Origin of the sequence: Mucilaginibacter aquaedulcis, assembly GCF_030409325.1 — a bacterium.
Taxonomy (GTDB): domain Bacteria; phylum Bacteroidota; class Bacteroidia; order Sphingobacteriales; family Sphingobacteriaceae; genus Mucilaginibacter; species Mucilaginibacter aquaedulcis.
On the sequence record NZ_JAUFPR010000004.1, the window covers coordinates 230,686 to 288,356 of the forward strand.

54 protein-coding genes and 1 tRNA gene (2 of these 55 only partly in view) are annotated in these 57,671 nt (G+C 41.3%); 35 read left to right on the forward strand and 20 right to left on the reverse strand.

Annotation, left to right across the window (positions count from 1 at the left end; genetic code table 11):
• From QWZ01_RS19215 to QWZ01_RS19230, 4 genes are all read right to left on the reverse strand, one after another.
• A protein-coding gene (locus QWZ01_RS19215; protein WP_290326138.1) for a sensor histidine kinase crosses the window boundary here: on the reverse strand, nucleotides 1-3,250 show its 5' portion. The gene continues 482 nt to the left of window position 1, outside the view; only the first 3,250 of its 3,732 coding nucleotides appear in the window; the start codon lies at nucleotides 3,248-3,250; the stop codon falls past the left edge of the window.
• Between the two features lie 72 nt (nucleotides 3,251-3,322).
• Complete coding sequence (fabD, locus tag QWZ01_RS19220) at nucleotides 3,323-4,207, reverse strand: ACP S-malonyltransferase (protein ID WP_290326140.1); 885 nt, start codon at nucleotides 4,205-4,207, stop codon at nucleotides 3,323-3,325.
• A 99-nt stretch (nucleotides 4,208-4,306) separates the two neighbouring features.
• Nucleotides 4,307-4,954: a GTP cyclohydrolase I FolE gene (folE, locus tag QWZ01_RS19225; protein WP_290326142.1), complete on the reverse strand. Its 648-nt coding sequence runs from the start codon at nucleotides 4,952-4,954 to the stop codon at nucleotides 4,307-4,309.
• Between the two features lie 9 nt (nucleotides 4,955-4,963).
• Nucleotides 4,964-5,380 (reverse strand): 6-pyruvoyl trahydropterin synthase family protein, encoded by a 417-nt coding sequence (locus QWZ01_RS19230; RefSeq protein WP_290327822.1) that lies wholly within the window; start codon nucleotides 5,378-5,380, stop codon nucleotides 4,964-4,966.
• A 76-nt stretch (nucleotides 5,381-5,456) separates the two neighbouring features.
• Between QWZ01_RS19230 and mqnB the strand changes: the two genes are divergently transcribed.
• The 4 genes from mqnB (at nucleotide 5,457) to QWZ01_RS19250 (ending at nucleotide 8,226) form a co-directional block, all read left to right on the forward strand.
• Nucleotides 5,457-6,077, forward strand: coding sequence for a futalosine hydrolase (gene mqnB, locus QWZ01_RS19235; RefSeq protein ID WP_290326144.1), 621 nt, complete (start codon nucleotides 5,457-5,459; stop codon nucleotides 6,075-6,077).
• 90 nt (nucleotides 6,078-6,167) lie between these two features.
• Nucleotides 6,168-7,040 carry a menaquinone biosynthesis family protein gene (locus QWZ01_RS19240; RefSeq protein ID WP_290326146.1) on the forward strand — a complete coding sequence of 291 codons (873 nt, stop codon included), beginning with the start codon at nucleotides 6,168-6,170 and terminating at the stop codon, nucleotides 7,038-7,040.
• Nucleotides 7,041-7,363: 323 nt separating this feature from the next.
• Nucleotides 7,364-7,711, forward strand: coding sequence for an ArsR/SmtB family transcription factor (locus QWZ01_RS19245; RefSeq protein ID WP_290326148.1), 348 nt, complete (start codon nucleotides 7,364-7,366; stop codon nucleotides 7,709-7,711).
• A 20-nt stretch (nucleotides 7,712-7,731) separates the two neighbouring features.
• Nucleotides 7,732-8,226 carry an SRPBCC family protein gene (locus QWZ01_RS19250; protein WP_290326150.1) on the forward strand — a complete coding sequence of 165 codons (495 nt, stop codon included), beginning with the start codon at nucleotides 7,732-7,734 and terminating at the stop codon, nucleotides 8,224-8,226.
• A 118-nt stretch (nucleotides 8,227-8,344) separates the two neighbouring features.
• Here the strand turns inward: QWZ01_RS19250 and hflX are convergent, their stop codons facing one another.
• Nucleotides 8,345-9,529 (reverse strand): GTPase HflX, encoded by a 1,185-nt coding sequence (gene hflX / locus QWZ01_RS19255; RefSeq protein WP_290326152.1) that lies wholly within the window; start codon nucleotides 9,527-9,529, stop codon nucleotides 8,345-8,347.
• A gap of 268 nt (nucleotides 9,530-9,797) precedes the next feature.
• Between hflX and QWZ01_RS19260 the strand changes: the two genes are divergently transcribed.
• The 4 genes from QWZ01_RS19260 (at nucleotide 9,798) to ruvC (ending at nucleotide 15,000) form a co-directional block, all read left to right on the forward strand.
• Nucleotides 9,798-11,732: a DUF3857 domain-containing protein gene (locus tag QWZ01_RS19260; protein ID WP_290326154.1), complete on the forward strand. Its 1,935-nt coding sequence runs from the start codon at nucleotides 9,798-9,800 to the stop codon at nucleotides 11,730-11,732.
• Between the two features lie 7 nt (nucleotides 11,733-11,739).
• Nucleotides 11,740-13,683, forward strand: a complete 1,944-nt coding sequence (locus tag QWZ01_RS19265; protein ID WP_290326156.1) for a DUF3857 domain-containing protein — start codon at nucleotides 11,740-11,742, stop codon at nucleotides 13,681-13,683.
• 11 nt (nucleotides 13,684-13,694) lie between these two features.
• Complete coding sequence (aat, locus tag QWZ01_RS19270; RefSeq protein WP_290326158.1) at nucleotides 13,695-14,336, forward strand: leucyl/phenylalanyl-tRNA--protein transferase; 642 nt, start codon at nucleotides 13,695-13,697, stop codon at nucleotides 14,334-14,336.
• 79 nt (nucleotides 14,337-14,415) lie between these two features.
• Complete coding sequence (gene ruvC, locus QWZ01_RS19275) at nucleotides 14,416-15,000, forward strand: crossover junction endodeoxyribonuclease RuvC (protein ID WP_290326160.1); 585 nt, start codon at nucleotides 14,416-14,418, stop codon at nucleotides 14,998-15,000.
• A 108-nt stretch (nucleotides 15,001-15,108) separates the two neighbouring features.
• Here the strand turns inward: ruvC and QWZ01_RS19280 are convergent, their stop codons facing one another.
• The 3 genes from QWZ01_RS19280 to QWZ01_RS19290 all read right to left on the reverse strand — a co-directional run bounded on the left by QWZ01_RS19280 (nucleotide 15,109) and on the right by QWZ01_RS19290 (nucleotide 17,341).
• Entirely contained in the window at nucleotides 15,109-15,504 is a 396-nt protein-coding gene (locus QWZ01_RS19280; protein ID WP_290326163.1) for an HIT family protein, read from the reverse strand.
• A gap of 103 nt (nucleotides 15,505-15,607) precedes the next feature.
• On the reverse strand, nucleotides 15,608-16,081 hold the full coding sequence (greA, locus tag QWZ01_RS19285) for a transcription elongation factor GreA (protein ID WP_290326164.1): 474 nt from the start codon (nucleotides 16,079-16,081) through the stop codon (nucleotides 15,608-15,610).
• Between the two features lie 336 nt (nucleotides 16,082-16,417).
• Nucleotides 16,418-17,341 carry a 2-hydroxyacid dehydrogenase gene (locus QWZ01_RS19290; RefSeq protein WP_290326166.1) on the reverse strand — a complete coding sequence of 308 codons (924 nt, stop codon included), beginning with the start codon at nucleotides 17,339-17,341 and terminating at the stop codon, nucleotides 16,418-16,420.
• A 121-nt stretch (nucleotides 17,342-17,462) separates the two neighbouring features.
• Between QWZ01_RS19290 and QWZ01_RS19295 the strand changes: the two genes are divergently transcribed.
• The gene (locus tag QWZ01_RS19295) at nucleotides 17,463-18,176 is read left to right on the forward strand and encodes a hypothetical protein (protein ID WP_290326168.1); all 714 of its coding nucleotides are present in this window, start codon (nucleotides 17,463-17,465) and stop codon (nucleotides 18,174-18,176) included.
• A 73-nt stretch (nucleotides 18,177-18,249) separates the two neighbouring features.
• On the forward strand, nucleotides 18,250-18,810 hold the full coding sequence (locus tag QWZ01_RS19300) for a hypothetical protein (RefSeq protein ID WP_290326170.1): 561 nt from the start codon (nucleotides 18,250-18,252) through the stop codon (nucleotides 18,808-18,810).
• A gap of 15 nt (nucleotides 18,811-18,825) precedes the next feature.
• Here the strand turns inward: QWZ01_RS19300 and rsmA are convergent, their stop codons facing one another.
• Nucleotides 18,826-19,605 (reverse strand): 16S rRNA (adenine(1518)-N(6)/adenine(1519)-N(6))-dimethyltransferase RsmA, encoded by a 780-nt coding sequence (rsmA, locus tag QWZ01_RS19305; protein ID WP_290326172.1) that lies wholly within the window; start codon nucleotides 19,603-19,605, stop codon nucleotides 18,826-18,828.
• A 211-nt stretch (nucleotides 19,606-19,816) separates the two neighbouring features.
• Between rsmA and pdxA the strand changes: the two genes are divergently transcribed.
• From pdxA to tatC, 9 genes are all read left to right on the forward strand, one after another.
• A complete protein-coding gene (pdxA, locus tag QWZ01_RS19310; protein WP_290326174.1) occupies nucleotides 19,817-20,872 on the forward strand; it encodes a 4-hydroxythreonine-4-phosphate dehydrogenase PdxA in 1,056 nt (351 codons plus the stop codon).
• Nucleotides 20,873-20,954: 82 nt separating this feature from the next.
• Entirely contained in the window at nucleotides 20,955-22,139 is a 1,185-nt protein-coding gene (locus QWZ01_RS19315; RefSeq protein WP_290326176.1) for a DUF5009 domain-containing protein, read from the forward strand.
• A 267-nt stretch (nucleotides 22,140-22,406) separates the two neighbouring features.
• Nucleotides 22,407-22,931 (forward strand): YceD family protein, encoded by a 525-nt coding sequence (locus tag QWZ01_RS19320; RefSeq protein WP_290326178.1) that lies wholly within the window; start codon nucleotides 22,407-22,409, stop codon nucleotides 22,929-22,931.
• 14 nt (nucleotides 22,932-22,945) lie between these two features.
• Nucleotides 22,946-23,137 carry a 50S ribosomal protein L32 gene (rpmF, locus tag QWZ01_RS19325; protein ID WP_076373869.1) on the forward strand — a complete coding sequence of 64 codons (192 nt, stop codon included), beginning with the start codon at nucleotides 22,946-22,948 and terminating at the stop codon, nucleotides 23,135-23,137.
• 16 nt (nucleotides 23,138-23,153) lie between these two features.
• Nucleotides 23,154-24,092, forward strand: coding sequence for a phosphate acyltransferase PlsX (plsX, locus tag QWZ01_RS19330; protein ID WP_290326180.1), 939 nt, complete (start codon nucleotides 23,154-23,156; stop codon nucleotides 24,090-24,092).
• A gap of 11 nt (nucleotides 24,093-24,103) precedes the next feature.
• Complete coding sequence (locus tag QWZ01_RS19335; protein WP_290326182.1) at nucleotides 24,104-25,093, forward strand: beta-ketoacyl-ACP synthase III; 990 nt, start codon at nucleotides 24,104-24,106, stop codon at nucleotides 25,091-25,093.
• A 235-nt stretch (nucleotides 25,094-25,328) separates the two neighbouring features.
• Nucleotides 25,329-25,808 (forward strand): acetyl-CoA carboxylase biotin carboxyl carrier protein, encoded by a 480-nt coding sequence (gene accB / locus QWZ01_RS19340; protein ID WP_290326184.1) that lies wholly within the window; start codon nucleotides 25,329-25,331, stop codon nucleotides 25,806-25,808.
• Nucleotides 25,809-25,947: 139 nt separating this feature from the next.
• Complete coding sequence (gene accC / locus QWZ01_RS19345; protein WP_290326187.1) at nucleotides 25,948-27,282, forward strand: acetyl-CoA carboxylase biotin carboxylase subunit; 1,335 nt, start codon at nucleotides 25,948-25,950, stop codon at nucleotides 27,280-27,282.
• Between the two features lie 78 nt (nucleotides 27,283-27,360).
• A complete protein-coding gene (gene tatC, locus QWZ01_RS19350; RefSeq protein WP_290326189.1) occupies nucleotides 27,361-28,224 on the forward strand; it encodes a twin-arginine translocase subunit TatC in 864 nt (287 codons plus the stop codon).
• A gap of 108 nt (nucleotides 28,225-28,332) precedes the next feature.
• Here tatC and QWZ01_RS19355 read toward each other — a convergent pair whose 3' ends face one another.
• From QWZ01_RS19355 to QWZ01_RS19370, 4 genes are all read right to left on the reverse strand, one after another.
• Nucleotides 28,333-28,947 (reverse strand): hypothetical protein, encoded by a 615-nt coding sequence (locus tag QWZ01_RS19355; RefSeq protein WP_290326191.1) that lies wholly within the window; start codon nucleotides 28,945-28,947, stop codon nucleotides 28,333-28,335.
• Between the two features lie 201 nt (nucleotides 28,948-29,148).
• Nucleotides 29,149-29,688: a hypothetical protein gene (locus QWZ01_RS19360; RefSeq protein WP_290326194.1), complete on the reverse strand. Its 540-nt coding sequence runs from the start codon at nucleotides 29,686-29,688 to the stop codon at nucleotides 29,149-29,151.
• A 120-nt stretch (nucleotides 29,689-29,808) separates the two neighbouring features.
• A complete protein-coding gene (locus QWZ01_RS19365) occupies nucleotides 29,809-31,548 on the reverse strand; it encodes a S41 family peptidase (RefSeq protein ID WP_290326196.1) in 1,740 nt (579 codons plus the stop codon).
• Nucleotides 31,549-31,615: 67 nt separating this feature from the next.
• Nucleotides 31,616-31,831 (reverse strand): hypothetical protein, encoded by a 216-nt coding sequence (locus QWZ01_RS19370; protein ID WP_290326198.1) that lies wholly within the window; start codon nucleotides 31,829-31,831, stop codon nucleotides 31,616-31,618.
• Between the two features lie 189 nt (nucleotides 31,832-32,020).
• On the opposite strand from QWZ01_RS19370, the gene QWZ01_RS19375 reads away from it, so the two are divergent.
• The gene (locus QWZ01_RS19375) at nucleotides 32,021-32,593 is read left to right on the forward strand and encodes a porin family protein (protein ID WP_290326200.1); all 573 of its coding nucleotides are present in this window, start codon (nucleotides 32,021-32,023) and stop codon (nucleotides 32,591-32,593) included.
• Between the two features lie 75 nt (nucleotides 32,594-32,668).
• Here the strand turns inward: QWZ01_RS19375 and QWZ01_RS19380 are convergent, their stop codons facing one another.
• Nucleotides 32,669-36,094 (reverse strand): ThuA domain-containing protein, encoded by a 3,426-nt coding sequence (locus QWZ01_RS19380; RefSeq protein WP_290326201.1) that lies wholly within the window; start codon nucleotides 36,092-36,094, stop codon nucleotides 32,669-32,671.
• Nucleotides 36,095-36,350: 256 nt separating this feature from the next.
• Here QWZ01_RS19380 and QWZ01_RS19385 point away from each other — a divergent pair, with 256 nt between their 5' ends.
• Nucleotides 36,351-36,968 (forward strand): hypothetical protein, encoded by a 618-nt coding sequence (locus QWZ01_RS19385; protein ID WP_290326202.1) that lies wholly within the window; start codon nucleotides 36,351-36,353, stop codon nucleotides 36,966-36,968.
• A 268-nt stretch (nucleotides 36,969-37,236) separates the two neighbouring features.
• Here the strand turns inward: QWZ01_RS19385 and QWZ01_RS19390 are convergent.
• Nucleotides 37,237-37,348, reverse strand: a tRNA-Asp gene (locus QWZ01_RS19390).
• Between the two features lie 151 nt (nucleotides 37,349-37,499).
• Here QWZ01_RS19390 and QWZ01_RS19395 point away from each other — a divergent pair.
• Entirely contained in the window at nucleotides 37,500-37,976 is a 477-nt protein-coding gene (locus tag QWZ01_RS19395; protein ID WP_076373882.1) for an Lrp/AsnC ligand binding domain-containing protein, read from the forward strand.
• 67 nt (nucleotides 37,977-38,043) lie between these two features.
• Here the strand turns inward: QWZ01_RS19395 and QWZ01_RS19400 are convergent, their stop codons facing one another.
• The 3 genes from QWZ01_RS19400 to QWZ01_RS19410 form a co-directional block, all read right to left on the reverse strand.
• The gene (locus QWZ01_RS19400) at nucleotides 38,044-40,308 is read right to left on the reverse strand and encodes a Tex family protein (protein ID WP_290326203.1); all 2,265 of its coding nucleotides are present in this window, start codon (nucleotides 40,306-40,308) and stop codon (nucleotides 38,044-38,046) included.
• 188 nt (nucleotides 40,309-40,496) lie between these two features.
• Nucleotides 40,497-41,267, reverse strand: coding sequence for a GDSL-type esterase/lipase family protein (locus tag QWZ01_RS19405; RefSeq protein ID WP_290326206.1), 771 nt, complete (start codon nucleotides 41,265-41,267; stop codon nucleotides 40,497-40,499).
• A 306-nt stretch (nucleotides 41,268-41,573) separates the two neighbouring features.
• The gene (locus tag QWZ01_RS19410; RefSeq protein WP_290326208.1) at nucleotides 41,574-43,694 is read right to left on the reverse strand and encodes a prolyl oligopeptidase family serine peptidase; all 2,121 of its coding nucleotides are present in this window, start codon (nucleotides 43,692-43,694) and stop codon (nucleotides 41,574-41,576) included.
• Between the two features lie 346 nt (nucleotides 43,695-44,040).
• Here QWZ01_RS19410 and QWZ01_RS19415 point away from each other — a divergent pair, with 346 nt between their 5' ends.
• A complete protein-coding gene (locus QWZ01_RS19415) occupies nucleotides 44,041-44,796 on the forward strand; it encodes a hypothetical protein (protein WP_290326210.1) in 756 nt (251 codons plus the stop codon).
• 75 nt (nucleotides 44,797-44,871) lie between these two features.
• Here the strand turns inward: QWZ01_RS19415 and QWZ01_RS19420 are convergent, their stop codons facing one another.
• On the reverse strand, nucleotides 44,872-45,216 hold the full coding sequence (locus QWZ01_RS19420) for a hypothetical protein (protein WP_290326212.1): 345 nt from the start codon (nucleotides 45,214-45,216) through the stop codon (nucleotides 44,872-44,874).
• 147 nt (nucleotides 45,217-45,363) lie between these two features.
• On the opposite strand from QWZ01_RS19420, the gene QWZ01_RS19425 reads away from it, so the two are divergent.
• From QWZ01_RS19425 to QWZ01_RS19475, 11 genes are all read left to right on the forward strand, one after another.
• Nucleotides 45,364-46,119 carry a UDP-2,3-diacylglucosamine diphosphatase gene (locus QWZ01_RS19425; protein ID WP_290326213.1) on the forward strand — a complete coding sequence of 252 codons (756 nt, stop codon included), beginning with the start codon at nucleotides 45,364-45,366 and terminating at the stop codon, nucleotides 46,117-46,119.
• A gap of 188 nt (nucleotides 46,120-46,307) precedes the next feature.
• A complete protein-coding gene (gene prfA / locus QWZ01_RS19430) occupies nucleotides 46,308-47,381 on the forward strand; it encodes a peptide chain release factor 1 (RefSeq protein ID WP_290326215.1) in 1,074 nt (357 codons plus the stop codon).
• 289 nt (nucleotides 47,382-47,670) lie between these two features.
• Nucleotides 47,671-48,618 carry an FAD:protein FMN transferase gene (locus QWZ01_RS19435; RefSeq protein ID WP_290326217.1) on the forward strand — a complete coding sequence of 316 codons (948 nt, stop codon included), beginning with the start codon at nucleotides 47,671-47,673 and terminating at the stop codon, nucleotides 48,616-48,618.
• Nucleotides 48,619-48,786: 168 nt separating this feature from the next.
• A complete protein-coding gene (locus QWZ01_RS19440; protein WP_290326219.1) occupies nucleotides 48,787-49,119 on the forward strand; it encodes a hypothetical protein in 333 nt (110 codons plus the stop codon).
• Between the two features lie 30 nt (nucleotides 49,120-49,149).
• Nucleotides 49,150-50,025: a hypothetical protein gene (locus QWZ01_RS19445; protein WP_290326221.1), complete on the forward strand. Its 876-nt coding sequence runs from the start codon at nucleotides 49,150-49,152 to the stop codon at nucleotides 50,023-50,025.
• Between the two features lie 6 nt (nucleotides 50,026-50,031).
• Nucleotides 50,032-50,715 carry a response regulator transcription factor gene (locus QWZ01_RS19450; RefSeq protein ID WP_290326222.1) on the forward strand — a complete coding sequence of 228 codons (684 nt, stop codon included), beginning with the start codon at nucleotides 50,032-50,034 and terminating at the stop codon, nucleotides 50,713-50,715.
• 3 nt (nucleotides 50,716-50,718) lie between these two features.
• Nucleotides 50,719-52,053, forward strand: a complete 1,335-nt coding sequence (locus QWZ01_RS19455) for a sensor histidine kinase (protein ID WP_290326224.1) — start codon at nucleotides 50,719-50,721, stop codon at nucleotides 52,051-52,053.
• Nucleotides 52,054-52,284: 231 nt separating this feature from the next.
• The gene (locus QWZ01_RS19460; protein ID WP_290326226.1) at nucleotides 52,285-52,965 is read left to right on the forward strand and encodes a YiaD family glycine zipper/OmpA-like lipoprotein; all 681 of its coding nucleotides are present in this window, start codon (nucleotides 52,285-52,287) and stop codon (nucleotides 52,963-52,965) included.
• Nucleotides 52,966-53,109: 144 nt separating this feature from the next.
• Nucleotides 53,110-53,499, forward strand: a complete 390-nt coding sequence (locus QWZ01_RS19465; protein ID WP_290326227.1) for an HYC_CC_PP family protein — start codon at nucleotides 53,110-53,112, stop codon at nucleotides 53,497-53,499.
• A gap of 71 nt (nucleotides 53,500-53,570) precedes the next feature.
• Nucleotides 53,571-54,074: a heavy-metal-associated domain-containing protein gene (locus QWZ01_RS19470; RefSeq protein WP_290326228.1), complete on the forward strand. Its 504-nt coding sequence runs from the start codon at nucleotides 53,571-53,573 to the stop codon at nucleotides 54,072-54,074.
• A 21-nt stretch (nucleotides 54,075-54,095) separates the two neighbouring features.
• Nucleotides 54,096-54,896 carry a hypothetical protein gene (locus QWZ01_RS19475; protein WP_290326229.1) on the forward strand — a complete coding sequence of 267 codons (801 nt, stop codon included), beginning with the start codon at nucleotides 54,096-54,098 and terminating at the stop codon, nucleotides 54,894-54,896.
• A 74-nt stretch (nucleotides 54,897-54,970) separates the two neighbouring features.
• Here the strand turns inward: QWZ01_RS19475 and QWZ01_RS19480 are convergent, their stop codons facing one another.
• Nucleotides 54,971-55,885: a DUF8428 domain-containing protein gene (locus QWZ01_RS19480; protein ID WP_290326231.1), complete on the reverse strand. Its 915-nt coding sequence runs from the start codon at nucleotides 55,883-55,885 to the stop codon at nucleotides 54,971-54,973.
• A 345-nt stretch (nucleotides 55,886-56,230) separates the two neighbouring features.
• On the opposite strand from QWZ01_RS19480, the gene QWZ01_RS19485 reads away from it, so the two are divergent.
• Nucleotides 56,231-57,671, forward strand: partial view of a glycoside hydrolase family 10-like protein gene (locus QWZ01_RS19485; protein WP_290326233.1) — the 5' portion only. 122 nt of this gene lie beyond the right edge of the window; 1,441 of the gene's 1,563 nt are visible here — the first part of the coding sequence; it begins with the start codon at nucleotides 56,231-56,233; its stop codon lies off the right edge, out of view.

The following is a 57,671-nucleotide window of genomic DNA, read 5'->3' on the forward strand; positions in this document are numbered from 1 at the left end:
CTATTGACGACAAACTTTCGATTTGCTCTACAAATGACTTGCTGAAACGCTCAAACTTTTGATCAAACTTAGGGTCTTTATCCTTCCATGATTTATCCAACAACTGCAAACCCAGCTTTAATGGTGTTAGCGGGTTTTTAATTTCATGAGCAACCTGTTTGGCCATTTCGCGCCAAGCACTTTCACGTTCTGACTGAGCCAGCCTGTGCGCGCTATGCTCCAGGGCAGATATCATTTTATTATATTCTTTAATGAGCGCCCCTATCTCGTCATTACGTGCCCATTTGATATGCTCGTTCTTTTTGCCATAGATAGTTTTACTCAAGCTTTCCTGTATAAAGTTTAGCGGTGCTGTAATTTGCCGGGCTATGATGATGGCAAAAAGCCCGATAGCGATAAATACGATGGCATATACATTGATCATCACATTCAGCAACGCGCTGATACGTTCTTTATAATCGGCCTCGTTTGAAAAATATGGCAGTTGAATATAGGCTATCGTTTTATTTGAACTAATAATGGGCGCGTAAGCGGCTTTATAACTTAACCCTCCTATTTTTTCTTCATTTACAAACTCTGATTTTTGGAGTTTGCTTAAATAAATAAATGCCTTTGCATTCATTCTTTTGGCTGTAAGACCGTATTCGTATATTTTGGGCTGGGTGGTTACCAGGGGGATGCCATTGGTATCAAACAAAGTTAAATCGGTTGAATAGTTATTGGCCAATTCGTTGAAACTTACCTGGCTTTCTTCGTTAACATAATAGATGTATTTATTAAAAGCACCGGTTTCAAAGGCAGTAACTATCCGGGTTATTTTATCGCGGATCATTTTATCCTGCTGGGCATGGTACTGCGTACTAATAGATACAAAAGTGATAAAACCTACCATGAGCAGTGTTATCATCACCGCAAATATCATAGAGAACTGTATGCGGGTACGATACAATATCCTGTCGAAATTTATCCTGAAATACCATTTTATTTCGTGGTCATTAATGTTCAGTATCCTGACGCGCAACCAAACCCATCTGATAGTCACTATAATTGCGCTAAATAGCAGCAACAGCACAAAAAAGAAAGTAAGCGATGTTACACTGCTATATAAGGTATTCTCCTCTTTACTAACTATTATTAAATTACGGTTGCTGGGTTTATATATCAGATGACTGTAACTGGTAAAGCTTTCATACCATTCGCCATTGGTGATACGGGTTGTTTTTAGCTGATATTTTTTACTGCGGCCCGTAAACTCCGTATTGTTTAGCGTGTAAACATAGTTCCCCTTTTGGCTCAGAAGTTTATTATCTATATAAAACGCGTAGGAGTAATCTTTAAATTCATCTTCCGATTTGATATGCCCATCTACTAGCAATTCGGGGAACGAGCCTGATGGCTGCAGGGGCTTTGATTTTAGTTCGATAACCAACGTACCCAATTGCTTGCCATTACGGATAACGGGCAATATGGCAAAGTAATTCTGAAACCCGAAGGATTCATTTTCCCGGTAAAAATAATCAGACACCTTGAACGAGCTGTATAATACCAGGTCTTTGAATACGCTTAACGAGTAATTATCATCGGCAATGGGCTGATCCTGCTGATTGTATTCATGTACCTTAAATTCATATTTTGACAGGTAGCCATCAAAATAGAGTTTCTGAAAACGGGTGCGCAGAAAATCATGATTATGCAGTGTGGTATTATTAAAGTAGTTGATAATGGCCGAGTCGGCTATGATCTGGCCCTCAATCTTTTTGAAAATATAATCGGCAGTGGCATCATCCGGGATCTCCAGTTTTTGAATCAGGGCCTTACGCGTTTCCCGCTCTTTTACACTCTCAAACTGATTGAATTTAATTGCCGAGATCAGGGAGCAAATCAGTACTATGCCCAAAAATGTAGCGGCATTTAGTTTTCCTTTATGATATATAAAACCGTATGCTCTTATAATAATGAGCATTAACAACAACACATAAAACGAAGTATACTCACGATACAACGTAAAAACAACTGTTGTTAAAATAGTTGACAAAACCAGTATAATTAACTGGTGTGTGCGTGATATGGCAAGCCTCAGGCAAATAAAAAGGGCAATTTCGTTGATGATATAAAATATCAGGAAGCTAAAGCATAACATCAATACTCCAATCAAACTAAAGCCTGAAAGACTGAGTACGTTATTTACGTTAAAGCCTATTTTTGAATTGATAACCAGCCCATAAAATAAATTCAACAGTAAGGTAGATGACCCTATGAGCGCAATTACGCAGGCTATTGTTATAAGGTAACTTGCGGGCTTGCCTGGGATTGCAAAAAACAAACGATGCCTTTGCAGGTACAGGTAGGCAACAAACCATAGTATATACAGAATATTGATGCAAAAATCGCCGAGAGAGGGATATATGACATTTGAGGCGTAGTATGCCGGGTTGAAAATGTCAAGCGTATAAGAAAAATCAAACAGGTTGGTACGCAGGCTAATATACCTGAACAGTACTATAAATATAGCCAGCAATGCAACAGATAACGGCGCATAACCCTTTAAGGCAATATAACTACATATCTTATGCATTAAAACACATAAAACCATGACGGTTAATATCCAGAAAATCAGCTCATAATATATAAAGGCGTAATTTATGCTACTGGGTTTCAGCTTTATTGAAAATAAGTAACCGCTATTGCTGCTGTGTACCTCGTAAATATTCTTGTCAGAAAAATCGGCAATGTCAAGATTATCATCTTTAATCAGATCTTTATCAAATACATTGTGGAGGTATTCATTTTCAAAGGCATAGGTGGTTTTTACCGGAATAAAAAAAATAACCGAGAAATCTCCTTTGGTTTTTTTTATGGTTTCGTAGTAACCATTAGGCTGTTTAATAAAGGAATAACCTTCTTTTATAGATGTTAAATTATCTGGCAAAACCTTTATGCCGCTCCAAAATGCCAGACGGTTATTGTGGAGCGTTACAAATAAAATGCGGTTTTTAATGCCAACCTCGTTAATATCATTCAGGGCATCCTGCTCATTTTCGGGCAGGTGTTTTAGCGCCTCGAACTTTTGTTTATCGCTTATCAGCCCATTGATATAAGCCTCTTTTTTATGCAGATTATCCTCAAGCGTTAAGCCCGATTTAACCAGGTTATTTACGGGAGAATAAGTTTTTTGAACAATAATAGCCGTAAATAATAAGCCTATGCCTATAAAGGTCAGCAACAAGCGTATTTTCCCGGAGTAAGTCAAATTTCCTTATATAAATAAACTTCTGATAAACGATACAGGCACCTTGCAGTGCCTGTATTTTTCTAATTAATATTATAAAGTTGCGCTGCTTGTAGCTACTGCCACATCAACCTTTTTTACAAGGCCTTGCAGTACTTTGCCTGGCCCTACTTCAATAAAGGAAGTGGCGCCGTCTTCAAGCATATGCTTTACGGTTTGTGTCCACCTTACGGCACCGGTAAGCTGAGCTATTAAGTTTTGTTTAATAAGCTCAGGATCTGTATAAGGCTTAGCATCAATATTTTGATATATAGGGCAAACCGGCTGGTTAATTGTTGTAGCGACAATGGCTGCTTCCAATTCAACCCTTGCCGATTCCATCAGTGGCGAGTGGAAAGCACCGCCAACTTTTAATTTCAGGGCTCTTTTAGCGCCGGCGGCCAATAGTTTTTCGCATGCTTCATCAATTCCGGCAATGCTTCCTGAAATTACTAATTGACCAGGGCAGTTATAATTTGCAGTTACTACTACGCCGGCAGTAACCCGCTGGCAAACATCCTCAACCGTAAAATCGTCAAGCCCTAAAATTGCGGCCATGGTTGATGGTTCCAGTTCGCAGGCTTTCTGCATCGCATTAGCACGGGCCGCTACTAAGCGCAAACCATCTTCAAATGATAAAGCTCCTGCGGCTACCAGGGCAGAAAACTCTCCCAATGAATGACCTGCTACCATCTCTGGCTTAAAATCATCACCTAAAATAGCAGCCAGGATAACAGAGTGTAAAAATATAGCGGGCTGAGTAACGTTGGTTTGAACCAGATCATCGGCTGTACCATCAAACATTACATCGGTAATTCGGAAACCTAATATGTCATTAGCCTTTTCAAATAATTCACGCGCTTTTTCTGATTGTTCGTACAGATCTTTACCCATACCCGGAAACTGGGCACCCTGCCCAGGAAAAATATATGCTTTCATTAGCCCCCTAACCCCCTAAAGGGAAAATTGTTGTAAAATGTTTATAATTTATATTTATTAATAGCTTTTTCTACCTCCCCTTGTAGAGGGCAAAAAGGTTTAGCCAAGCTTTGCTGATATTAAGTTTAAAAACTCTGTACGGGTTTTTTCCTTTAAAAACTCACCTGTAAATGCCGATGTGGTTGTTACAGAATTTTGTTTCTGCACACCCCGCATGCTCATACACAAGTGCCTGCATTCAATAACCACACCCACACCTATAGGATTAAGTGTATCCTGTATACAATCACGTATTTCGTTGGTGAGGCGCTCCTGTACCTGCAGGCGGCGGGCAAACACATCAACTATACGGGGTATTTTACTCAGGCCCACAACGTATCCGTTAGGGATATAAGCTATATGCGCTTTGCCAAAAAACGGAAGCATATGATGCTCGCACATCGAGTACACTTCAATATCCTTAACAATTACCATTTGGCTATACTCTTCTTTAAACATAGCCGAATTAAGTATCTCTTTGGCATCGAGATCATACCCATGGGTAAGGTACAGCATGGCTTTAGCCATACGTTCAGGTGTTTTTAAAAGGCCTTCGCGTTCAGGATCTTCGCCAATTTGTTTTAAAACATCATGATAATGGGTAGATAGGTTATGGATCAGATTTGGATTATACCTGTCAACCTTGGTGTATCCGCCAATTTCATCATCATCGTCGTCGTCACGTGCTGGAGTGTGGTTGTTGTTCATCTCTTCAAGTTATCCGCCAAAGTACTCGGCAGAATTATTTTCGGTTTCGTATAATTTAACCGAGTGTAAAAAAACGCCCTCATAAGCTTCTATAGGAGCTTTGAGCTGATTAAATATCTCAATGCACAAAAGTTCTGTCGAAGCCATTTTGCCTGCCATAAACTCAACATCTTTATTGATGTTCTTATGGTCAAGTTTTTCAATAACATACTCGTTGATAATTATTTTCAGCTCTTTCAGATCCATCAGGTAACCTGTTGCGTGCGTAACCTCGCCCTTAACTGTTACAAACAGGTTATAATTATGCCCATGCCAGTTGGGGTTGGCACACTTGCCAAATACCTCATTGTTCTTTTCAGCGCTCCATTCCTCACGGTACATCCGGTGAGCGGCATTAAAATGTTCTTTGCGCGTAATATGTATCATCATAATAATCGTGGGTGCAAATATACAAAACAAAAATAGCTGAGTTGTTTTATCTTAGCCGTCAAAAAAATGCAATATGCAGATATTGATTGTTGCTGCCACAGCCTTTGAAGTTGAACCCTTGGCAAACAGCCTTGGTCACAAACTTGACATATTGATAACCGGCGCGGGCATGGTACCTACGGCCTTTGCTTTAGGCCGTCAGTTTAGCATGCATAAGTATGACCTGGTAATTAATCTGGGCATTGCCGGTAGTTTTGACAGAAACATCCAGCCGGGCTATGTAGTTGAGATAACAGAAGACACCTTTTCTGAAACCGGTGCCGAAGACGATCAGGAATTTATTCCGATAAACGTACTTGGCTTTGGCGAAAGCACGTTTAAACCCACCACAACCCTTGAAAATGTTTGCAACTCGCTTTTCCTCACCAAAGGCAGGGCTATTACGGTAAATACCGTTCATGGTAATGAGGATTCCATTAAAAAGGTGCAATTGCGTTTAAACCCGCAGATTGAAAGTATGGAGGGCGCTGCCTTTTTTTATGCCTGCCGACAATTCAACTTACCATGTTTGCAGATCAGGGCAGTGTCAAATTACGTGGAAAAACGCAATCGAGCCAATTGGGATATAACGCTGGCCATTAAAAATCTGAATAACTTTGCCATTGAGCTGATAAACAGGATCGGCAATAATTAAGCGGAACGTTTTTAGGTTTTACGTAATACATTGTTCGTTTTACGTAAGCATATCAGGAACGTACAACTTAGCACTTATAACGTACAACTTATGAAACTAACACTTGGCTTTTCGCCCTGCCCTAACGATACTTTTATTTTCGATGCACTGATACATCATAAAATTGATACCGAAGGTTTGGAGTTTGAGGTTTATTATGATGATGTTGAAACCCTCAATCAAAAAGCATTTCGCGGCGAACTGGATGTGACCAAACTCAGCTATCATGCTTTTGCTTATGTAGCCGAGAAATATGTACTGCTTGATGCAGGAAGCGCTTTGGGTTACGGCGTTGGCCCAATGCTGATATGTAAAGGCGATGAAAATGAGCTTCACGCAAAACTTAGTGCCGGAAACCCTGAACTTCGCATCGGCATCCCAGGAAAATATACTACTGCCAACTTTTTATTAGGTTATGCTTTCCCGAATGCCAGCAATAAAACAGAATTGGTATTCTCTGATATTGAGAACGCTGTTATTGAAGGACGAATTGATGTAGGCCTTATTATTCACGAAAACCGTTTTACGTATCAGGACAAGGGCCTTAAAAAAATACTTGACCTTGGCGATTACTGGGAAAAGCAAACCGGCTGCGCTATACCATTGGGAGGTATTGTAGCTAACCGCAATTTACCTCTTGAAGTTCAGCACAAACTGAACCGGGTGTTACGCAAATCGGTTCAGTTTGCGTTTGCCAACCCTAAGTCGGGGTTAGATTTTATCCGCTCGCACGCGCAGGAAATGAGCGAGGAGGTAATGTATAAGCACATTGAACTTTATGTAAACAAATACTCCATTGATCTGGGCAATGAAGGCCGTAAAGCCATTACGCTGCTTTTTGATACAGCCCTGAAAAATAATACCATACCACCAATAAAGGAAGAAATATTTTTAACATCTCCGCCCCCTTCTGTTCCTAATTAAGTGTGGAACAAAACTGGAAACCAGGCATCAGCTTATCATATAAAGCTTTGATGGTACCATCAAAGCTTTATATGATAAGCTGCCTGTATATCCCATCAACATTCGCATTTATAATCCGCGGTAAACGCCTTACTCCGTAGAAGCGCTAAAACATCTCACCACCACTCACCCTTTTAGAGAATCCTTACCCCTTCTTATAGATTAATAATCATTAGCTGCTTTATATAAATCTAAGATTATGACGGGCAGGAATTTTTTTTCAAATAAAATTTGCGTAAGTAAATACTTACATATAACTTTATGTAAGTATTTACTTACGCATTATGATAACTACACGCAGAGACGTATTCCAAGCTATAGCCGACCCAACCCGCAGACAGATCATCAATCTGATTGCCCATCAGCCCCTGAACCTGAACGCCATTGCTGATAACTTTGACGTGAGCCGGCCTGCCATATCGCAGCATATTAAAATTTTAATTGAATGCGGACTTATCGACGTTAAAAAAAATGGACGCGAACGCTATTGCGAAGCCAAACTCGGCCAGCTTAACGAAGTTGCCCAATGGATTGAGCAATACCGGAAAAGCTGGGATGAACGATTTGATAAAATGGATGACCTGCTGGCGCGTTTACAAAAGGAAAATAAAAACACAGATGAACAACAATAAAACCGATACCAATAATAGCCATGAAAAAGAATCAAACCACCATCGCTGCCGTACCCGGCAAACAGGAAATTATTATCACCCGTGAATTTGAGGCTCCGCGTGAGCTTGTTTTTAAAGCTTATTCCGATCCCGAACTGATGTTGCAATGGCTGGGCGGCCAGTGTAACCTCACCATGCGGATAGAAAAGTTTGAAGCCCGTGCCGGTGGCTCATACCGCTATATTCATACCGACCCGGCTGGCAACGAACATGGCTTTCACGGCGTTTGTCATGACCATACCTTCCCTGAAAGAATTATTCAAACATTTGAGTTTGAAGGTTTGCCCGAAGCTGGCCATGTAGCCATGGAAACTACCAAATTTGAAGCTTTACCTGACAACCGCACGAGGGTAACTACCCAATCTGTATTTCAATCAGTTGCCGATCGTGACGGTATGCTGCAATCAGGAATGGAGCAAGGAGTTAATGACTCACACGAACGCCTGGAAGAGTTGCTTGCAACCATTGCGGTATAGGGAGGTCAAAAAAACAAAGAGGCATACATTGGAATGTATACCTCTTTGTTTTTTGCTTTACTTGTGTTATCGAAAAGAGAGTGACATATCTGCTTTAGAAAGAGCTGCTTCCATCAGCTCAATATAACAATTGATCATACGGATACCTTTCAACGTGAATAGTTTTTACCTCATTGTATAACAGGGTTCTGAACTCATCAACGTTTTCTTTTTTAGTAGCAGATATGAATATGGCAGGGCTGTTATTTTTAGCCATCCAGCTATGCTTAAAATCATCAAGTGTAAGCGGTTCTGCTTGTTGCTCAATCTGATGCTGCTCGGGCTTAAAGGCATCTATCTTATTAAATACGGTGATTATCCTTTTATCAATAGCACCAATATCTTTCAGCGTTTCATTAACCGTATGTATCTGATCTTCAAAGTTAGGGTGCGAAATATCAACCACGTGAACCAATATATCGGCCTCACGTACTTCATCCAGGGTAGATTTAAAGCACTCTACCAAGTGATGAGGAAGTTTGCGGATAAACCCAACAGTATCCGATAACAAGAAGGGAACATTTTCAATCACTACTTTCCTTACTGTGGTATCCAAAGTAGCGAAAAGCTTATTTTCTGCAAATACCTCAGATTTGGATATCATGTTCATGATAGTTGATTTACCTACGTTGGTATAACCAACTAATGCGGCACGTACCATCTGGTTGCGGTTTTTCCGCTGGGTTTCGTTTTGCTTGTCAATCTGCCTTAATCTTTCTTTAAGCAGAGCTATTTTGTTCAGGATCAAACGCCTGTCGGTCTCAATTTGCGATTCACCCGGGCCGCGCATACCAATACCACCCTTTTGGCGCTCAAGGTGAGTCCATAAACGGGTAAGGCGCGGTAATAAATATTGTAACTGTGCCAACTCAACCTGGGTCTTAGCCTGAGCTGTTTGTGCTCTATTGGCAAAAATATCTAATATCAGGTTATTGCGGTCAAGCACCTTTACCTGCAGTTCGCGTTCAATATTACGTAATTGCGATGGTGATAGCCCATCGTCAAAAACAACCATATCAATTTCCTCTGCGGTTACATAGGCCTTAATATCTTCCAGCTTTCCCGACCCTACAAAAGTTGCCCTATCTGGCCTCTGCAGTTTTTGGGTAAAGCTTTTTACAGTTTCACCACCGGCTGTGGCTACCAAAAATTCCAACTCCTCTAAATACTCCTTCTCCTGCTCTTCTGTTTCATTCGCGGTTATTACACCAACTAAAACAGCCTTTTCCTGCTTCACAGCAGTATCATAAAATTTTTGTTTCATTAATTAAGTATTATCAATCCAGATGCCAGTTCAACATATGGCATGTACAACACATTTATTAATGCCAAAATTACATAAAAGCAAACTTATATTTCTATATACCTGCAAGGCTGTCAAACAATTGCGCTTGCTTATAGAATAATATTTTTTCTTCAGGCAACTGCTACCTACGACAATAAATAGATATTGTTTTAATTATTTTTATTTTATATCTGCTTATTGTAAATTTAGTACCTGATTTAAACTATTATTTATTAAACCTTATCACATGAATAAAACTTTTACCCTCCTATTTCTGGGGTGTTTAGCATTCGGGGCAAATGCTCAAACTACCATCCAAACCCCAACAGCACAGGCTTTTGGCAAAATTGACCAAAGCGATCTCGAGCTTAAAGGATGCGAATTTGAAAAGGATGCCAATGCGGAAATCCTTTTTGATAAGGCTGGCGTTTATTTTGATACAAATTATAATATTGTAACAGACAGGCACAAACGTATCAAGATTTTTAATGACAATGGTAAATCTGAGGCCAACATCCGCATTGAATATTACAGTGCCAACCGGATAGAAAATATATCAGGACTGCAGGCAGAAACTATTAACTCAAACAATGGCATACCCGAAATTACCAAAATAGATAAAAAACAGATATTTACCGAAATAGTTGATAAATACCGCTCGGCTATAGTTTTTTCTTTCCCTAATGTAAAACCGGGCTCTGTTATTGAATTTAAATATCATTTAACTTCAACGTCTATTGGTGATTTCCCTGACTGGTATTTTCAGAGTCACTTACCTACACGCTACAGCGAATTAGGCACCAACATTCCGGATGTTTTAGATTATAAAAGGCTGGAAAATGTGCATTACCCATATGTGGTTGATAAAACCAATTCGTCAAACATGCACATACAGGCACTGGTTAATATCCCTTCACTGCATGATGAACCTTTTATGGGTTCACGCGATGATAACTCTGAACGTATATTGTTCCAGCTGGTAAGTATAAAACCTACAATGGGAATGATACATACATTTTCTGATACATGGAACAAAGTTGGCCAAAACTGGGCAGATGATGATGATTTCGGAGGGCAGATAAACCGCAAACTAAACGGCGAAGAGGCTATTATCAGTAAAGCTAAAAGCTTAAAAACCGACGATGAAAAAATTGCTTACGTATTTAACACAGTTAAAAACACGCTGAAATGGGATGAGTATAATGCCCGCTATGCCAATGATGGTACAGTAAAAGTATGGGAAAAGAAGATTGGTAATTCGGCAGAAATTAACCTTATACTTACGCATTTGCTTAAAAAATCAGGGATAAAGGCATACCCGATGCTGGTAAGTACACATAACCATGGCCGTGTTAACCCAGCCTACCCTAATTCATATCAGTTTAACAGTACCGTAGCTTACATTCCGGTTGATAGCAATAAATATTATGTACTTGATGCCTCCAATAAATACAACATTTATAATCAGGTACCCACCAACTTTTTAAACTCGTTTGGTTTAAGCGTTAACAAAGACGACAAGATTTATGAACTTAAATTTTTAGACGACCAGGCCCCTGTAAGGCAGGTGGTACTCATCAATGCCGAAATAAAGCCTGATGGAAAAATGAATGGTTTAGCCGATATCAGCAGCTTTAGTTATAACCGCATCAACTACATCAAAAAATATAAAACGGATGGCGAGAAAAAATATCTCGATTATATACGAGATGATAACAACAATTTAAAAATAGCAGCAGTTGCTTTTGAAAATATGGAGGTTGATACCCTACCGCTCAGGCAAAAAATGGATTTTAACCTCGACCTGACCGGCTCAGATGATAACTATATTTACTTCAACTCCAACCTGTTTACGGATCTGAAAAAAAATCCGTTTCTAAACGAAAACAGAGTAACCGATATTGATTTCGGATACAAGGATAATTACTCCATAACCGGAATTTTTAAACTTCCTGCTGGTTTCAAGGTAGATGCCTTACCCAAAAACATCACGATGATGATTCCTGATAAGAGCATTGTTTTCAGACGAATGGTAGCCGAGCAGGATGGCTCGCTTATGATACGCCTGACTGTTGATTTTAAACAATCCATGTACTTTAAGGAAAACTATCCCGAGTTTCGTGAATTTTATAAAAAGATGTACGAGATGCTTAATGAACAAGTAGTGCTCAAAAAATCATAATATCCGTATGTTTATCAAAAACTTTAAAAGGCTGTTGTTAATCATAACGGCCTTATTTGCCTTCTGTAGCCAAGGCTATAGTCAGGACAAAACCATACCCAAGGAACTTTATATTGCTTCAACCATTCCTGATTCATTAAAGCAGGATGCAAATGTTGTAATACGCTATGAGCTACGCGAAACCACAATAAAAGATGCGGGCAAGCAAATAACCAAAGAACACAGTATTGTAACTATCCTGAACGACAAGGGCGACAATGATGCGATACTCGAACTATTCTATAACCGCAAGTATGATTCATATAGCAATATCGAAATGAACATTTACAATGCCGAAGGTGTTCTGATCAAAAAATATCATAAAAGCGACCTATACGATGGCTCTGCCGCCGGAGATGAAACCATGGTAACCGATGAACGCTATTTGTATAAAAAACATGCCATAGCTACATATCCAACAACGGTAGAAATGGTATATGAAGAAGATGAAAGCAGTTTTATCGGCCTTAATAGCTGGTATGTGCAAGATAAAATGGAGCAAGCCATACAGAATGAGTACTGCAAAATTTCCGTAAACCCTGCGATTGGATTTCGATACAAGGCTAAAAACACTCACTTTAAGCCAGAGAAAGGCAACGCAGATGGATTTGATACTTATACATGGACGGTTAAAAATCTGAAAGCGATAAAAAAAGAGGAAAATGTGATGCCATGGAACATTCAATCAAAAATATCTTTCGCAATCGACCTCTTTAATTGTTATGGGTACCAGGGCAATTTTAACAATTGGCAAGCTTTTGGCAATTGGATAAAATCATTGAATGATGATGTATGTACGCTCAGTCCTGAGCGCACGGCCGAAATAAAAAAGATGACTGACACCATTAAAAACGATAAAGAGAAAGCACGCTTTTTGTACAACTACATGCAAAAAAGCATGCGCTATGTAGGCATTCAATTAGGTATAGGTGGCTTTAAGCCCTTTCCGGCAACTTTTGTTGATCAAAAAAAATATGGCGATTGTAAAGCACTATCTAATTATATGCGGGCATTACTCAGCGCGGTTAATATCCCCTCTAATTATGCAATTATCAGAGCGGGTTATAATGAAGAACCGGCCGACTTAGCATTTCCTGCTAATTCATTTAATCATGCTATATTATGTATTCCTTTCAAAAATGACACCACATGGCTTGAATGCACAAGCAATACTACTGCATTTGGCAAACTTGGCCCATTCACAGAAAATCGGAATGCTTTACTTATTACCGATGAAGGCGGCAAGCTGGTTAACACTCCTAAGAGTTCACCAATTGATAACCAGTTTAACAGTTATGTTCATCTTACCCTTGATGCCGATGGTGGAGCCAAAGCACAGATCAAGATTTCAAGCAATGGTCAATACCGCAGCATGTTTGTTGATAGGCTGCCTACTTATAAAACAGACGAACAAAAAGAATATCTTATTAAAGAATTGCATATTAAGCAGCCTTCCGTTTTTGAATATTCTCCGGCAGATGACAAGGATGGGATGAAAGATGTAACTATTGAAATGCAGTATGATAAATTTTGTGATATAGCTACTGGTGATAAACAATTTTATAAGCCACAGGCATTTTTACTTTGGTCTGCCACTTTACCGGCCGAGGAAAAACGCAGATCAGATTATTATTTTGAAACTCCTATGCTCAAAACCTGCACAACCACCATTGAACTACCCGCCGGCTTTGAAGTGGAAACATTACCAACAGACCAAAGCCTAAAATTTACCTATGGCAGCTATGAAGTGAGGTACAAGTACGATGCAATCAAGAATCAGGTAATAAGTACGGCTAAATTTAATCTCACTAATCAGGTAATCCCGGCGGCAAAATATACCGAGTTACAGGTTTATCTGGACGCAGTAGCCAAAGCCCAAAATAAAAAACTGGTGATTCACCACAAAGCGTAAATTTGCGCCTGATGATATTCAGGCTCGACGAACGATTAATATTTCCTGAGCCCGATCTGGCAGAACCAGACGGGCTTTTGGCTGTTGGCGGCGACCTATCAACCCATCGATTATTACTGGCCTACCAAAACGGTATCTTTCCCTGGTATAGTGATGATTCGCCCATACTGTGGTATTCCCCACATGAACGTTTTGTACTATATCCTCAGGAATTAAAAATATCAAAATCCATGAAACAGGTGTTGCGCTCGGGCAAGTTCAGCGTAACCGCTGATACCTGTTTTAACGAAGTGATCAAAGCCTGCTCAACCGTACCACGCGAAGGTCAGGATGGCACCTGGATAACCGATGATATGATAGCGGCCTACAATAAACTGCATACTGAAGGTTACGCCCATTCTGTTGAGGTATGGCAGAACCAGGAATTGGTTGGCGGCTTTTATGGCGTACAGGCTGGTCGTGTTTTTTGCGGCGAAAGTATGTTTAGCCGTGTTAGTAATGCCTCCAAAACCGCACTTATTTATCTTTGTCAAAACAGCCAATTTGAACTGATAGACTGCCAGGTACACACCGATCACCTGGAATCAATGGGTGCCCGGATGATAAGTCGTGAACAATACATGACTGTTTTACAATCCGGCCTAAGCCGGTAAATACTCCCCTTTAAAAATTCACATAAGCTTTCGGCCTATGGTCTTCCGCTTTTAGCTACTATATAATTACCTTTGAGGCGTGCAGCAAGCAAACACCAAAGAACGTATTATTTTAGGCATCGACCCAGGTACGGCCGTTATGGGCTATGGCCTGGTTAAAGAAACCGGCCCCAAAATTGAACTCATTGCCCTCGGCGTGGTGAAGATGAACGTAGCTGATGACCACATGTTGAAGCTGCAGCGCATATTTGAAAAAACAGTAGCCCTTATTGATAACTACCACCCTGATTGTTTGGCAATTGAAGCCCCCTTTTATGGTAAAAACATACAGGTAATGCTAAAACTGGGCAGGGCGCAGGGTGTAGCCATGGCAGCGGCACTATCCCGCAATGTGGAAATAACAGAATATGCTCCCCGTAAAATAAAACAATCTATAACGGGTAATGGTAATGCCACTAAAGAGCAAGTAGCGGCCATGCTGCAGAGCTTATTAAAATTCACCGAAACCCCTGATTTTTTAGATGCTACGGATGGGCTGGCTGTTGCCGTTTGTCATTCCTTTCAGCGCATAAGCACGGGCAGTAAATCAGGCTCGGGCAGTAAAAAATCATACTCCGGCTGGGATACCTTTGTTAAAGATAACGCGAAAAGGATAGTGAAGTAGATGTGGGAATGTGCAAATATGAAGATGTGCAGGTGATTCTGATCTGTTTTATTATGACAAAACGGTTATTAACTCATCTGCACATTTACACATCCGCATATCAATTCCTTATTCTCTAAATGCTGTTTTGATCTTATCGCGTGTAGCGCTCAGTTGCTCAGGAGTGAAACTTAATTTGGGGCGGGCAAAGTTCATATCGTCAACCCGGTTCATGGGTATCAGGTGAATGTGGGCATGAGGAACTTCCAAACCAATCACGGCTACCCCCACCTTGATGCAAGGAACTGCTTTTTTAAGCGCGGTAGCCACAATTTTGGCGAAGATCTGCATACCGGTGTAGGTTTCATCATCAAGGTCAAAAATATAATCAACCTCTTTTTTGGGTATTACCAGCACATGGCCCTCTGCAAGCGGATTAATATCCAGAAAAGCCAAAAACTCATTACTTTCAGCTACTACATATGCAGGTATCTCTCCTGCTATTATTTTTGAAAATATGGTCATTTTTAAAATTTTAAGTTATGAGTAATGAGCAATAATTTGTGAGTTTTGAGTTATGTTGAAAGCCTATTAGCTTATTAAGAAAACTCAAAACTCACTACCCAAGCTATCTACTGATCTCCAGTATTTCAAATTCAATTTTACCTGCAGGTACGGTAATCTCGGTAGTTTCGCCAACCTTTTTACCTAACAGCCCTTTCGCAATAGGCGATGTTACTGATATCTTTCCTGATTTCATATCGGCTTCACTTTCAGATACCAGCTGGTAACTCATAGTGGCCCCGTTTTTCAGGTTCTTTATTTTTACTATAGATAAGGCAAGCACCTTTGACACGTCAATTTTTGACTCGTCAAGCAAACGTGCATTAGCCAGGGTTTCCTGCATCTGGGCAATTTTAGCCTCGTGCAAACCCTGTGCTTCCTTAGCCGCGTCATATTCGGCGTTTTCTGACAAATCGCCTTTATCCCGGGCTTCGGCTATTGCTTTTGATATATCTGCACGTCCGGTTGTTTTTAACCTTTGTAATTCTTCTTTTAATTTTTCTAAACCATCTTTGGTAAAGTATGATACCTCTGCCATAACACTTTAATTATTTAATTATCATTCTGCCTGGTCATCCAAAAAAAACCGCCCCCCTTGTTTTAAGAAGGACGCTATGACCATAAAAAACAAACAAGACTATATGGGCTGGGCCTACATAGTCTTGTTTCTGTATTTAACGAAGATAAGAGATTTAAATTTTAATATCCAAATTTATTAACTGCTGATTTTGACCGTTGATTTTTTTGATGGCGCTGATTTCGTTGATTTTTTTGTCTGAATCACGATTTATTGAACTAAGTGAAATTCCAAATCCTAAAGGAAATTCTAATAACTAAATCCTAAACCCTAACTTGGTTACTCACTACTCACTACTCAAACAGCAACCAGCTTCTCTGCCATCACTTCGCTTATTTTGCGGTACGAGTCAAACGTCCACCCGGCAACGTGCGGGCTCAGCAGTACTTTACCACTTTGGCGTAATTCATCAAACCAGGTTTGTTCTGCCAGGGCCGGAAATTTTTCAACCTCCAGTACATCCAGTCCTGCGCCTAATATTTTGCCTTCTTTAATAGCATTTAAAACAGCGCTTACTTTTGCAGTTTTCCCACGGGATGTATTGATAAAGAAAATAGGCTTTTTAAAATGAAACAGGTACTCATCATCAACAAGTCCATTGGTTTCGGGTGTTAGCGGAATATGCAGACTTAGCACATCACTGTGCTTAACAATATCCTCCATGCTTACTTCGCGGGCATACCTGTCGCTAAAACCTGTTTTATACTTGTCGTAAGCAATAACATCAACCTGAAAACCTGATAATTTGCGGGCAAAGCTATGCCCCATGTGCCCATAGCCGATGATACCCACCGTTTTTCCTTTAAGTTCATAGCCACGGTTTGCTTCGCGTTGCCATTTGCCGTCGCGAATCTCCGCATCGCCGCGGTTAAAGTTGTTCATTAAGGATAGCAGCAAACCTACAGCATGCTCACCAACTGCATCTGAATTACCTTCGGGTGCGTTAATGAGTTCAATACCCTTTTCTGCAGCATAGGCCTCATCAATATTATCCATTCCGGCACCGGCACGGGCCACAAAACGCAGATTTGCACCCGCGTCAAATACCTGTTTATCAACCCTGAATTTCGACCGGATAACCAACCCGGCGTATTCTCCTATTATTTGCAGGGCTTCGGCAGCCGTTATAAGGGGTTTGTAATCGCAATGATAGCCTTTGGCCTCGGCCATTTCCATAAATATGGGATGCACATCATCAACAATAAGAATATTATTTTTCAATGTATTTTTTTTATTAAAAGGCGAATTTACAAAACCACAAGCTATTAACCTGCCGGGGTTTACGATAATGAATAATTTTTACGCTTTAAATATATTTGTTCAGCAACATTATCAATCATTTATGGAAAACTTACAAAAGCAGGTCAGGATATTAAAAATATATGCAGCCATTTTAACATTGATTTTATTAGTATTTATCGGCATTGTGCTGAAACAAGGCAGCAATCCAGATCATTTTAAACACATTACCGCCGAGCGAATTGATATTGTTGACCCTACCGGCAAGATACGTATGGCTATCAGTAACCGGGAGCGTCAGCATCCGGGCACCATTGGTGGAAAAGAATTACCAAAACGCGACCGCCCCGCCGGTATGATATTTTTTAATGATGACGGCGATGAATGCGGCGGATTGGTTTATGACGGCGACAAGAAAAGCGCCAGTATGACTTATTCGATAGATCAGTACCAGAACGACCAGATTATGCAGATCCAATATAGCCAGGATAAGGATAATGGCTGCCTAAAACGCAGCTATGGTTTAAAGCTTTGGGATAAGTATGATAGCTTTCCATCGGCCAGGGTAGTAAAGTATGTTGATTCATTAAGCAAATTGAATGACACTGCGGCATACAACTCTGGTATTAAAAAACTACAGCAGCCCGGTGTAATAACTGCCGAACGGCTTTTTGTAGGCAAAAACGGCCAGGGCGAAGTAGGTTTGTTTTTATGCGACGACAAAGGCAAACCCCGTTTAAGGATTTTCATTAACGCTCAAAACCAACCTGTTATTCAAATGCTCAATGATAAAGGCGAAATAGTGGCATCTAAATAAAACTGGCACGGGAATAGCATTAAGTTATTTGGAGAGAAGCTCGCCTTGCTCTAAATAACTTAATCAGAAGGTAATGAAACTCATTAAATTCAAAAAACTGGGCTCCGATATAAAACTACAAGCCACAAAGCTTGCTGATAGTGGCTTTAAACGGATATTTGATCATATTGATCAGCTTAAGATCAAAAAAGGAGTTGATACACTGGGGCTCGATAAATTTATTAACCAGTGTGCATGTATGGCAGCGGGCTCGGGAGCTATATCGGGTAGCGGTGGCATGATAACTCTTGTTGCCGGTACGCCTATTGATTTTGTAAACCTGATAACCCAGCAGTTCAGAGCAACCATGGCAATTATGTACTATAACAAGGGCAGTTACCATATCACGTATGAAGAATTTATGGCGCTGGTGGCTACATCTTTAAAAGTTGAAGCGGGTGTTGCCTTATCCAAAACTATGATGGAAGGTATAGCCGAAAAAATGCTTATGATATTAGGTACACGAACCGCCGAGCGCTTGGTACCTGTAGTAGGGGCTGTAATTGGAGGCACTACCAATTACCTGTTCATCAAGCGCATGGCCGATCAGGTTAAGAAGATGCAGGGCGACCCTATTGTGATACAGGTAAGCTAAATTTTAGATATAAAATTACCTGTTAGCCGCTACCTCATTGGTAAGCTTCACAAAATCATCAACACTCAGGCGCTCAGCGCGCAGATCAAGTGTGGCGTTATCGGTCATTTTTTCTTTGTTAATAAGCGAAGAAATAGCATTGCGCAGGGTTTTGCGCCTTTGATTAAAACCTGCCTTCACAATTTGCCAAAACAGTTTTTCATCACAGTTTAATGTTTCGGCATCATTACGGGTAAGTCTGATCACTGCTGAAAGTACCTTAGGCGGTGGGTTAAAAACACCTGCCTTTACCGTAAATAAATACTCCACCTTGTAATAAGCCTGCAAAAACACACTTAGTATGCCGTATTCTTTGCTGCCGGGCTTGGCCGAGCAGCGTTCGGCTACTTCTTTTTGAAACATGCCCACTACCTCAACCACCTGCTGGCGGTTATCCAGTATCTTGAAAAGAATTTGCGATGATATATTATAAGGGAAGTTGCCTATGATAGCGAAGGGACTGTCAAACACACCTGAAAAATCCATTTCCAAAAAATCGGCATTAATGAGGCGCTTGCCCAACTGCGGGTATTTTTTTTGCAGAAACTGGAATGATTCCTCATCAATATCTATTAAAGATGTTTCATACTCCGTTTTTTGCAGCAAAAAATCAGATAGCACACCCATACCCGGCCCAACCTCAAGTACATGGTTATACCTGCCGGCCGGTTTCAGGCTATCCACAATTTTAGCGGCAATATTTTTGTCAGTAAGAAAGTGTTGCCCTAAGTGTTTTTTTGCCCTAACCAATGTCATTATTAATCAAATATATGAGCAAATTAAGGCATATTTGTTCTTTATTCGGGAACTATAAGCTTAAAATCTTTTATTTGCAGTAAAAAAAGCCAAAAGTTTAAAGCTAAAAGCCGAAATCAGAGGCTTTAGTTCGATATAAAAAAAATTAAAATCAGATACCGGTTATCATCATTGCTATCACTTGTAAAACCGGTTTAATATAAATAAAGACATGAGCGAAAAAATTAAAGTTGGGATAAGCATTGGTGATGTAAATGGTATTGGTTTGGAGATAATTTTAAAAACCCTGGCCGATAGTCACATTTATGATTATTGCACACCTATTGTTTATGGCCATACTAAAGTAGCCTCATTTCACCGCCGTGCAACCAGCATCAACGAGCTTAACTTTCACGTTATCAGTGATGCATCACAGGCTCAGTATAAAAAACCCAACATGATTAATTGCTGGGAAGAGGATGTAAAAATTGAGCTCGGCTCTGTTACCGAAGCTGGCGGCAAATACGCGTTCCTTTCTTTAGAACGCGCCACCGCTGATTTGAAAGAAGGCCGTATTGACGCGCTGATAACTGCGCCTATCAATAAGGATAATATACAGAACGATCAGTTTAAATTTCCTGGTCATACCGAGTATTTACAGGAACGTGATGGCGCAGCCGAATCGCTGATGTTTTTAGTAAGCGATACCCTGCGTGTGGGTGTTGTTACGGGCCATATACCCATTTCAAAAGTTGCCGAAAGCATCACTCTTGAAAAAATAGTGGCCAAGCTTAAGTTAATGAACCACAGCTTGCAAAATGATTTTTGGATACGTAAACCCAAAATTGCGGTGCTGGGCCTAAATCCACACGCCAGCGATAACGGCCTTATAGGCAGCGAAGAAAAAGAAACTATTATACCGGCTATTGAAGAGGCCCGCAACAATGACATCCTGGCCTTTGGCCCCTACCCTGCCGATGGCTTTTTTGCCAACGGTACTTACTTACAGTTTGACGCTGTACTTGCTATGTATCATGACCAAGGGCTAATCCCGTTTAAACAGATAGCATTTGAGTCGGGAGTTAACTTTACAGCGGGTTTAAACTTTGTGCGTACCTCGCCCGATCATGGAACGGCCTATGATATTGCCGGTAAAAACATCGCATCAGAAATATCATTCCGTGAGGCATTATTCACTGCTATACACATTGTAAAACATCGTCGCGAAACTTTAGAACTTAATGAAAACCCGCTGGTATTTACCAAACTAAGCCGCGACAGAGACTAAATATAAAGTCTGTAATAATAATGTTTCAATTTAATTAACGTTAGATCAAAACATTTGTACAGATAATGCATTTACAAGTTTAATGAATGATTTTTTTAGTCGTGTCCGCTCCATTGACGCCTTTCGTGCTGTAACGATGTTCCTGATGATATTTGTGAATGACCTTGATGGCATTCCGAATACTCCCAACTGGCTTAAACATGCAGGCGAAAACGTTGATGCTTTAGGGCTCGCCGATACTATATTCCCTGCATTTTTATTTATAGTAGGTTTATCCATCCCGTTCGCGTTTCAAAACAGGTTAAAAAGCGGCAATTACAAATTACTATCACGCATAGTTAGTCGCTCATTCGCGCTCATATTTATTGGTTTTTATCATGCCAATATGGAAACCTATAATGAAACTACCTCTATTTTACCCAAGCCAGTTTGGGAAAGCCTGGTAACGTTCAGCTTTTTCTTCATATTTTTAGATTACAGCAAAGAAACCACCAAGCTCAAACGCTACCTGCTGCAGGGCTTTGGCGTAGCCTTGCTCATAGCCATGTCTGTACTATATAAAACCAGCGATCCGGGGCATACCTGGCTGCATTTTACGTGGTGGGGCATATTGGGGCTCATTGGCTGGTCGTACCTGGTTTGTGCTTTGATATATTACTACTCAAGCGGGCATTTATGGATCCAGGCCACGGCATGGATATTCTTCATGTTTTTCAACATCGATTTCCACTTCGGCTTTCTTGATTTTTTAAGCGGACTTCAAAAATATGTGTGGATTGCCGGTAACGGCGCCATGCAGGCCTTTACTATGGCAGGCGTGTTTGTGTCGGTATTATACATGCGCCTTAAAGTGAACAATGAACTTAAATTACTGTGGGCAGCACTTATACTCATTGCCATTATTATGTTCAATATGGGCTTTATTGTACGTTATTTCAGCGGTGGTATATCCAAGGCGCGCGACACCCCTTCATGGGTGCTCATTTGTACAGGTATAAGCCTTATTGCGTATGCCATATTTATTTTCGTGGTTGATTTTAAGCATAAGTACAACTGGTTTAAGATCATTGAACCGGCGGGTACCAATACATTTACGTGCTATATTGTGCCTTTTCTGTTTTACCCGATGTACGAAATGACCAACATAGGCTATCCCGAATACCTGAGCCAGGGCACTGGCGGCCTCATAAAATGTATAGTATTTGCTTTTGTAATGGTTTGGCTCACAGGTTTGCTTGATAAAATAAACATCAGGCTGAAGATATAAGGCGTCAGAGAATTTTTTCGCTTACTGACAACAGCCTTATCAAATAAATCCGGAGTCATTCAGATAATAAATGCCCACTTAACAAAACATCAAAAACTAAGTGACCATTACCGTATTTGGTATATATTTGCACACTGGTTATTAGAAACGAATTGTTCGGGATCGGGCATTTATCCTTAACCCTTAATTCATAGCCTTTTGCATTTTTAAAAAAACACTTTTCAATTGTAGTATTTTTCCATACATTTGCGGGCTAATTGTTGCTCATTGAAATCGCTTAAAAAATATTCGATCCCTTTTACGGGGCTTAAACTGGGGAAACACCAGTTTGAATATATTGTTGATGACGCTTTTTTTAACGAGTTTGATTATTCGCTTGTTAAAAAAGCAAACCTGCAGTGCCAGGTTGAGTTGGATAAACAGGAAACAATGCTGATCCTGGATTTCCATATCACAGGCACCGTTGATGCTACCTGCGACAGGTGTTTGGCACAATATCCGCAACCGCTGGATATAACCGAACAACAGATTGCTAAGTTTAGCGACGAGGTTATTGATGAAGATGATGAGATTATCACCCTAAGCAAAAATGATCATGAGATCAACATTGCGGGGCTAATATATGAATACATAAACGTTGCCATGCCATTTATAACGGTATGCGACAATGAGGGTAACACTTCATATTGTGATAAAGAAATGCTCGACAAGCTGAATAAGCTTTCGGCAAATAATGAACAAAATGAGCATACAGACCCACGGTGGGATGTACTCAAGAAAATAAATAAATAACAAATAACAGGATCATGCCACATCCAAAACGTAAAATATCCAAATCAAGAAGAGATAAGCGTAGAACACACTACAAAGCTGAAGCTCCAACTTTAACTACCTGCCAAACTACTGGTGCTGTACACTTGCCACACAGAGCTTATACTGTTGACGGTAACGTATACTACAACGGTAAATTACTGATAGAGAAAGCAGCAGTAGCATAAGTTTAATTTTCTGGAAATGAAGATTGGCTTAGATATTATGGGCGGTGATTTTGCTCCCAAAGCAACCGTTTTAGGGGCAATCGAAGCTTATAAAGCTTTATCTGCCGACCAAAAACTGGTGCTTATTGGCGATAAAGATCTTACTGTCACTATTCTTCAGGAAAACAACGTAAGCCCCGATCACTTTGAGTTTGTTCATACAACCGAGGTGATAGGTATGGGCGAACACCCTACAAAAGCTATCGTTCAAAAGCCTGACTCAAGTATTTCAGTTGGCTTTCAAATGCTTAAAGAAGGGCAGATACAAGCCTTCGCATCGGCAGGTAATACCGGTGCTATGCTTGTTGGCGCCATGTTCAGCGTAAAAACCATTCCCGGCGTTATTCGTCCGGCTATGACTACCATTGTACCCAAACTTAAAGGAGGTTTGGGTATTTTGCTTGATGTAGGTGCCAATGCCGATTGCAAACCCGATGTTTTGCTTCAGTTTGGTGTGCTTGGCAGCTTGCTGGCACAATCGATATATGGCATTGACAATCCGCGTGTAGCACTGATGAACATTGGTGAGGAAGAAGAAAAAGGTAATATCCTTTGTCAGGCTACCTACCCTTTAATGAAAAAAACATCGCTGTTTAACTTTGTAGGTAACGTTGAAGGGCGTGACCTGTTTAGTGAAGGGGCCGATGTTTTTGTGTGCGATGGTTTTACCGGCAATGTAATATTAAAGCTTGCCGAATCGTTCTATGTGATAACACGCAAGAAACAGCTTAATGACGAGTTTTTCGACAGGTTTAATTATGAACAATACGGAGGCAGCCCAATCCTTGGTGTAAACGCCCCTGTAATTGTTGGTCACGGCATTTCAAGCCCCGAGGCCATCAAAAACATGGTTCTACTATCAAAAAACATGGTAGAGAGCCATTTAGTTGATAAAATTAAACAAGCTTTTCAGTAAAAAAATAAAAGATGACTAAGATACATGCTGCTATTACTGCTGTACATGGTTACGTTCCCGACTACATATTAACCAACCAGGAGCTTGAAACACTGGTTGATACAAATGATGAGTGGATCGTAAGCCGTACCGGCATTAAGGAGCGCCGCATACTAAAAGGCGAAGGCTTGGGTACATCTGATATGGCAGTTCCGGCAGTTAACGGCTTGTTAAAAAAGCGCGGTATAGGCGCCGAGGAAATTGACCTTATTATTTTTTGCACCACCACGCCCGATATGCCTTTCCCGGCAACGGCTAATATACTGGGCAATAAGATTGGCGCAGTAAACGCCTGGGGGTTTGACCTGCAGGCAGCCTGCTCCGGATTTATATACGGCCTTACCACAGGTGCCCAGTTTATAGAAAGCGGCAAACATAAAAAAGTACTGGTAGTTGGCGGCGATAAAATGTCGTCGATAGTGAATTACCAGGATCGTGCTACCTGTATTATTTTTGGTGATGGCTGCGGCGCAGTGCTGCTTGAACCCAACACCGAAGGTTACGGCGTTATTGATTCTATATTAAAAAGCGACGGATCAGGAGTACAGTATCTACACCAAAAAGCCGGCGGCTCTGTAAAACCGGCAACCCACGAAACCGTAGAAGCTCGCGAACACTTTGCTTACCAGGAAGGTCAGGCGGTATTTAAATTTGCCGTAACCAATATGGCCGATGTAGCCCATGAAGTAATGGAGCGCAACCAGCTTACCGGCGAAGATGTTGCCTGGCTGGTACCGCATCAGGCCAATAAACGCATCATTGATGCTACAGCTAATCGCACAGGTTTAAGTGCCGATAAAGTGATCATCAATATTGAACGTTACGGTAACACTACCAATGGCACTATTCCATTGTGCCTATGGGAGTGGGAAAGTAAATTCAAAAAAGGCGATAATCTTATTTTAGCCGCATTTGGAGGTGGGTTTACCTGGGGCTCTGTTTATTTAAAGTGGGCCTATTAAATTTAACATATTAAACTGAACAGATTAAAAATTAAAACATCTGTTCAGTTTAATATGTTACTTATTTTATGGTCAAAACAAAAAAACATTTGCACATTTGCATTACTGTAAATTTGACAACAAACCATTGAAAAACATTTGCAGCCTGCCGTATGCGTATACGCTTATCAGCCGGCTTGCTCATCAGTATAATTTTAGATAATAAACTTTATCCAAAACCAATCAATCCCTAAGTATGGATATTAAACAAATTCAGGACCTTATTCGTTTTGTTTCAAAATCGGGCGTAAACGAAGTGTCAATTGAGCAAAAAGATTTTAAGATTACTATAAAAACCAACGAGGTACAGCCTCAGGTTATACATGCGAGCATCCCGGCACAAACAGCACCTGCTGTATTGCCACCTGCTCCTGTAGAGGCGGCACCAGTTGCACCTGCAGCACCAGCTGCGGCAGCAGCACCGGATACGTCAAACTATCTTACCATCAAATCGCCGATGATAGGCACTTTCTATCGCTCTTCAAGCCCGGATAAACCACTGTTTGTAAACGTTGGCGACGAAATAAAAACCGGTTCTGTTGTTTGTATCATTGAAGCCATGAAGCTTTTCAATGAAATTGAATCAGAAATTTCGGGTCGTATCGTAAAAATATTGGTTGATAACGCATCACCGGTAGAGTACGACCAACCTTTATTTTTAGTAGAACCAGTTTAAGATTTTCAGATGTGCTGATTTCAAATGTGCAGATGATTTTAACTCAATTGTACATTTGAAATTCGCACAATTGATCATCAATCATTAATATTTTCATCTGCACATTTGCCTAATTGCACATCTGCATATTAAAAAGATCATGTTTAAAAAAATATTAATAGCTAACCGGGGCGAGATTGCCTTGCGTATTATCCGTACCTGTAAAGAGATGGGTATTAAAACCGTAGCTGTATATTCAACTGCCGACCGCGATAGCCTTCATGTGCGTTTTGCCGATGAGGCTGTTTGTATAGGTCCGCCGCCAAGCCGCGACTCCTACCTGAGTATTCCTAATATCATTTCGGCTGCAGAATTAACTAACGCCGATGCCATACACCCAGGTTATGGCTTCTTGTCTGAAAACGCAAAATTCTCCGCTATCTGTGCCGATTACGGTATCAAATTTATTGGTGCCACTGCCGAGCAGATTAACCAGATGGGTGATAAAGCATCAGCAAAAGATACCATGAAAAAAGCCGGTGTACCTATTGTACCTGGATCTGAAGGTTTGCTGTCTGATGTAAAGCAAGGTATTTCTATTGCCAATAAAATAGGCTACCCTGTTATATTAAAAGCTACCGCCGGTGGTGGTGGCCGTGGTATGCGTATTGTTTGGAAAGATGAAGAGTTTGAGAATGCCTGGGACTCTGCCCGTGCAGAATCAGGTGCTGCCTTTGGTAACGATGGCCTCTATCTTGAAAAATATGTACAGGACCCTCGCCACATCGAAATTCAGGTTGTGGGCGACCAATATGGTAAAGTATGCCATTTATCTGAACGCGACTGTTCTATACAGCGTCGTCACCAGAAACTGGTTGAGGAATCGCCTTCACCTTTCATGACCGAAAAACTTCGTAAAAAAATGGGTGAAGCTGCCATAAAAGGCGCCAAAGCCGTTAAATATGAAGGTGCCGGAACCGTAGAGTTTTTGGTTGATAAAGACCGTAACTTCTATTTCATGGAAATGAACACCCGTATCCAGGTAGAGCACCCGGTTACCGAAGAGGTGATCAATTTTGACCTGATTAAAGAGCAGATCAAAGTTGCGGCCGGTATTCCTATCTCAGGCAAAAATTACGAGCCAACCATGCACGCCATTGAGTGCCGTATTAATGCCGAAGATCCGTTTAACCAATTCCGCCCGTCACCAGGACGTATAACCAATTTCCACTCACCTGGCGGCCATGGTGTACGTATAGATACACATGTGTACACAGGTTACGTAATTCCACCTAACTATGATTCAATGATAGCTAAGGTTATTTGTGTGGCCCAAACACGTGATGAAGCCCTGAGCACCATGGAACGTGCCTTAAGCGAGTTTGTGATAGAGGGTGTAAAAACAACTATACCTTTCCATCTGAAATTAATGCAGGACCCTAACTTCCGTGCAGGTAACTTTACTACTAAGTTTATGGAAACCTTTGAATTTTAAAATAAATTCAAACTATCTTCACAAAATAAAACGTACTTAGCATTACAGAACGTTTAATCAGCGGTATCCATATAAACAATGAGCGAGAATAAGTTAATAAAGGCCATAAAAGATAAAGGTAAAACGATGGAAGCAGAAATGTCTTTCTTCGATCATTTAGAAGCCTTAAGATGGCATTTGGTACGAGCTTCGGTAGCCATTGTAATATTTACAGCAGTTGTATTTTATTTTTACGACTGGATATTTGATACCGTGATTATGGGCCCAAGCAGGCCTACGTTCTGGACCTACCGTATGCTTTGCGAACTGGGTGCTGCCTTGCACCGTTCAGGCTTTTGTATCGATAAGATCAATATCCAACTTATCAATACCGAAATGGCCGGGCAGTTTACCTTGCAGATCAACTCAGCACTCATCATTGGTATTACATTAGGTGTGCCCTATCTGATATGGGAAATATGGCGCTTTATAAAACCAGCCCTGCATGAAAAGGAACGTAAAGCTGCTACAGGCTTTGTTTTTTACGCTTGTTTGTTGTTTTTGCTGGGAATTATGTTTGGTTACTACGTTATCACCCCGATGTCTATCAACTTTTTATCGGGCTACACAGTAAGTACTAAGATCCAGAATTTATTTTCTATCGATTCTTACATATCATCAGTTGCTACCCTAACACTTGCAACCGGTGTGGTATTTCAGCTGCCAATTTTGGTGTACATATTATCTAACCTGGGTATACTAACGCCTAAATTCATGCGCGATACCCGCAGGTATGCTGTTGTAATTATATTGATCATAGCAGCTGTTGTAACACCTACACCAGATATGCTTACCATGACTGTTGTAAGTATACCATTATTTATATTGTACGAGGTTAGTATCATAGTAGCAGGCCTTGTTGAAAAAAGGAAGTTGAAAAACCACGAAGAAACGATGGCTTAATTATTTTGATAACGTTTATCAAAACACAACAATAAATTTTTTCTATCAAACAAAAAGAGGCTTCCCAAAAAGGAAGCCTCTTTTGTTTATGCTATAACTTTAAAATTATTAATGATGTCCGTGGCCACCACCGTGCCCACCGCCGTGATTATCATTGCCATGACCACCACCATGGTTTTCATGTCCGCGACCGCCGCCCCAGTTGCCGCCATGGTTTTCATGACCATGATTCCAGTTACCACGGTTCCCTGCATAACCCGGACGACCACCGTATCCAGGGCGAGCATAAGAGGTTCTGCGGCCATAGTTGCCTCTCCAATAATGAGCATACCTTGCATCATGACTGTTACGAATAATTACCTGGTCATGGCGGCCTCTGTAGCCCACATATCTTGCCCGGTATACATCATGCCTTAACCATGGGTTTCTGTCGTTTATAACCACCTTGTAGCCGTTGTACAGGTTATAATGACGGTAGCGTACAGGCAGGTATCCACGGTGTACCCAAACATTGTTTTCAAAGTAAACATACTGATGGGTTGGCACATCATAGTAGGTATCAATATCGGGCATGTAGTAATAGTTAGCGTAGTCGTATCCAACCGGGCCCCAGGCAGGCTGGCTGCCAATATTTACACCCAGGCTTACGCTTACCTGGGCAGTGGCGGTTTTAACAGTAAAGCAGCCAAGTAATATTGCTGCAGATAAAATGAGCTTTTTCATTAGTAGTGTTTTAAGTGTTACCTGCTTACTAAACGAGTTTCTATTCCCTCTATTAGTAGCATTGTTCGGATGTATGACAGCAATTATCGAAAAAAGTTTAATGTTTTTTCATGCTTATATATCCCCAATTTTAAGCTTAACGATAAAAAAACCGGCTCAGCATTGCTGCTGAGCCGGTTACATTGAAATTTTAAATATAAATTAATTCCTGTGACCTTCGCCATGACCATCATGATGATCATTGTGGTTGTCATGGTTGTCGCGATTATCTTTGTGTACAACCTTGGTTTTGTGAACTACAACCCTGCGGCCTTGTCCACGGTTATTATTGTTTCCGTTCCAGTGGTTACGGTATTTTACTTCTTTACTATCACGAATAATGGTTTGATCACGGCGGCCCCTGTATGAAGCATATTTCTGCCTGATCACATCATTATGAATCCACGGGTTAGGTTGATTTACCACAACCTTGTAACCATGATACACATCATAATTGCTGTAGCGCGGTGGTAAAGCTACGGTGTGCACCCATACGTTGTTATTCAGATAAACATACTGATGAGCATTAATATCGTAATAAGAGTCGATGTCAGGCATATAGTAATAATCTGCATGATCATAACCAGTAGGGCCCCAGTCGGGCTGGCTGCCAATGTTTATACTTAAGCTTATTTGTGCGCTGGCTATTTTTACAGTTAAGCAGCTAAGCAGAATGGCTGCTGTTAAAATTATCTTTTTCATGTTTATAGTGTTATTTGCATGTATGACAGTGAGTATTGTCAAAAGTTTAGCTAATACACACTCCATAGAGGTAACTAATTAGTTACAACTCCACAACACTATGATATACAATTGATTGACTTATTGCTCGTCGTCGGGATCTTTATCAGTTTCTTTTTTACCGGCCATAGCCAATACCGGTTTTCCGATAACTTTATAATTGCCTTCACCTTTGAGTATAGATGCCAGCTGCACTTTATCCTGCATAGTTTTTATAGCGGTAGCCAGTTCCTTATCGTATTTGAAGTTAACCTCATAACGGCCGCGCTCAAAATAATAGCGTGAAGCAATTTCATTCTCCAGCACCTGTTTTATTTCGGCTTTATGCTGCTGCAGGTCATTCTTTTTACTAACCAGGAGCTTTGATTTCAGAATATCATACTCCGCCTGGATGTCGTTAAACTGCTTCTCTTTAGTGGCTTCAGTTTTAAGGCTGGTGAGTAGTTTTTCTGATGATGTGGTATAGTTGTAATTTTTATCGGCAAGATATTTTACAAAGTCATTGTATTCGGCATCAGAAAGGGTAAATTCCTTAGTATCGCCAATTTTGGGATGGTTGTCCCTGTAAACAGTAGCATAATCAAATATCAACAGCTTACCCACTAAGGCTTGCGTTACGTTGGCAAATTTCTCCTGCTTAACAAATATATCAGGATAGATGCCGCTACCGTCAAATACCGAACGGCCATTTTTGGTTTTAAACTCGTGAATCAACGAGTCAGCAACCTTTACTACGCTGCCATCATCTTTACGGTGGGTATAATCAAGCGCCTGTATACAGCGGCCTGAAGGCACATAATATTTTGCGATGGTGATTTTAACCAGGCTATTGTATGGTAAATTGAATGTTTGCTGCACCAGTCCCTTGCCATAGCTGCGCTGACCAATAATAATGGCCCTGTCAAGATCCTGTAATGAGCCGGCAACAATTTCTGATGCTGATGCCGAATGACTGTTAACCAGTACAGTTAAAGGCAAATTAGGCTCAAGTGGCGTATTGATGGTACTGTAAGTAAAGTTTTTATCCTTGATCTTTCCTTTTTGCGAAACTATCTCAACGTCTTTTTGAACAAATAGGTTTACAATTTTTACAGCTTCCTGCAATATACCTCCACCGTTTGAACGCAGATCAAGGATAATACCGTTTGGATTGTTCTTTTTTAAGGTCACCAGCGCGTTGGTAACCTCGCTAGCAGAATTTTCAAGGAATTTATCGAGCTTAATGTAGCCCATATTGCCGCCAACCATTCCAAAGTAAGATACATTGGGTTGCTTGATCTCATCGCGGATGAGATTTTTTTCAAATGGCTGTGGTGTATTATCGCGTTTGATGAGCAGTTTTATAGGCGCCCCTTTTGAGCCTTTTAACAACAGGCTTACCTGTTCGTTATTTTTACCGCTCAGGTCAACATCGTTTATTTTTACGATCTGATCACCCGGATGTATATCGGCTTTTTGGGCAGGAAAACCCGAAAACACATCTGAAATGAACACTTTCCCGTTGCGCAAAAATATGGTAGTTCCAATACCGCCATATTGTGTGCTCACGTAATGCAGCTTATAATCTTCAATTTCCGATTCGGGAACAAACTCGGTATAAGGGTCAAGTCCGTCAAGCATGGCATCAACGCCGGTTTTTACCAGCTTTGAAGAGTTGATATCATCAACATAGTTAATGTTCACCTCTTTGTAAACCGATGCAAAAACATCCAGATTCTTTGATATCTGGAAGAGGTCATCATTAAAAGCCACCGCACCGCCTGCCAGTAGGGCTATACCGGCAATTAAACCTATCTTTTTGTATCTTTTATTGATCACCATAACCTATAACGCCATTAAGCCTATAAAAATACAAAAAGCTTATCAGTTTATAAAGGCAATGCCTTATTTACAGCCTGTTATTATCAATATTTACAAGTGCTTTTTTCAAAGTGAACACTACGTACTTCCTGTCGCGGTTAACCAGATCCATTAACTTGGTTATCAGGCTTTCTTCCTGCCCTTCTGAGTATTGTAATTGTTCATCGGTAAGGTGGTTGTATTTGCGTTGAACCTTTATTTTAACACGCTCCCACTCTTTGTTTGTGATACTGATCTCAGCCATGATTAATTATTTTCAGCAAAAATATAAAAAATACGTTGCAGGCAACATTTAAAACTTTGGCTCGTCAATTGTTAGGGAACAAATAAGGTTTACTTGTAAAACCCGTTTTATAAAATAACAATTTTAAAAATGCCAACCTGTACTATTTAACCAATATAGTTACAAAGCGGCATCACTAACATCAAAATTATGAAAAAGTATTTATTAGGTGCAGCATTAATGATCGCGGTAAGCATCAGCGCAAAAGCACAGGTTTCATTAGGTATTAAGGGCGGTGTCAATTTTTCAAAGATCAGCACCGACAATATTAAAGAATCAAGCCTAACCGGTTATCAGGCCGGTTTATTTGCCCGTGTTGGCGGCAGCGTTTACTTTCAACCTGAGCTTTATTTAAGCGGAACCGGTGGTAAATTTGAATCGAGCGACAACAACCAGAACTTTAGTGGCAAGGTAAGGTTCACCAACCTGAACGTACCATTGCTTATTGGTAAATCATTCGGTGATAAAGATCTAAACTTCCGGGTAATGGGTGGCCCTATATACACCTATCAACTGGACAAGAGCGGCAGTTTAAGCGATAATTTTAACGGAGCCATTGATAACTTTAATAAAAGCAACATCGGTTACCAGGTAGGTGCCGGAGTTGACATTGGAGCTATTACCGCCGATCTGCGTTACGAAGGCGGATTAACCAAGGTGAGCGATAGTTTTGCCAAACGCCAAAACCTTTGGGCGCTTAGTATAGGTTTTAAAATATTTTAAAGGCATCGATTCTTAATAAACAAAAAGCCGGCGGGGTACACCCTGCCGGCTTTTTTTATTGCCATTTCAATTGGTTTACTTGGCACTAAACTGTATGCCTGTTACACCGGCCTGCATGGCCACGGCTTTTACAGGTTTATATACAAAGTAAATTTTATGCAGTTTACCATCGGTAACCGGGTTAATGGTTAAGTGCGTTACGCCCGATTTTTGATCCTTGGTTGGCACCGGCATGCTGCCTTTACCTACTAATTGACCGCCTGGTGCATCAATATGGGCCTCAAAGTTAAAGCCGATAGATGGGGCCGCCTGCCAGAAATGAGTCAGGTTTACTGAACGTACACCGGTAAGGTCAATATCATTCAGCTCAAACCAACCTTCATTTGTTGGCATAATGGCCAAGTTAATACCATTGTATTTGAACATGGTAAAGCCATTAACTTTTTCGGCACCCGAGAACATATAATTATTGCTGTTTAAAACAGCTACACCTTGGCCTGTTAATGCCTTGATGTTATTCCCACCCTCGTCAGTGTACTTGGCTGATAATACCAGGGTGCTTGTTGGCTGTTTACCCGGATCAGGATTGATAGTACCGGTTGGCGGCAATGATTTCTTTTGCGCGTCTTTATTATCCAACGACAACACCCAGGTAATGATCTGGTCAACATCGCCTTTTTTGATGGATGGATGTGCCGGCATAGCGGTTTCGCCCCAAACCCCGGCACCGCCTTTTATTACCTTTTGGGTAAGCTTGGCCATGGCATCCGGATCTTTTTTGTATTTGGCTGATACATCCATAAACGCAGGTCCTATTGATTTGCCAACCTCTTTATGGCAGCTTTTGCAATCCATGGTAAGCATAATGGCCTTGCCGCTGTTTTCCGGTTCACTTTGTTCCAGTTGCGATGCCGATACAGGCTTTTTGTAGCCATTAATATAGTCTACACTTACCATGATTCGTTTAGGGTCAATCTTTGGCGTGTTGATGCCATCGGTAACTGTAACCGCATAACTGAGAGGTAATCCCGGCAAATAAAATGATTTATTACCCCCGGTTAATTTGACAGATACCTGTGGTTGCTCGTTACCGGCATATACCTTTAAAGGCATCGTTTTATCAGCAGCTCCCTGGTTATCTTTAGCTTCCAATATGATCTTATAATCGCCTGGTTTAGTGTAAGTGTAGGTGAGCTGAGGGGTTTCCGTCTGTTTGGTTTCACCGTTGCCTAAATCCCAGGTGTAAGCTATTTTATCACCTTCGGGGTCTTTAGCTTTAGCGCTTAGCTTAACGGTAAATGGCAACTGGCCCGAAGATTTATCAACCTTTATCTGGGTAATATCAGGTGGCCTGTTGCCCGCTATGTAATCAATACGGAACAAGCCAGCATCCGGGTTACGGGAAAACCATCCGCTTCCATATTCTAATCCATATAGTCTTCCATCGGGCCCAACCTCCATATCAATCATGGAGTTTACCTTCAGCCTGTTAAAGAACGGTTCCATTTTATCAAAATCGCCGTTAGGCTTCATGCTAACCGCCTTAATCCAGCCGCGCATCCAGTCGTAAGTTAAAAATTTACCGTTGTAATAATCCGGCAAGCGGGTTTCTGCTGGGAACATGTCGGTATAATACACCGGGCCCGCCATGGCATTTCTGCCTCCCGCACCTACCTGTGGAAAATCTGCCGATGGCCCGTACGGATACCAAATAAATGCCGGTTGCGCCGGTGGCAAATCTGTTAATCCTGTATTGTTACGTGAATTGTTTACCGGATGCTTAGGGTCAAAGGCAGGCCCGTACTTACCTGTTGCATAGTCGTACAAATGGTACGGTTTGTTATTGCCTACAAAATATGGCCAACCAAAGTTGCCCGCCTTGCGTGCCTGATTTACCTCATCGTAACCCATTGGGCCACGGGTGTCCAGGCTGTCATTATGCGCATCAGGACCAACCTCGCCCCAGTACAGGTTCCCATTTTTCTGATCAACCGAGATCCGGTAAGGATTCCTATCGCCCATAACGTAAATTTCAGGGCGTGTTTTGGGTGTACCTTTCGGGAAAAGATTGCCTTCCGGAATGCTATAAGTACCATCATCGTTAACCTTGATACGCATGATCTTACCGCGCAGATCATTGGTATTACCAGCCGAACGGCGGGCATCAAATTGCAGGTGACCAGGCCTGTCATCTAAAGGACCATAGCCACTGGTAACATATTTCTGGCCTTTTTCATCAAACGGGGTTGAGTTATCCCCGGCAGAAAAGAATAACAGCTTATCCGGGCCCGGACCAAAAGCGATAGAGCCGCCTGTATGACAGCAAATTTCGCGCTGGGCCTTTACCTCTAATATTATCTTTTCAGTTTTTTTATCCAGTGTATCGTTCACAAAAGTAAACCTCGACAGGCGGTTAACCGAGCTATCGGCAGGGCTGTAATAGATATATACCCAGTTATTTTTGGCAAAATCAGGGTCTTTGGCCAGGCCAAGTATTCCCTCTTCTGCATTTACACCCGGGGTATGGAGTGTTTTATAATAAACATCAAAAAAGCCAACCTGCTTTACCTTTTGGGTATCATGCTTGTACAACATGATTTCACCGCGGCGTTGCACCACCATAATATCAAAATTAGGCAGAATAGTCATTTCTGTAGGCTCAAAAAACTCACCGGTTGATAGTTGTGTTTTTTTAAACCTGTCTTCATCTGGTGGCAGCTGTGATTTTGCTTTGGAATAATCCAGATCCTTATTATCACCTATAGCATATTTAATACCACCCAGCAGCAATTTCAGATAATTATCTTCAGTGTAAGATTCTTTAGTGTGCCCTGGCTCTATATAAAATGAACGGCCGCCATCAAAATCATGATACCAAACCATAGGGTGATAGCCCATTCTTTTAGCACCATTGTAACTTTTCTCGTCGATAGTTAACAACACGTGAATGTCAGGACTCAGAGCCTCTTTAAAAGAGTAAAACTCATCTGTACGTTTCCATTCTTTAGGCAGGTGCTTGGTTGCAGGATTATTACCATCAACAACATTAAACACACCCTCCTGTACGTTAGGATATTTATCGTGTATACCTGGATGGTCAAAAAACCAGGCGCCGGTAAGGCGGCCATACCATCCCCAATCGTACTCGGTATCCGTAGCGGCGTGTATACCCAAATACCCCCCACCTGCTTGTATATAGCGCTCAAAAGCTGCCTCCTGGCGGTAGTTAAGTACATCGCCGGTGGTGCTCAGGAAAATAACCGCCGCGTATTTTTGTAAGTTATCCTCGGTAAACAGATCAGCATTTTTAGTAGTATCAACATCAAAGCCGTTGGCTGCACCCATTTTTTGAACTGCGGCTATACCGGCATCAATAGATTCATGATGGTAGCCCATAGTTTTGGAAAACACCAACACCCGCGGCTTGCCCACGCGCTTTTTACTACAGGATAAACAAATACAGCAACACGCTGCAAGAATCATCAGTACGATTTTTTTCATATATGTGCTATTAGGTTAGTTTAGTTTAACTGGTATTTATTGCAACTACCGGGGTTCAGTCACAATCGATTGTGATAATTGGCAATGTACCAAATGTATGATAAATATTTAGATATCAAACACATTGTGTTAAAATGACACAGTAAAATTTGTAATACAATTTTCGGAGGCTTAATTCAAGCGTATGCAGGGATCCTTTTTTACGTGTTTTAATACCCCTTTGTTTTTATTATTTTTATTAGATAATCCGAACCTTATGGCTACTAACCGATTAATCCAAAAAAGCTGGACTTCGAAAAAGGAGATCCGTATTGAAGACGATCATATCGTCATCCATGCCAAAACCCTAAAAGATGAGATGGAATACACCATAAAACTTGGTGAGCTTGGTTTTGAAACTATTAAGAGAATTGATAAAACAGCCAACCTGTCTTACTACACTTTCCTGGTATTTACCATACTTGACTCTTACCTTCTTTTTTCAACATGGCAGGATAAAGGCCCACAGGCCGAATTGTTATTATGGGTATTCGGCTTTGTATTTTTCGCCTCGCTGGCTTTATACTCTTTCACTCAGCGTAATAAAGAGATCATTTATCTTGGCGGCGGGCAAAAAATTTTAGAATTACTTGCAACAAAACCCAACAGGCAAACCGTATTGCTTTTTATTGATGAAATACATGCTGCTATCCGTGCTTATTATAAAAACAAATACACCCATTTTGACAGCAGCATTCCTTATGATGTAAAAATATCAACCCTGAGCTGGCTCAAAGAAATGAAAGCGATAACCCATGAAGAGTTTGAAGAATTAAGTGCAAGGCAAAAAACAGAAAGCATCATCGGGTTTAAAAACCAGGAACATCTGAAGTAAGAGCTGATTAAGATGATAAGCGGGAATATCTACTATGATGATTATAAAAGCCCTTAAAACAGCAAAGCCCCTGATGGGCAGGGGCCTTTACTAACCAATTATAAACCTAAATTATGAGAAGAGCTGTAGGAGAAGGGGTCGAACCTTCACGGAGTGGTTATTTTCATTGCTGAAAGTTTCCCAATTTCTCCGCCACCGCGACAAGGAGGTGTGTCTGCCAAAAATTTCACCATCCTACAGGATTGCAATTAAGCTTTGAGCTTAATAGCTGTTGGGGAAGGATTCGAACCTTCACAGAGTGGTTAGCCCGCTTCGGGTTTTCCAGGATCTCCGCCACCGGGACAAGGAGGTGTGTCTGCCAAAAATTTCACCACCCAACATTGTTTTTATTTTAAAGAACTAAGAGCATTTGTCAATTGCTTGATACAAATTTAATAGACCTATCAATTCCTTGCAAATATTTCAACAAAAATATTTTATTTTTATTCAAATTTTAATTAAACTTGTATTTCAATATAGATATTCAAATTTATGTCCCACAGAAAAGCTCAAAATTTAGAAATTGATAATCTTGATATCCAGATTTTATCAATATTAATGAAGAATGCTACCACTCCGTACACCGAGATAGCTAAAGAGTTGATAGTTTCTGGCGGTACCATACACGTGAGAATGAAAAAGTTGGAAGAGATGGGTGTTATAAAAGGAGCCAGCCTGGAAGTAGATCCTCAGAAATTAGGATATGATATTACAGCATTCCTGGGTATATACCTTGAAAAGGGATCTCAGTACAATGAAGCGGTAAAACAGTTAAAAACCATTAAGGAAATTGTTGAACTGCATTACACCACAGGCGAGTGGAGTATTTTTGCCAAAATTGTTTGTCATGATACTACCCACCTGCGCGAAGTTTTAAATGAGCAGATACAAGGCGTTAAAGGTATTCAACGCACCGAAACTTTCATTTCACTTGAAGAAAGTATCAGGAGGCAGATTACCTTAGAATAAAAACCTTTACCAGAAATAAGAATAAGGGGCTGTCACCCTATTTTAATACAGAATGACAGCCGTTCCCCTACTTAAACTTATTCTTTAAAGCCGCCAATTTTATAGCTATATCCGTTTCTTCCTGTTGTTCGGGTTTCCTGCCGTAGTTAGGTTTATTGCCTGCAGGCCTTCTGTCGTCGCTTCTTTTTTGTTGCGGGGCAGTTTTGTCATTGTCTTTCATTGATAAGGCAATGCGCTTGCGGTTTACATCAACTTCGGTAACGGTTACCTCAACCTTTTGATGTACCTTAAGTACTTCATTGGGGTCTTTAATGTATCGGTTGGTGATCTGGCTCAGGTGCACCAACCCATCCTGATGCACGCCAATATCAACAAAGGCGCCAAAATTGGTAATGTTGGTAACAATACCCGGCAGTTTCATGCCCACTTTTAAATCATTAATGGCGTTTACCCCTTCGGTAAAGCTAAAGGCCTCAAACTGCTCGCGTGGGTCGCGGCCTGGTTTAGCCAGCTCGGCCATAATATCGTTCAGGGTAGGTAAACCCACAGTTTCTGAAGTATATTTTTGCAGCGGGATGCTTTTACGCAGCGGGGCATTGCTCATCAGATCTTTCACGGTACAGTTCATATCTTTTGCTATCTGCTCCAGCAAGCTGTAACGCTCGGGGTGTACCGCGCTTGAATCAAGCGGATTTTCGGCCTGGTGTATGCGTAAAAACCCTGCTGCCTGCTCAAAAGCCTTTTCGCCAAGGCGAGGCACTTTTTTCAACTGATCGCGGCGTTTAAAGGCACCGTTCTGATCGCGGTATTCCACAATATTTTGAGCCAGTTGAGGTCCTAAACCTGATACATAGGCTAATATTTGTTTAGATGCCGTGTTCAGTTCAACACCTACAGCATTCACACAGCTCATTACAGTATCATCCAATGAGGTTTGCAGTTTGTTCTGATCCACATCATGCTGGTACTGTCCTACTCCGATTGATTTTGGGTCGATCTTTACCAGCTCGGCTAATGGATCCATCAACCTTCTGCCGATGGATACTGCACCTCTCACGGTAATATCCTTATCCGGAAACTCCTCCCTCGCCACATCAGCTGCCGAGTAAATAGAAGCGCCGCTTTCGTTCACCATTACAATAACTACACCGGGCAAATTCAGGTTACGCACAAATACTTCGGTTTCGCGGCCAGCGGTGCCGTTACCTATAGCAATAGCTTCAATATTATATCTTTCAAATAAATGCTGAACCGTTTTTTCTGCCTCACGTGCCTGCCCTGCCCCGGTGTGCGGGTAAATGGCGGTATTTTCCAGCAGCTTACCCTGTTCATCCAGGCATACCACCTTACAACCGGTACGGAAGCCCGGGTCAATAGCCATTACCCGTTTTTGGCCCAATGGCGCGCTTAGTAAAAGCTGACGTGCGTTTTCTGAAAACACACGGATAGCCTCTTCATCGGCTTTCTTCTTGGTAAACAGGCGCACTTCTGTTTCCATCGACGGTTTTAGCAAGCGCTTGTAACCATCGGCAATGGCTTGCTTCACCTGATCAGCAGATGGATTGTTGGCTTTTACAAAAGTATCTTCCAGTATGGCAACAGCCTCATCCTCCTCGGGTTTAATATCCAGCCATAAAATTTCTTCCTTTTCACCACGGCGCATAGCCAGGATGCGATGGGATGGTGCCGATTTTACAGGCTCCTGCCAGTCGAAATAGTCTTTATATTTAATACCAGCCTCTTCTTTACCATCAACCACTTTTGATTGAAAAGTTCCCTTTTCAATAAATAACTCACGGATGCGGGTACGTACCTCGGCATTTTCGCTGATGGTTTCGGCAATGATATCCCTTGCGCCTGCCAGGGCTTCTTCTACACTATTAACACCTTTTTCGGCATCAACATAAACCGCAGCCTCTGTAGCGGGATCGCCTTTTTGCTGTAACAACAACAGATCGGCCAGTGGCTGCAGGCCTTTTTCGCGGGCTGTAGTAGCACGCGTTTTGCGTTTGGGGCGGTAGGGCAGATAAATATCTTCCAGCACCACCATGGTTTCGGCCTCGTTGATCTGCTTTTCCAGTTCGGGTGTTAACTTGCCCATGTCGGTAAGCGATTTCAAGATGGCCTCACGGCGTTTATCCAGATCGCGCAGTTGCTGTACACGGTCGCGGATCTCGGTTACTTGCACCTCATCAAGGGTACCTGTAACCTCTTTACGATAACGGGAAATAAACGGAACGGTGGCACCTTCGTCAAGCAATTCAACAGTGGCGCTTACCTGCTTTTCGGCAATTGAAAGCTCCTGGGCTATTTTTTTATAATGAGATATCATATTTCAAAAATTCGGAATGCGAAGTTGGGTACTCTCCGGTTAAAAAGCAAAAATGGTTTGCAAAAAGAATAGACACGTGGCGTCATGCCGAATTTATTTCGGCATCCCACTTGTCCATCCATATAACATGACGTGTGTAATCCTGAGAGATCCTGAAATAAATTCAGGATGACGTTTCGGGGTGAATATCAATTCAACTGTTTCACCACCCGTTCAATGGCCTTGCCCCAAAACTCTCCAAGCGACACCGCCCCGGTTTGATTTGGGTGCAGGTAAAATGTGCCCTGTTTGCCATTCTCCGCTATCAGTTCGGTCAGGTGGTGTTTTTCAAAATAATCAAACGCCTTTTTATCTCCCACAAAAACATGTTTCGGATTTGCAACAGCATAGGCATGTACCAGGCTATCCAATTTAGGCACATAGCTTTGCAGTCTTGATAAACCCTCCTGTAAATACATAGAGCCATTGTAGGTATTCGGACTATACCAGATGGGGTGCTCAAAAATGACGATAGCCTTCGGAAAATCGGCCAGCAATTTATCGGTAATCGTTTTTACGTTTTGGATATAATTATCGGGCGATACCGGTGCGCCGTGCGGGCCATGAATGGCGCTATCATTAGTACCCAGTTTCACCGAAAATATCAATAGGGCATCTTTATCGGTAAAGGCGTTAGCAGCCTCTTCAACCTTGGTAAAAGTATTGCTGCCTGGTAAAAAATCAAGAGTGGTATAGCCGCTATGCCCCTGGTTGCTAAACTCAACCGTACCCATGTTGTTTTGTTTGCGCAGCCAGGCTATGGCCGTTGCCGGTGGTGCTTCTGTAGCGGGATCACTCAGCTGAACGCCTTGAGTTATACTATCGCCTATAAATACCACATTGATATTTGGCTTTTTAACTCCGATTACAGCCGCTGAAACATTGCATAGCAGCAGTATGGTAATAAACAGATATTTCATAAACTTATTAATATACTCATTAGTTCCCCTCTTGAGAGAAAAACAGCCCATCAAGAAGCAGAATCATTGAATCAGGCTGTTATCTACTCACCCCGACATCGCTACGCTTGTCAACCCTCTCTCCGGCTTCGCCGCAAAGAGGGTTGGGAAAACTTTTTTGTTCATCATCCATTTTCAATCCCCTCTTTGTCCAAAGGACAGAGAGGGTGGTCCAGCGAAGCGTAGACCGGGTGAGTTGTTGTATGCCATGTAAATCAAAGATTTAACACTCAAAGCCTTTCACTCATCACAAAAAACTCATTCCCCCTACCACTTCACACCCATATTCCAGAACATGAATGCCCATTTATCAACCTGGCCGCTTATTACCTGCGCGGTACTCTGCCCCGCGCCGTGGCCTGCTTTGGTTTCAATACGAATCAATGTTGGGGCCGGGCCCTGCTGGTACTCCTGCAGGCGCGCACCGAACTTAAACGAATGGGCAGGCACTACACGATCGTCATGATCGGCGGTGGTGATCATGGTGGCCGGGTATTGCTGTGGCTTTAAGGCATGGTAGGGCGAATAATTATACAGGTACTTAAACATCTCTTCAGAATCTTCGGCAGTACCGTAATCATAGCTCCAGCCGGCACCTGCGGTAAATTTATTGTAGCGCAGCATATCCAAAACACCTACAGCCGGGAAGGCAACTTTAAACAGATCGGGCCGTTGGGTTAGCATAGCCCCTATTAGCAAGCCTCCGTTTGAACCGCCGGAAATGGCGAGCTTCTCTTTGGAGGTATACTTGTTTTTGATCAGGTATTCGGCAGCGGCAATAAAATCATCAAACACGTTTTGCTTTTTCATTTTAATGCCCTTACGGTGCCATGTTTCGCCATATTCACCACCTCCGCGCAAATTAGGCACAGCATAAATACCGCCATGCTCAAGCAATATAATGTTTGATGTGCTGAACGCCGGAGTTAAACTTACACCGAAACCACCATAGGCATAAAGCAGCGTTGGGTTTTCGCCGTTTAGCTCCGTCCCTTTTTTATAGGTGATGATCATCGGTATTTTGGTTTTATCCTTTGAGGTATAAAACACCTGTTTCGATTCATATTGCTCCGGATCAAACTTCACGCCCGATTTTTTATATACCGTTGATTGTCCGCTGGCAATATCCAGCTTAAAAATAGTTGGCGGATATACGTAATTGGTAAAAGTGTAATAGGTTTCCTTTTCTTCCTTTTTGGTACCAAAACCTGCCGCTGTACCTACCGATGGTAATGTGATAGTACGTTCCAGCTTGCCATTCATATCATACTGCTGCACAAATGAGGTAGCATCTTTCAGGTATTCGGCAAAAATTTTACCGCCACCGGTACTGGCGGTAAGTACATCTTTAGTTTCGGGGATCAGGTTTTTCCAATGTGTTATGGTTGGGGTAGCAGCATCCACCGTAACAATCTTAAAATTGGGCGAGTAGATATTGGTGAGGATATACAGCTTGCTTCCTACATTATCAAGCACATTATGCTCATTATCAAAATTATCAACCACATTAACAATTGTGCTGTTGGGCTTGCTCAGGTCCTGGATATACAGCTCGTTTCCTGTTGTAGAGGTTGCTGCTGTGATCACCAGGAAACGTTCATCTTCGGTAAGGTAGGCGCCAATATACCGGCGCGGTGTTTTATCGCCTCCAAATATGAGCTTATCCGAGCTTTGAGGCGTACCCAGTTTGTGGTAATAAAGCTTATGATATTGTGTGAGGCCCGATAACTGGCTGCCCGCTTTTGGCTTATCATAACTGCTGTAATAAAAGCCATCGGTACTTTTCCAGGCCAAACCGCTGAATTTAATATCGATAAGCGTGTCGCCAACTGCACTTTTATCTTCTGTTTTTATCACAATGACCTTGCGCCAGTCAGATCCACCTTCCGATATCTGGTAAGCGGCTAAATCGCCGTTTTTAGTGAACTCTATTCCTTGCAACGAGGTTGTACCATCGGCCGAGAACTTATTGGGGTCGAGGAATATTTCGGGTGTACCATTATCGCCTGCTTGCCGGTATAAAACCGATTGACTTTGCAGACCATCATTTTTATAAAAATAAGTGTATTTGCCTTCCTTAAACGGGGCGCTGTATTTTTCGTAGTTCCACAGCGTTTCTAACTGCTTGCGCATTTCCTCACGGTACGGAATTTGGCCCAGATAGTTTTGAGTAACCTTATTTTCTTCCTTTACCCATGCCTTGGTATCGGCGGCTTCGTCGTTTTCAAGCCAGCGGTATGGGTCGGGCACGTGGGTGCCAAAGTAGGTATCAACCGTATCTGTTTTTTTTGTTTGCGGGTATGGTAGCGTTTTTATGCTCATTTGTTGTGCCTGGGTATAACTATAAAGTAAAACTGCTAATGCAAATAAACAGGTAGTTTTTTTCATATTGGTTTTTAAATTACAGGGAAACTAAAGATATGATTTGAGCATGACCGCAGCAATAGCTTTGGCCCAATAAAGGTTAAAAGTTGTTAATTTTGCCCGTTCCTGCTATTTAATTGAGCCGGGCACCCTATATTAGCCCCCGATTATAAAAAACAAGCATTAGCTAAGCTGCGGAACAACTAATTTCCGGATATTTGGCCAAACCCGTAGGTGTAATTATTTATTTATAATAGATTTTATATCCTACCGGCTATTATTGATAATAATGCTTTTTTTTACACGTTTGCTAAACCAAATAACAGGTATAAGGGGCAAACTTATATTTATTAGTAGTATAATTTACAACATGAAACAAACCTTTACATTTCTTACAGCATCTTTATTTATGCTGATCGTGCTTAATGCAAAAGCCCAGGATACAGCAGATACCGACGGAGATGCACCGGCAAAGGCTAAAAGCTATATAGGTATATTTGGTGGCCAGTCAAGGGCCCTTAGCGATTTTAAAAGCACCAATTACAGCAATCCAAAAGCCGGTTTTGCAAAAAATGGTTTTGTAATGGGTATTGACGGAGCCGTTTACTTTTTCAAGAACCTGGCTTTAGGCTATACTGTATCTAAACAAGACCAGGGCAATTTGACTATCGACGATGATCAGATAATTTCACAAGGTTATACCGACGACTTTAAGGCTGATGGATCTACCGTTACTGCCGATAAACGTTACAGAAGTTATAATGTATTACTGGGCCCTCAATACACATTTTTATACCACCGTTTAAGATTTGACCTGCGTGCATCGGCAGGTGTTATAAAAAACACGGCAACACCAAGCGTTGCGGTTACTATTGATGGTGTTAAGGCACAAACAGCGGTATTTACCCAGGAAAGTTCAAAAGGAACAGCATTTGCATACGGAGGCAGCGCGGCCATACGTTTTGACATGGGCGACGGCTGGGACCTGATGCTTAAAGGAAACTACATTAACTCAAAAGGACCAAACATTACTACCACCGGCCGTACCAGCGGCCTGGGCCGTATGGTAACCAAGCAGCCAATGACTGAAGGGCAGATTGTGCTGGGCTTAGTGAAAGAATTTTAATTAACAACATACGGCGGTTGCATCCGCATTAAAAACAAAAGAGCAGTACTGATAACCGGTACTGCTCTTTTGTTTTTAATGCACTTCAAACTGTTCAGGCTTATCGGCAGCAACCTCGGGTTGGTCTTTAAACATTAAAAACGTTCCGGTAACGCACACTTGTTTTCCCTTAATGTGGGTAAAATCAAGCTTGGTTTTATTGCCCTTTACTGCAATGGTATATTTTTGTCGCGGGTAAGCGGCCCCCATATTCAACAGGGTAAGCGTATCACTTACAGTTTTCATAGAGTAAACAGTATCGCATAGGGTACCGGTTTTACCCAGGTTGTTTTTAAAATCGGCGGCGCTAAATGAGTGCTGGGCATTTGCCACACCGGCAAAACCAAATAACATCAAAGCCGGGAGTAATATCTTTTTCATTAATTCATGTGTTAAAGCATAACTGTTATATGCCTGTTAATTCAAATATATCCTGTTAATATTTATTAATTGTTAATTACTGATACATAACACCTGCCTGCTATTATCGTTTTTTCCTTTGATGGTTTAAATGTATTTTTGCCGGGTATGCCAGTCCGTAACAAACTTTACTTTGCATCTGATTTTCATTTAGGTACCGGTGGCTTTGCCGATAGTCGCAAACGCGAAGACAGGATAGTCCGCTGGCTCGATAGCATCAAAACAGATGCCGCCGAATTGTTTTTAATGGGTGATGTTTTTGACTTCTGGTTTGAATATAAAACCGTAGTACCAAAGGGCTACATTCGCTTTTTAGGCAAACTGGCCGAGCTTACCGATCAGGGAGTAAAGCTTTATCTTTTCAAGGGCAACCACGACATGTGGATGTTTGATTATTTTGTAAAGGAGCTTGGCGCAACCATTATTAGCGATGACTTGAAGATAGAGCGCGGCGGCAAAAAATTCTTCCTGCATCATGGCGATGGACTCGGACCGGGCGATGGGTTTTATAAAGTATTGAAAAACTTTTTCCGCAGCGGCTTTTGTCAGTGGCTTTTTGCGCGCGTACACCCTAATCTGGGCGTAGGGATAGCCAACTATTGGTCGACCCATAGCCGCCTCAGCAATCAGAAAAAGGAAAACCCCAAACCCGGCGAACAGGAATGGCTGGTAACGTTTTGCCGCGAGGAGTTGCAAACAAACTTTTATGATTTCCTTATTTTCGGTCACCGGCATTTACCGCTTGATATTCAGCTGAACCCCAATAGCCGCTATATAAACCTGGGCGAATGGGTAAACTATAATACCTATGCCGAGTTTGATGGTACAACACTCTCCTTAAAAACCTTTGAATCAGAAAAATAAATTAAACCTTTGGTAACAGCCCCTCAAACTTACCTACTAATTACTTACAATAGGGTGAATTAATATATGGCCAAAAATGTGTACTTTTGTGCGCTTTTTGCAGTAAAAGCATAACCCGAACGAAACGTAGACACTTTCATAACCGGATATCATTATAATAAACTGCAAATAGCTATTGAATATAGTATATGTTAGAGAAATTAGAACTGATATTTCAACGCTGGAAAACTGTAGAAGCGGAATTGAGCAATCCTGAAGTGATGCAGGACATGAAACGTTACGCTCAGTTAAATAAAGAATATAAAGACCTTGCCAAGATTGTTGACGAGTATAATATTTACCGCAACATCATGAGCAATATCGATAGCAATAAAGAAATTCTGGCTACCGAAAAAGACGAAGAATTTCGTGAAATGGCAAAATCTGAGCTGGATGATCTGCTGATCAAACAGGAAGAAATGGAAGAAGCCATTCGCCTGATGCTGATCCCTAAGGATCCGGAAGATAGCAAAAACGCCATGGTTGAGATCCGCGGTGGTACCGGCGGCGACGAAGCTGCCCTATTTGCCGGCGATCTTTACCGCATGTACATGCGCTATTGCGAAAAACGCGGCTGGAAAACCGAATTAGTTGATTATACCGAAGGTACAAGCGGCGGTTACAAGGAAATTGTATTCAACGTAATAGCCGAAGACGCCTATGGTACTTTAAAATATGAATCGGGTGTACACCGTGTACAACGCGTACCTGATACCGAAACACAGGGCCGTGTACATACATCCGCTGCATCGGTAGTGGTATTGCCCGAGGTTGATGAATTTGATATCGACCTGCAGGTGAGTGATATCCGTAAAGACCTTTTCTGTGCCTCTGGGCCAGGCGGTCAGTCGGTAAATACTACCTATTCTGCTGTTAGGTTAACCCACATTCCTACTGGTATTGTGGCGCAGTGCCAGGATCAGAAATCACAGTTAAAGAACTACGATAAGGCATTGCAGGTATTACGCTCAAGGGTTTATGAAATGGAGTTACAAAAACACCTCGAAGAAACCTCTAAAAAACGTAAAACCATGGTATCAACCGGTGACAGATCGGCCAAGGTACGTACTTATAATTACCCTCAGGGCCGCTTAACCGAGCACCGCATTGGCCTTACTATTTACAATCTTCCAGGCGTGTTGAACGGCGATTTACAGGAAATAATGGAATCGTTACAATTTGCAGAGAACGCTGAAAAACTAAAAGAAGGAACCGTAGTTTAAAAATATAAAAGCCTTTTACAGGAAGATGCCGGACTTGTTTCGGCATTTTTCATTTAAAACAAGTTTAAAGCCACTATCTTAATCCGTAATCAACTGTAATCCAATTGTTAAAAAATGCTAAATCAACAGGCATTACGGTAATTACAATCCCATTTTCATCTTATTTTCATGTAAGCCCAGTACTTTAGTTTTTGTAGGGTAATGCTGTAGCGCTTTTGCTCGTTTTTTCGTAAAGGCATTGATACATTACATTACTGTTATTTTTTTTGACAATAATTAAATTCTTCTTATGCTGGCTATAAAAACTTTAACCAATAATTTAACCACTTTCGGGCGTAGCGTACGCTTAATGGGTGATAAATTTGAAATTAGTGTAGTTGGGAACGACCCCTTACTGGCAGATGAACAGATTGATATTGCCATTAATGAGATCAACCGTGTTGACAGGCTGTTATCTACATTTAGCGAAGATAGTAACATTAACCGCATAAACCGCAATGCAGGTATTGAGCCGGTAAAAGTTAGTTCTGAAGTTTTCAGGCTTATTGACCGCGCTTTGCAAATATCAGAGCTAACCCATGGTGCCTTTGATATTACTTATTTTGCAGGCACCGGCTACACAGGCGATGATGCTGCAATTGCTACCAATGCCGATGTTAAAATCGCGCCTTCGCCGATAATGCTCACCAACTATAAAAGCGTAGTGACCGATGCTGCAAAACAGACCATATTTTTAAAAGAAAAAGGAATGCGCATTGGTTTTGGTGCCAATAGCAGGGGCTATGCTGCCGATAGGGCTAAATATGTGCTGCAAATGAATGGTGTTAGCAGCGGCGTTATCAATGCAGGTGGCGATCTGCTTACCTGGGGTAACCAGCCTAACATGAAACCATGGACAGTTGTGGCTGCCGATCCTACAAAAAGAGATGAACCGTTTGCTAACCTGAATATTAGCAATATGGCTTTTGCCACATCGGTAAATGCCGAAAAATATACCAGCATCAATGATAAAAAATTCGTAAACGCGGTAACCGCGAAGAAAGGATTTCCGGTGAGCGAGATAACAAGCGTGAGCATTGTTAGCCCAACTGCCGAATTATCAGATGCAATGGCCTCCCCTATAATTAATATAGGTGTTAACGCGGGTTTATACTTAATAAATCAACTAAACCAGATTGCTTGTATCATTATTGACGATCATAACCGTATTTATACGTCAAAAGATGTTAATATCTGATTCGGGCCTGTTATATAACTATACTCACAAATCCGCAAATTCTGCATTCATTTACTTTGGTATTTTATTCTCAGAATACCAAGGTAAATGATACTTTTATAAACGGTATCCCTACCCCGTTTAAATTGACCATTATTTGAAAATAATTTTAAGCTTTTCTTCCCCTCAATGATAAAGTGGTTTGCGTATATTGTTCTATTATTAATATTTGCACCAAGTTTATTATTAGCCGGCGTTAAAAACGGCGCATCGGAATCTGTTTACCACAAAAGCAGCAGCATATTGCCGTATACAAATAATACGACACTGGCTGATACCGTTTCAAAAAAACAGGATGAAAAGAATAAAATTAAAGAAGTAGCAAAGGCTAAACGACAAACAAAGCCCGAAAAGGTTGATGATGCAGGGGTACCGGTTATACCCAAACCAAAACCCAAAAGACAACGCCGGCCCGAAGGCTTGGAACGTCCACCGGAAATACCCAGAAGAAATGGCAATTAAACAGGTTGATAAACAATTTACTAATTATTGATGAGGTACCTTTGCTTACTTTTTTTTATTACCGTTAGTAATACACTGTGCGCTGCAGGTATAAACAGGAGCTTTTTTGCCGATACCGGCAAAAAACTACCCGCCGATACCGATACGGTGATCAGGAAAAGATCGGTTTCTGTTGGGGTAAGTTACGGCAGCGATGCATTGTTTTTTGGCCGTACCGGGCCAATAAAGTATCCTTTTCTTACCGGCGATGCCATATATAATTCAAAATCGGGTGTGTTTGTTTATGGCTCGGTATTAAAGGTGTTAGGCTATGCCCCGGTTGATGAGGTTGATTTGGGCGGCGGATATTTTTACAAACTGTCAAAATCATTTTCGGGCGCGGCCAGCTATACAAGGTTTATTTTCAACAGAGATGCCAATGTTATTAAATCGGCATCATCAAATGATATTAACTTAAAAAATGCTTACGATTGGGGCCTTGTTAAAACAAGCGTAGTGCTCGATTACCTGTTCGGAAAATCAAACGATTTTTTTACTACCATCAGCAACTCCAAATACTTTGAAACCAACTGGAGCATTTTTGACGATAAGGATTACCTGTCCTTTACCCCATCGTTCAATATGATATTAGGCACCCAGAACTTTGTGCAGCGATATGAAAAAGATCATCACTACCAGTATGTATTACCACCAAGCGTAATTGACCACCTCGATCTGGAGGCAGCCCGCAGAAACCGTAGATTTAATATGCTAAACTATAGTTTCAAGATTCCGGTAGCCTATAACAGGCCGCATTATACATTGGAAGCCTCCTGGCGGTATTCTATCCCGGTTAACGTGGAAGGCACCTTGGAAAACCGGCGCGAATCGTTCTTTAACTTTACATTTTACTACCTTTTTTATTAACAGCGTATGAATGTGTTGATCATTGAAGACGAAAAAGCACTTGCACAGGAACTTGAAATATTCCTTACCAATTATAATTATATATGCGATGTATGCTTTGACGGTGAATCGGCCTCCGAAAAAATAGCTGTTAACCTGTACGATTTTATTTTGATAGATCTTGGTCTGCCTGATTATGACGGGCTTGATTTGCTAAGGGAAGCTAAAAAATTAGATTCGGATGCAGCCTGTATCATACTAACGGCCCGTACAGAAATTAACGACCGCATTAAAGGCCTTGATCTTGGCGCCGATGATTACCTCCCCAAACCGTTCTCCTTACTTGAGCTGCAAAGCCGTATGCAGGCCATCATACGCCGCAAGTTTGGGGTAAAAAACAATATTGTTGAGCTGGATGGTTTTCTAATCGATCTCACTAACCGTACTATTTCCTACTATAACGACGTTGTAAGTACCATCACCAAAAAAGAATTTGACCTGATAGCGTATTTAATTTTACACAAGAACAGAACATTAACACGCATGCAATTGAGCGAACATATTTGGGGCAACGTAGTAAATAATGATTACGACTCCAACTATATTGACGCGCACATTAAAAATATTCGGAAAAAACTAAATGCCTTTGCCCCGCCCGAATGGCTCGAAACCGTAAGGGGCCTTGGCTATAAAATAAAGATCAACGCTTAAGCATTGAGACTCAGAACAAAACTTACGCTTTTTAATGCCATATCAAAACTGGTAATTGTAGTACTATTTGTATTGCTGGTACCTGTATTGATCAGAAATATCAGCAGCAATTATGTTGACAGCAAGCTTATCAAACAAAAAAACAAGCTGCTGCAAATTGTAAAAAGCCGGGGTATTGAAACCTATATCGAAAACGGTGAAGGCTACGGTAGTTACTTACCTCTGAAAGAAGAGTACATTAGTTTGGAAGATGTTGATCCGGATTACTTTTCAGATACCATTAAACGCGGTAAACGCTCGTTTAGCGAGGGCGATACCCTCGAATACCGCATATTAAGCCACACATTTAAGGTTAAAAATAAAAACTATCTACTGGAGATTGGCAAAAGCGTGGATACGCTTGATGAAACCAGTGTGCCGCTTCAAAATATTGCTTTCCAGGTACTACTCGGTATGATCCTGCTGACCATCCTGGCCGATCAGTTTTATTCCAACTATGTACTTAAACCCCTGCGGTTGATTATCAAAACAAAGCTGGTAGGCCAAAAATTTCCGAATTTCAATTCGTATCGTAAAGTGCGCACCACCACTACCGATTTTGAATACCTGGACATCAGTATACATAAAATGGTGGAAACCATTGCCGATAAGTTTCAAAAAGAGCGTGAGTTCATTTCAAATGCGTCGCATGAGTTGATGACGCCTATATCCATTCTTCAATCAAAAATCGAGAACATGTTTGAAGAGGAAGATATTAACGACGAACTTAAGGTTAGGCTAATTGAGATGCAAAAGATCCTCAATCGCTTAAAAAGTATCACCAAAACGCTGCTGCTGATATCGCAAATTGAAAATGAGCAATTTTTAAAGGAAGACAAAGTTTCGGTAACCGACGTATTACAGGATGTTTACGATGAAATTTCTATACGCCTACAGGAAAAAGATATCAGCTATGAAATGGATGTGCCTCAAAATTGGCAATTCATCAACATCAATAAATTTCTGCTTTTTAACCTGTTTTTTAACCTGATAAACAACGCCATAAAATACAATAATGAGGGTGGCTATATTAAAATAACTGCTACAGCAGGCCATAATAACTTTATCATAAGCATAACCGACAATGGCATAGGCATACCTGCCGAAGCACTTCCATTTATATTTAACCGCTTCAAAAAATTCAGGCAATCATTGCAGCAGGATAGCTTTGGTCTGGGTCTGCCCATTGTTAAATCAATAGCGGCCTTTCATGATATTGAGGTAGAAGTAATTTCAGAAAAAGACAAAGGCAGCACCTTCAAACTCATCTTCCCGGCTACTTTGGTTATGGTTACCTAAGCCATCTACACCTGCCATTTGTAGCGACAATTTTACATTCTTGTACTAAAATTAAGCCATTTTGTAATGCCCTGCCAAAACAAGTTCTGCTTGTTTGAAAATTACTTTCCTAAATATTAAAAAAATATAGCTGTAGTAACCATTTAAGGGCTTTAGTAAACAATACTCATTTTTCACCGCGTTTGGCATTTTGTTTGCAATCGCTAACTAAACTATATCATAATTTCATATATGAAAACTCTTAAAATTAAGATAGCTACGCTGAGCCTGGCTTTAGCCACTGCAGGTATCCTGGGTTCGGGCTGTAATTCGTTAACAAAAACTCAAAAAGGTGCTGCAATTGGCGCCGGTGCCGGTGGTACCGTTGGTGCTTTTATTGGTAAAGCTGCCGGCAATACTGCTTTGGGTGCTATAATTGGCGGTGCCGTTGGTGGTACAGCCGGTGCGTTTATTGGTCGTAATATGGACAGGCAGGCTGCCGAAATTAAACAAACAGTTCCAGGAGCTACTGTAACACGTGAGGGCGAGGGTATCTTGGTGAAGTTTGATTCAGGTATATTATTTGATACTGACAAAGCCGATCTGAAACCAGCTGCACAGGCAAATCTGCAAAACCTGGCCAAATCATTGCAAAACAACCAAAACACCAATATTTTAATTGTTGGCCATACAGATGATACAGGTTCAGATTCACACAACCAGGACCTGTCTGTACGCAGGGCCGAATCTGTAAAATCATATATAGTTGCTGATAATGTAAGCGGATCGCGCTTAACAACCAGCGGTAAAGGTGAAAGCGAGCCAATTGCTGACAACACAACAGCTGCTGGCCGTGCTCAAAACCGCAGGGTTGAAATTGTAATTGTTGCTAATGACCAAATGAAACAACAGGCCAAACAATCGGCCCAGTAATAAATACATATAATAAGATCAAGTTAAGAAAAAAAACCTGGCCGCGAGGGCCGGGTTTTTTTATGCATTTTTTTAACTTTCGTTAACATTATTTTTTAACAAAACAATTTGTAATCAACAAGTTAATGCACTATTTTTGCTTTAATGAAAAAATCAGGAGCTTTATTATTAACCTTGCTATATACCGTTACGGTATTAGGGTTTGCTCTTAATTTACATTATTGCGGTACCTTATTAGCATCCGTTAAAATTGATTCGCCTGCTGCTGCTAACTGCAAAATGGAGTCTGATTGTGGCAAAATGAAATGCTGTAAAGACAAACAACTGCAGATCAAAGTTAAGGATGCACATCAGGCCGAACCTTTCTCTATCATTTCAAAGCTTTTTGGCCTTGATCTTCCACGCCTCTCTTATAACGGTGTTTATGCTCCCTCAAGGCAAGCATCTGTCGATGCATCTTTAGAACGAGGACCACCTGACAGGCCTTTGCTCAACATTGTTACCATTATTAAAAACTGCATTTTTCGTATTTGATAAGCATTAATTGCCAGTATAATGCCCGGTAAATTACCGTAAGTTTATTTTCAACAATTAATCAAGATCAAATGAAAACCATCAAAATATTTATTGTACTATTCTTGTTTACTATTACTGCTGCTAAAGCCCAGTTTACCAAAGCCGAACTGCAGGTAAGCGGCCTTACCTGCGCTTTGTGTGCCAAATCAACAGAAAAAGCCTTGCGCTCCCTCCCCTTTGTAGGTGATATAAAAACCGACCTGATGCATAATTTATACCTCATTACTTTTAAGAGCGATGTACCGGTAAATTTTGAACAGATAAGTAAAAAAGTTCAGGGATCAGGCTTCTCGGTAAACAGTTTAAAAGCCACTTTTAACTTCAATAACACCAAAATTGCCAATAACAATTTCAGCTATGGAGGCGATACTTACAGATTGCTTAATGCCGGCGATAAAACTTTCAGCGGCGATGTTAGCCTCACTGTTGTTGATAATGGCTTTGCTCCAAAATCAGTATCTAAAAAATACCTGAGCCAGGTTACTGATACTGCCCAGCCAGCAAGCGGCCGTCTTTATCATTTAGCTATATAATCTTCCTCAGCAACTATCATCATGAAGAAGATATTATTGGCTTTTTGCCTTATGGCAACGTCATGCCCAGCATTTTCGCAGGAGCTGTACGTAAATACCGAACCTGCCAGCAATATGGCTACCGGTTCCTTAGGATTACGTGTGGAGAATCAGGGCCTTTTTAAGCCAGATTATAGAAACCGCAGCACCTTTGAGGCCATGTATGGCTTAAGCAGGAAGGTGATGGTACACGGCTCGCTGTATACCTCGAATTATTACAGCAATGGTCAGCATTTTGAAGGAGGCAGTGTATATGCCAAATACCGTTTTTTATCAATAGATACCGTTCAGAAGCATTTTCGCGGAGCGTTCTTTGCAAAGGCATCCAGCATCAATAACCCTTTGCCTAACCAGGAAATAACATTGGAAGGTGATAATTCTGGCATTCAAAGCGGCGTGGTGTTTACCCAGCTTTTGCATAAACTGGCCATCTCTGGCTCGGCCAGCTATTTACATGCCTTTGATAACCGCGGAGGTTATAATTTGCCTGTTTCACAAGCCCGCAATGCGGCTGCCTATACCCTTTCTGCCGGGTACTTATTATTTCCAAAAAATTACCGCGATTATCAGCAAACAAATGTAAACCTGTACGTTGAATTGCTGGGTAAAACCAACCCGGGCCATAATCAAAGCTATTTGGATGCTGCCCCTGCTATTCAGTTTATATTTAACAGCGTTTGCCGGCTCGATCTATCGTACCGCACTCCCATCTATAATGATATGCTGCGCAATAGCAAAAACATGTACCTCATCAGGCTCGAGTACAATTTTTTCAACCTATAAACCTCGTAACCTGAATAAAATGAAAAGCCCGTTCCAGATATCCGGAACGGGCTTTTATATTTTGTTAGTTTAGCTTATTTAAGTGAGAACCCTGTTTTTCCCATAGTGCTTCCATCTGCGTAAAGCAATACGGTATAAGTACCTTTTTGGAATGGTGGGTTAGGGTGAACCCAGTCAATGGTATACTGTACACCATCATCTTTAAAGTCGATAGATGTTTTATAGGTATACTGCAGGTCCTGACCATCAGCATTGAAAGTTCCGCCATCGGCAGGGGTGATCAGGTTACCTGTTGGGTCAATGATACGTACATAAATATCATGCAGGCCTTTTACAGCCAATGTGTTGCTGGCTACTGTAAAGTTGATCTTTATTTTTTTAGCCGGATTAGCGCGGGTAACATCAACTTCTTTACCGCTGCCTCTTATTTTATAGGCCACTACATTTGCATTGGCCAGCTTAATTGCCTGTGCCACCTTAACCTTGGCATCCAGATCCTGATTTTGCTTGGTGAGCGTATCGGCCTTTTTAGCCACCGTGGCGAGGTTAGTTTTTAAAGTATCCCTTTCCGTAGTGAGCGATTGATTTTGTTTTTTAAGCTCTTCAATATCAGCCGTGTATTTGGTAACAAAATACCTTAGCTGTTTCAAATCTTCCTGAGCTTTAGAAAGTTCGGCTTTAGTCAGTTTGCCTTTAGCCAGCTGGGTTCTTAATACTTTGATCTTTGCTGTTAGTGAATCATTCTTGGCTTGCATTGCTGCAGATAATTTTGCCTTACCGGCATTTACCTGCTCAATTTGCGATTCCAGGCTATCAAGCTCGGTTTGCAGCCGTGTTTGTTCATCATGCTGATACACTATCTTAGTATCAGATTTGTTTTTCTGCAAATACAAATACACATCAGTGCCCAATAGAGCCAATACCACCACAATGAGGAAATAAATGACGTTTGAGTTTTTCTTAGATGGTTGACCGGATTGATTTTCCATAGCAATTTAATGTTTAATGTTTAAATACAGTTAAAAAGCAAAGCTGTTTTAAAAATTTGCAGCTATTTAACTATCTGGTTTAATTTACAATTGTATCAATATTAAATTGACGTTACTTTTTACCTGTATTTTACAAGCTTCGGCATTTACTGTTCAACGGTTTTAAACGTTGAAACACTAAAAATATGATTTAAAATAGAATTATTGATACTAATTTAAGCTTTACAACGGTTAAAAGTAAGCGCAATATGCTTAAATCATAATAAACCTCCAAATTTTATACTTCATGTAAAACTGCTACGTTATGAGTTTATATCTTTGCAGCTTTTAAATTAATTCTTATTGATGCATATATTCCGCCGTTTCATATTCCTGATCATACCCCTGTTTACAATTGTAACCGTTAACGCACAGCCTGCAGAACCATCTGCCGAGCCTGTTATTGTTAAAACGCAGCCAAAACGTGAGTTCAGGGGCGTATGGATAGCAACAGTGGTAAACATCGACTGGCCAACCAGCACCAGGTTTACTTCAGACAAGCAGAAACAGGAATTGCTGGATATATTGAACTCGCACCAGGAAACCGGCATTAATGCCGTAATGCTGCAGGTTAGGCCCGCTGCGGATGCATTCTATACCAAAAGCCGCGAACCATGGTCAAAATATTTAACCGGCAAACAGGGGCAGGCCCCAACCCCCGCTTATGACCCGCTGGAGTTTGCCATAAACGAGGCTCATAAACGCGGAATGGAGCTTCATGCGTGGTTTAACCCCTATCGTGCCACCTTTGACGGTAACTTCGCGGCGCTTAGTCCGCAACACATCACCAAAATAAAACCCGAATGGTTTTTCACCTATGGCGGTATCAAAACCTTTAACCCCGGCTTGCCCGAAGTGCGCGATTATATTGTGCAGGTGATACTGGATGTGGTTGATAACTACGATATAGACGGTGTACATATGGATGATTATTTTTATCCATACCCTATTGCCGGCCAAAAAATAAACGACGAAGAAACCTTTAAGCAATACGGCGAAGGCTATGATAATATCAAAGACTGGCGCCGCCATAACGTTGACCTGCTGATAAAAATGATTGGCGACAGCGTTCATGCCCACAACCCGGATATTAAGTTTGGGGTGAGCCCTTTCGGTATCTGGGCCAATAAGGCACAGAATGATGAGGGCTCTGAAACCAGCGGAGGCTCGTCATACTATGAAAACTATGCCGACTCGCGCATGTGGATCAAACAAGGCTGGGTTGATTATATTAACCCGCAGCTTTACTGGCCGATAGGTAACCGCAGTGCAGATTTTGAAAAACTGCTTGATTGGTGGAGCGACAACACCTATGGCAGACACTTATACATTGGGCAGGCTGCATACCGCATAAATGAGCGCAAAACGCTGGCCTTTAAAAACCCAACACAACTGCCTAACCAGGTTACCATGATACGCGACAACCCAAGGGTGCAGGGCAGTGTTTATTTCAGCTCCAACTCGCTTACCAACAATCCGCTTGGTTTTACCGATTCGTTGCGCCAAAATTATTACCGTTACCCGGCCCTGCCTCCGGTTATGCTTTGGCTTGATTCTATCGCGCCAAACGTTCCGCGTGAGCTGACTGCCAAATCGGTACAGAGCCATGTGCAGTTAAAATGGGTAGCACCTACATTGGCTAAGGATGAGCAGGCTGTATACGGTTATGTGATATACCGTTTTGACGATGGCGATAAGATCAATATCGACGATCCTAAAAACATTCTGCGTATCCAGTACAACACTA

Coding starts and splice junctions, on each gene's coding strand:
- folE (WP_290326142.1), bottom strand. CDS start 4,954: ATGAACAACAACCACACTCCAGCACGTGACGACGACGATGATGATGAA.
- greA (WP_290326164.1), bottom strand. CDS start 16,081: ATGGCAGAGGTATCATACTTTACCAAAGATGGTTTAGAAAAATTAAAA.
- QWZ01_RS19245 (WP_290326148.1), top strand. CDS start 7,364: ATGATAACTACACGCAGAGACGTATTCCAAGCTATAGCCGACCCAACC.
- QWZ01_RS19265 (WP_290326156.1), top strand. CDS start 11,740: ATGTTTATCAAAAACTTTAAAAGGCTGTTGTTAATCATAACGGCCTTA.
- QWZ01_RS19280 (WP_290326163.1), bottom strand. CDS start 15,504: ATGACCATATTTTCAAAAATAATAGCAGGAGAGATACCTGCATATGTA.
- QWZ01_RS19385 (WP_290326202.1), top strand. CDS start 36,351: ATGGCTACTAACCGATTAATCCAAAAAAGCTGGACTTCGAAAAAGGAG.
- QWZ01_RS19365 (WP_290326196.1), bottom strand. CDS start 31,548: ATGGTGATCAATAAAAGATACAAAAAGATAGGTTTAATTGCCGGTATA.
- QWZ01_RS19480 (WP_290326231.1), bottom strand. CDS start 55,885: ATGGAAAATCAATCCGGTCAACCATCTAAGAAAAACTCAAACGTCATT.
- QWZ01_RS19470 (WP_290326228.1), top strand. CDS start 53,571: ATGAAAACCATCAAAATATTTATTGTACTATTCTTGTTTACTATTACT.
- QWZ01_RS19395 (WP_076373882.1), top strand. CDS start 37,500: ATGTCCCACAGAAAAGCTCAAAATTTAGAAATTGATAATCTTGATATC.
- prfA (WP_290326215.1), top strand. CDS start 46,308: ATGTTAGAGAAATTAGAACTGATATTTCAACGCTGGAAAACTGTAGAA.
- QWZ01_RS19460 (WP_290326226.1), top strand. CDS start 52,285: ATGAAAACTCTTAAAATTAAGATAGCTACGCTGAGCCTGGCTTTAGCC.
- QWZ01_RS19425 (WP_290326213.1), top strand. CDS start 45,364: ATGCCAGTCCGTAACAAACTTTACTTTGCATCTGATTTTCATTTAGGT.
- QWZ01_RS19230 (WP_290327822.1), bottom strand. CDS start 5,380: ATGATACATATTACGCGCAAAGAACATTTTAATGCCGCTCACCGGATG.
- QWZ01_RS19375 (WP_290326200.1), top strand. CDS start 32,021: ATGAAAAAGTATTTATTAGGTGCAGCATTAATGATCGCGGTAAGCATC.
- accC (WP_290326187.1), top strand. CDS start 25,948: ATGTTTAAAAAAATATTAATAGCTAACCGGGGCGAGATTGCCTTGCGT.
- QWZ01_RS19300 (WP_290326170.1), top strand. CDS start 18,250: ATGAAACTCATTAAATTCAAAAAACTGGGCTCCGATATAAAACTACAA.
- tatC (WP_290326189.1), top strand. CDS start 27,361: ATGAGCGAGAATAAGTTAATAAAGGCCATAAAAGATAAAGGTAAAACG.
- QWZ01_RS19295 (WP_290326168.1), top strand. CDS start 17,463: ATGGAAAACTTACAAAAGCAGGTCAGGATATTAAAAATATATGCAGCC.
- QWZ01_RS19440 (WP_290326219.1), top strand. CDS start 48,787: ATGATAAAGTGGTTTGCGTATATTGTTCTATTATTAATATTTGCACCA.
- aat (WP_290326158.1), top strand. CDS start 13,695: ATGATATTCAGGCTCGACGAACGATTAATATTTCCTGAGCCCGATCTG.
- QWZ01_RS19380 (WP_290326201.1), bottom strand. CDS start 36,094: ATGAAAAAAATCGTACTGATGATTCTTGCAGCGTGTTGCTGTATTTGT.
- plsX (WP_290326180.1), top strand. CDS start 23,154: ATGAAGATTGGCTTAGATATTATGGGCGGTGATTTTGCTCCCAAAGCA.
- QWZ01_RS19415 (WP_290326210.1), top strand. CDS start 44,041: ATGAAACAAACCTTTACATTTCTTACAGCATCTTTATTTATGCTGATC.
- QWZ01_RS19445 (WP_290326221.1), top strand. CDS start 49,150: ATGAGGTACCTTTGCTTACTTTTTTTTATTACCGTTAGTAATACACTG.
- QWZ01_RS19260 (WP_290326154.1), top strand. CDS start 9,798: ATGAATAAAACTTTTACCCTCCTATTTCTGGGGTGTTTAGCATTCGGG.
- QWZ01_RS19465 (WP_290326227.1), top strand. CDS start 53,110: ATGAAAAAATCAGGAGCTTTATTATTAACCTTGCTATATACCGTTACG.
- QWZ01_RS19360 (WP_290326194.1), bottom strand. CDS start 29,688: ATGAAAAAGATAATTTTAACAGCAGCCATTCTGCTTAGCTGCTTAACT.
- QWZ01_RS19315 (WP_290326176.1), top strand. CDS start 20,955: ATGAATGATTTTTTTAGTCGTGTCCGCTCCATTGACGCCTTTCGTGCT.
- QWZ01_RS19405 (WP_290326206.1), bottom strand. CDS start 41,267: ATGAAATATCTGTTTATTACCATACTGCTGCTATGCAATGTTTCAGCG.
- accB (WP_290326184.1), top strand. CDS start 25,329: ATGGATATTAAACAAATTCAGGACCTTATTCGTTTTGTTTCAAAATCG.
- QWZ01_RS19370 (WP_290326198.1), bottom strand. CDS start 31,831: ATGGCTGAGATCAGTATCACAAACAAAGAGTGGGAGCGTGTTAAAATA.
- rpmF (WP_076373869.1), top strand. CDS start 22,946: ATGCCACATCCAAAACGTAAAATATCCAAATCAAGAAGAGATAAGCGT.
- QWZ01_RS19240 (WP_290326146.1), top strand. CDS start 6,168: ATGAAACTAACACTTGGCTTTTCGCCCTGCCCTAACGATACTTTTATT.
- pdxA (WP_290326174.1), top strand. CDS start 19,817: ATGAGCGAAAAAATTAAAGTTGGGATAAGCATTGGTGATGTAAATGGT.
- QWZ01_RS19450 (WP_290326222.1), top strand. CDS start 50,032: ATGAATGTGTTGATCATTGAAGACGAAAAAGCACTTGCACAGGAACTT.
- QWZ01_RS19250 (WP_290326150.1), top strand. CDS start 7,732: ATGAAAAAGAATCAAACCACCATCGCTGCCGTACCCGGCAAACAGGAA.
- QWZ01_RS19475 (WP_290326229.1), top strand. CDS start 54,096: ATGAAGAAGATATTATTGGCTTTTTGCCTTATGGCAACGTCATGCCCA.
- QWZ01_RS19435 (WP_290326217.1), top strand. CDS start 47,671: ATGCTGGCTATAAAAACTTTAACCAATAATTTAACCACTTTCGGGCGT.
- QWZ01_RS19335 (WP_290326182.1), top strand. CDS start 24,104: ATGACTAAGATACATGCTGCTATTACTGCTGTACATGGTTACGTTCCC.
- rsmA (WP_290326172.1), bottom strand. CDS start 19,605: ATGACATTGGTTAGGGCAAAAAAACACTTAGGGCAACACTTTCTTACT.
- QWZ01_RS19400 (WP_290326203.1), bottom strand. CDS start 40,308: ATGATATCTCATTATAAAAAAATAGCCCAGGAGCTTTCAATTGCCGAA.
- mqnB (WP_290326144.1), top strand. CDS start 5,457: ATGCAGATATTGATTGTTGCTGCCACAGCCTTTGAAGTTGAACCCTTG.
- hflX (WP_290326152.1), bottom strand. CDS start 9,529: ATGAAACAAAAATTTTATGATACTGCTGTGAAGCAGGAAAAGGCTGTT.
- QWZ01_RS19420 (WP_290326212.1), bottom strand. CDS start 45,216: ATGAAAAAGATATTACTCCCGGCTTTGATGTTATTTGGTTTTGCCGGT.
- QWZ01_RS19355 (WP_290326191.1), bottom strand. CDS start 28,947: ATGAAAAAGCTCATTTTATCTGCAGCAATATTACTTGGCTGCTTTACT.
- QWZ01_RS19410 (WP_290326208.1), bottom strand. CDS start 43,694: ATGAAAAAAACTACCTGTTTATTTGCATTAGCAGTTTTACTTTATAGT.
- fabD (WP_290326140.1), bottom strand. CDS start 4,207: ATGAAAGCATATATTTTTCCTGGGCAGGGTGCCCAGTTTCCGGGTATG.